The sequence below is a fragment of the Pontibacter sp. LHS1 genome, assembly GCF_058932855.1.
The window spans coordinates 342,271-399,268 of record NZ_JBZYWF010000004.1 but is presented as its reverse complement, the minus strand read 5'-3'; the positions used below and the strand labels follow the sequence as shown (position 1 = coordinate 399,268).

Genomic DNA, 56,998 nt, shown 5'->3' with positions numbered 1-56,998 from the left:
GTAGTTTACTGTTTAATCACAACTAAATGGCCTAAACAGTATCAAATTGAGCTTTAGGACAAGAGGGGTTCTGTTTTTTGTCCAAGTGACAACTACGGCGGATTAAGTGACAATTGCACCGGAAAAAGCCGTAAATCTTTCAACTTTATATTAAGTTTGCTTGTACTCCTCTTCACAGAGAAACTAAGACACTACTACTTGATAAGCCATTACTTGGTACAGCGGGGTTCGTCCGTGTCCTCGACCGGACTTCGCTTCGGCAAAAGCAAGGCTAAAATAAACTCCCTTTGGTCGGCCTTGCTTTTGCCTCCGCTTGCCAGCCTGCGGTACTCCTCACGGCTGTTCCTTTTTTGTTTTTAGAGTTGTTAAATGCCTCCGGCAGGAAGGTGAAAAAACAAAATCCACAACCCACGTTTTGCTCGCCTGCGGGTCAGCCGCCGCACAGCCAGCCGCCCTCGTTCCTCGGGCTCTTCCTGGCTGGCTGTGGCCTTCGCTCGCAGCGGCTTCGCGCTTGAAATCTTACCCCCAACCCCCGGCATCAACCGGGGGTTTTTGCTTTATGGATGTGTTCTATCTTATGGTAATAGATTCATATGCTGCACTAGGCCGAAGAGCTTTCCCGACTACCTGGTGTAAAAAGGAAGAATGTTGTCATCTATTTCCTGCTTTTGCACCTTGCAGTGCATCGTATTTTATAGATAAATAGTGAAAGCATTATCCTATCTTGTAGGGGTGTTGTCCTTGTAGATTTAAGAATCAGTACAAACTACCAGCTATTTTAAAAAAAGTAAACATCTCACTCTATGCGCTACCTGCTTTTGCCCCTGCCCAGAGCCTGTTTTTACCTTCTACCCTTCCTTCTGCTTTCTTTTGCATCGTTTGCCCAGCAAACCAAACAGCATCTGCCGACCGGAGCACCGGAGGCCGGGGAGCTGCTGCGCGAGATGATCGCCTGGCAGGACAGCCTGCAGGCCATCGATTACGCCCTGCAGGACTCCACGCGCCTGCATGCCACACTTGACAGCCTGCGGCAGCTGGGCCAGGAGGGGGAGGCGCTGGCACGAAGAGCTGACAGCCTCTCGCAGGCGGTAGCGGGACGGTCGGTGCTGCCTGAGGAGCTGAAGGAGGTGCGTACAAGGCTGGAGAACCAGTTGCAGGAGGGAAAGGAGTCCCTGGCCGCCCAACTTTTGCCGGAGGAACTCAAACAGGCCCTGCAGCAGCTAGAGGGGGCCGGGCGGAAGAGCGCTATCGCACGGCTGCCCCAGCCCCCCGCGATGGGGCAGCTGCCAGCCTCTGCCGACGAGCTGAAAGCCAAGGCTAGTCAGGCGGCGCTGAAGGCGGCGGGGGAGCCCTTCTCCGAGTCCTTTGATAAACTAGGGCAGGCGAAAGCAGAATTCGACAAATACAAAGGCCGGGTAAGCAAGGTGGAGAGCATGAAGGACATGCCAAAAGGCATACTTGGGCCGAATCCGCTCAAAGGGAAGCCCTGGACGGAGCGGCTTGTGGTAGGCAGTCTCTGGCAGGCGGGCAAGCAGGAGCGCTTCTTCCTGGACCTGGGGCCGACACTGGCCTGGCGCTTCTCGGAGCGGCTCTCGTCGGGCTTGGGCGGACAGTACCGCCTGCACCTGAGCGTGAAGGAAAAGCCCTTTGTGGGCGGTGCGGCGCGGGTAGGGGGCTACAGCCTCTTTTCGGACTTCCAGATCAAAAGCGGCTTTTTTGCACGGCTGCAGTATGAGGGCCTGCGGGCGCCGGTGACGCACACGGATCCCCTCACGCAGGAGAAGACACTGGACAAGGAGTGGGTGCCGGGCCTGTCGGCGGGGTTGGGCAAGGACTACACGCTCTACAAGAAGCTCAAGGGCTACGCGCTCCTGCAGTACAACCTGCTGCACGAGAAAGACCGAACGCCTTACCTGCACCCGCTGCAGGCTCGCGTCGGATTCTTCCTCTTTGGCAGCGATATTATCAGATGATATGACTTAGTTGCATGCACTTGCTTTGCTGGCAACGCTCTGCCCTAGATTTATGCGACAGGCTAACATAGAGCCGATAGGTTTATATGCTAAGTAAGTGAGACTGGTGCGAAATAATTTTTAAAGCTTTTTGTCTAAGAAGAAAAACAGAAAGAGATTAAAAAGGGAAACAGTTATTGGCTATAGAAGCAGGAGATTTGTGTGCAAATTGTGTGCACATAAAAAAAGCCACTTAGCAGTTTTACCTGTAAGTGGCTGATTTTCAAGCTCCCCCTCCTGGGCTCGAACCAGGGACCCCCTGATTAACAGTCAGGTGCTCTAACCAACTGAGCTAAGGAGGAATCTTATTTATGTTCAGTGACGGCCTCTACCGTCGAATGATGGTGCAATATTACGGCGCTTAAGCTTACTACGCAAGTACTGGGCTAAAAAATATTTCGATCGGGCTGTAAATGATTGTGAATCAATCTGAAAATTTTCAATTAAAAATGGAGAGCAGGGAGCCATTCAGTGCAGTGCGATATTGCCTGAGGCCATACACAGCAGGACCCGTCATCACACCACCTTGAAAATTGAATTGGGATCCGCAGCATGTGTCCACAATAAACAGGTTGGACTGGTCTGACTCCACCTGGCCGCAAGGTGCAGTCGCAGTAGGGTCATAGGGGCAGGCTCGTTCAAAAGCCAGGTACAGGTTAGCATTTTGCCGGATCACAATGATGCCCTTGTAGCCGGAGTTCAGGTATACATAGCCCCCATCCTGGCGCAGGCGCGTGTACAGCTGGCTATTTACATTGATCTGCTCACTTACCGGCACATTGGGTATACCCGGCCCCTGGCTGTCGCTGCCACAGGACATGAGCAGTACCAAAGCGAACAGGCAGAGAACTCTACTGGTATTCGTAGAAGCCTTTACCAGACTTGCGGCCATGGTGGCCAGCGTCCACTTTCTGCTGCTGTATGCGGCTGGGTCTGAATTTCGGGTCATAATGGAAAGCCTCAAACATGGAGGAGGTAACAGAGTAATTGGTGTCTACGCCGATCAGGTCCATCAGTTCGAAGGGCCCCATCCTGAAGCCACTGGCCTGCATGAGCCGATCTACACCTTTGGCATCAGTTACGCCTTCTTCGAGCAGCTTGAGCCCCTCTACATAAAAGTGGCGTGCCACCCGGTTCACGATAAAGCCAGGAGCATCTTTTGCCATCACCGGCTTCTTCTCCAGCTTCAGGGCAAGCTGCTTGATCGTTTCAGCCACTTCCGGCGAGGTAGCGGCTCCTGAGATCACTTCCACCAGCTTCATGATATGGGCCGGATTGAAGAAGTGCATACCTACTACCCGCTCCGGGTGCGGTATACCTGCCGCGATGCGGGTAATAGGTATGGACGAGGTGTTGGAGGCAAAGATCGTATCAGGCGTGTTCACGGCATCCAGATCTTTGAAAATGCTCTGTTTTACCTCCAGCCGCTCCACCACAGCCTCAATGATAACGTCGCAGCTCAGCTGAAGCGTATCACCGGTGTAAGACAAATTCTCCAGCGCCGCTTGTTTGTCAGCTTCGGTCAGCTTGCCGCGCTCTATGCCTTTGTCGAGGTTTTTAACGGTGGTCGCTTCGGCTTTCTTGAGCACCTGCGCATTGATGTCGAACAGAATGGTCTTATACCCGGCCTGCGCACAGATCTGCGCAATGCCTTGCCCCATCGTGCCGGCACCTACTATACCTATTGTCTTAATCGCCTCGAACTTCATAGTCTATAATTGTTAATTGTTGGTTGTTGATTGTTAGAATGCTGCCAATCAGAGCTGCTAGAACAATTGGTAGTTTAGCTGAGGTGAGCGAAGCCCAACAATCAGCAATAAACAATCAACAATTAAATAACTCCTTTGAACTGACGCAGGAAGCGTACGTCGTTTTCGGTGAACAGACGCAGGTCGCGGATCTGGTAGCGGAGCATGGTGATGCGCTCGATGCCCATACCGAATGCAAAGCCAGAGTATACCTCCGGATCGATGCCGCAGTTGCTGAGCACGTTCGGGTCTACCATACCGGCACCGCCAATCTCTACCCAGCCCGACTGCTTGCAGATGTTGCAACCCTCGCCTTTGCAGATCAGGCAGGAGATATCAATCTCGGCGCTCGGCTCCGTGAACGGGAAGAACGACGGACGGAAACGAATCTTGGTGTCCTGTCCGAACATCTCCTTGGCAAAGTAATAGAGCGTTTCTTTCAGGTCTTTGAAGCTCACACCTTTGTTCACGTATAGTCCTTCCACTTGCTGGAACACCATGTGCGCACGGGCCGAGATGGCTTCGTTGCGGTATACGCGGCCCGGCATTATGCTGCGCAGCGGTGGCTGGTTGTTCTCCATCAGGCGCACCTGCACGTTGGAGGTATGGGTACGGAGCAACTTGTCACGATCTTCGCTCAGGAAGAAAGTGTCCTGCATTTCGCGGGCAGGGTGGTTCTCCGGGAAGTTAAGCGCCGTAAAGTTGTGCCAGTCATCCTCGATTTCCGGTCCGTCGGCTACGTTGAAGCCGATGCGCTCGAAAATGCGCACGATCTCGGCGCGCACCAGCGAAAGCGGATGGCGGGTGCCCAGTGTGTTAGGTATAGGAGGTAGCGTGAAATCAAAAGCGTTTTCAGCCTCAGAACCAGTGCTCGCGTTGGCCAGCTGTTCCTGTGCTTCGTCAAAACGGGTTTGGGCGCGGTTCTTGAGCTGGTTCAGCTCCTGACCTACCTGGCGGCGATGTTCCGGTGCCACTGATTTCAGGTCGTCAAAAAGGGCGGCTATAGCGCCTTTGCGGCCAATGTAAGTGATTCTGAATTGCTCCAACTCAGCTGCGCTTGTCAGTTGCGCGGCCTCTATCTCTTGTGCTACTCTCTGTATATTCTCAACCATAGTATGCAAAGATAATAATTTGCGAAATTTAGCGGTTGTTTTGACTTTATAAATCAAGCCACTGACTTTAGAGCAGGGCCAGTTTATTCTGTTAGAGCAGGCTCAAATTCTACTGTCATTCTGTAAAGAAACTTGTTGGAATAGAGGCCCCCTACCCCCGGGAGGTTAAGCCGATACTACTGGCGGGGGTAGGGGGCCTCTATTCCAAGATCCTTTCAGGCTGACAAAAAAGTAGAGCTTAACAGGGAGCATGGGGATGGTAAACCAGGAGGTGAATAATTCAAAGTAAAATCCTAACTTGGTTTACCGACGCCAACCGGCCGTTTACCGACTTCTGTACCCAAGTAGCCTAATAGCCATTGAGCTGAACAAGGGCATCTTATACCTTTGGTACAGATCTTAAAACTAAACGAAATAAAACCATGAAAAATCAAGAATACAATAGAGGCGGTTCCGGTAAAATGGCCGGCGTGTTTCTCCTGATGGTGGGCGTGCTGTTGCTCACCGCTAAGATGGGTATTTTCTTTCTACCGGGCTGGGTGTTCTCCTGGCCAATGTTCCTGATTGCGCTGGGCCTTTTTCTGGGGTTTAAGCACTCGTTCCAGAAGCCAAGCTGGCTGGTGCTGATCGTGATCGGTGGCGTGTTTCTGCTCGACAGGCACTTCTTTCTCGATATCAACCTGAAGCTGTACTTCTGGCCCATCCTGATCATCGGTCTGGGGCTGTGGCTGATCATGAAACCCCAAAAGCGTAATCCCTGGGAAAATCAGGTGGGCCCCAGCCCCAGCCCTGAAGACGCCTCCGGCTATTACACTGATCCCGTGAATGGTGCTTACCCAGGCGGCTATACGGACTACACAGGCGACGAAGCCTATACCTCGGGCGCCTACAACGGGGCAACAAACGATGCGACATACGGACCTGAAGACCGCATTGACAGCGCAGCGGTACTAGGAGGAATAAAAAAAAACATCGTCTCTAAAAACTTCAAGGGAGGCGAAGTGGTGAGCGTATTCGGAGGCACGGAGCTGAACCTGATGCAGGCCGACATACAGCACCCGATCGTGCTGGAGGCAACCCAGGTCTTTGGGGGCACCACCCTGATCATACCGCCGCACTGGCACGTGAAGTCTGATGAAATGGTAGCCATACTGGGCGGGATAGACGACAAACGGCCTGCCATGCCGCAGGGCTATGACCCAAACAAAGTACTCATCCTGAAGGGCACCACCCTCTTTGGCGGCCTAAGCATTAAGAGCTACTAATGGAAGGGGTGGCGTCACAGGTGCGCTTGGTGCTTTTATACCTTGGCTGGGCTTTGCTCTGGTCCTTGGTACAGGTGCTGGTGCTTTGGCCGACAGGCTTCGGGTGGCGCATCATCGTGCCGGATGCCTTGCTTACCAATCTGGTGCTGGCTATTGGCGGTTATGCCATGGGTACGGGATTGCGCTACTACCAACCCAGTTTACGGCAGGCAGGCTATCTGCTGGGCTGGAGTCTCGGGTTGGCAGGTATAAGCGCGACTATCTTCTACTGGAGCGCCCATACGCTGTTCGAAGGCCAAGTGCTATACCTGCGTTTTGTGGACAGTACCTTGGCTGTTAGAGTGGCCTTTAACTGGCTCATGCTGCTTTTGATGCTGCTCCTCACCTGGCTCTGGTTTTATACCCGTGAGCTGCAGGAGGCCGAGAAGCGCAAAGCCGCTACCGAAAAGCTGGCTCGCGAAGCTGAGCTTTACAACCTGCGCCAGCAACTGCAGCCACACTTTCTGTTCAACAGCCTCAACTCTATTAGCGCCCTGGTGGTGAGCCGGCCGGAGCAGGCCCGCAGCATGGTGCAGCAGCTCTCAGACTTCTTGCGCGGCACCTTACGTAAGGACAACAACCAACTGGTGCCCCTCGCGGAAGAGCTAAAGCAATTGCAGTTATACCTGGACATCGAAAAAGTACGTTTCGGGCATCGGCTGCAGGTAGAAGTAGAAGCTACCGAGGATAGCCAAGGTATGAAGCTGCCTGCCCTGCTGCTGCAGCCAGTCGTGGAAAACGCCATCAAGTTCGGGCTCTACGACACGGTGGGGGAGACGGCTATCAAGGTAAAGGCTACTACTGCAGACGGCTACCTGACCATCACCACCCAAAACCCTTACGACCCGAGTACGAGCCAGCCCCGCAAAGGCACCGGCTTTGGCCTGGACTCCATTCAGCGCAGACTATACCTGCTCTATGCCCGGCAGGACCTGCTGCGCACCTCACAACAAGACCATCAGTTTACAACAACCATCAAGATACCTCAACACTATGAAAAAATGTCTGATAATAGATGACGAACCGTTGGCCCGCAGCATGGTGGCCGAGTATCTGCAAGCCTACCCTGAGCTGGAGGTGGTGCAGGAGTGCGGCGACGGTTTTGAGGGTGTGAAAGCCATCATGCAGCACCAGCCCGACCTGATCTTTCTTGACATCCAGATGCCCAAAATCAATGGATTCGAGATGCTGGAGCTGGTGGAACAGGCACCCGGCGTCATCTTCACCACCGCCTTCGACGAGTACGCCATCAAAGCCTTTGAGACCAATGCCGTAGACTACCTGCTCAAGCCCTTCAGCAAAGAACGCTTCGATGCCGCCATACGCAAGTGGTTGCAGAGTCAGGCAGCAGTACAGGCTATACCTACGACGGCTGCGTTGGAGGAGGCAACCGGCAAGCAACCCGAAGAACAGCATCGCATTGTAGTAAGAGCCGGCAGCAACATCCGTATTATACCTGTGGCCGATGTGCTATACCTGGCGGCCTACGACGACTATGTGAAAATCCACACCCGCGACGGCGTGTTCTTAAAGAAGAAGACGATGGGCTACTACGAAAAGGCGCTCGATCCGAAGCAGTTTGTGCGGGTGCATCGCTCTTATATCATGGCCTTGTCGCAACTCACCCGCATTGAGCCATTTGAGAAGGACAGCCACGTGGCGCTGCTGCGCAACGGCGAGCGTATTCCCTTAAGTAAGAGTGGTTATACACGGCTGCGGGCGGTACTGGGTATATAGCCACTTTTGTTCATGCCTATATTTGTATTTATCTGATCAGGAATGTGCTTTTGGCTGTTTAGAGTCAAAATACCAGCGTCTGAATCAGCATTTGCCCCATTCGTCTAAATAGTTTTTCTCAAACCGAAAAAGCTGTCACATTTGTCTCGCTCAAAGCTATTTTAAGCTTGCCCTGAAAGTCTGAACACTTACTAAATAATTCTGTTAAACACTTGGGGAAACTTTTGAGATAAAAAACGTTTCCGTAGTTTTGCCTCGGAATTATGAAAATGGAAACGACAGTACAATCATCAGTAAAAGATAAGATTGCAACAGAGGCATTTAAGCTTTTCTGTCGCCGCGGCATCAAGGGATCCTCTATGGACGACATTGCGCAGCACCTGTCCATGTCGAAAAAGACCATTTATAAGTGGTTCAGCAACAAAGACGAGATCGTGTACTGGGCTATCAACTCTTACCTGAGTTCAGTGGATGCAGACTGTGAGCGGTGCAGGCGAGAGGCACCCAATGCCATCGAAGAGCTGTTCGCTATCATGAAGACCACCCGTCAAGTCTTCGCCAGTATTCACCCCGGCATTTTCTTCGACCTGCAGAAGTACCACGCCAACGCCTGGCAAAAGTGGCAAGAGTACAAGAACCATGACTTCCTTCACCGGATAAAAGATAACCTCAGGCGCGGCATTTCTGAGGGCCTGTTCCGGCAGGACCTGGACGTAGAGGTAATCGCCCGCCTCCGACTCGCCCAGATCGAGGTGCCTTTTGATGAAACTCTGTTTCCGCGTTTCCAATTTGAGCTGCTGCATGTTCAAACGGCCAGCCTGGAGTACTTCATGCTCGGTATTGCCACGCTCAAAGGACACAAGATGATCAATGACTACAAGCAAATCACAGAAGAAGAATAACTGACTACAACTCCCCAATTATGAAAAAAGCCACCAGCCTGTTACTGGCATTATTCGTCTTGCTAAGCCCGGTCAGGGTGCTGGCGCAGGCATCGCCGCAGGCTTTCAGTCTGCAACAGAGTATCGACTATGCCCTGCAGAACAGAGCGAGTCTGAAAATGGCCCGCAACCAGCAGGATATCGACAAAGCCAAAGTAGGAGAGATCCGGGCAATGGGGCTGCCGCAGATCAACGCCGCCGCAGACCTGGGCAAGAACGTGATACAGCAAAAGAGCTTCCTGCCAGCAGAGTTCTTTCAGGATCCGGATAACCCTAATTCGCCGGAGCCAGGCACTTTCGTGCCGGTGGTATTCACGCCGCAGTATACCGGCAATGCCACCGTCACGGCCAGCCAGTTGCTGTTCGATGGCTCATACCTGATCGGTTTGAAAGCAGCCAAGACTTATACTGAGCTGTCGCGCAAAACAACGGAGCAGAACGAAATAGATGTAGTGGAGCAGGTGACCAAGGCCTATTACAGTGTGCTGGTGAGCCGTGAGCGCATGGAGCTCCTCAACCAGAACCTCTACCGCCTTGACACACTCCTGAAACAAACACAGGTGATGTTCGACAATGGTGTAGCCGAGAAACTGGACGTAGACCGTCTGCGGGTGACATACAACAATCTGAAAGTAGAAAAGCAGAAGACCGAGCGTCTGCTCACATTGGGTGAAGACCTGCTTAAGTTCCAGATGGGCATGCCGCAGAAAGAGCAGCTGATTTTAACAGACAGCCTGAGCGAAGTGCAGGTGGACATGGCCAAGACAAACCAAAGCGGCTTTAATTATAGCAATCGCATCGAATACTCCGTGCTGGAGACGCAGCGGGACCTCGCCATGCTGAACCTACGCAATATCCGCTCTGGCTATCTGCCCAAGCTATACCTGAACGGCCGCTACGGCTACCTTGCTGCCAACAATGACTTCAGCGAGATCACCCGCAGCCGCAACTGGTTCGACTTCGCCTACGTGGGCCTGGGCCTGCAGGTGCCGATCTTTGACGGCCTGCGCAAGCACTACCAGGTACAGCAGTCCCGTCTGACGCTCGAAAACGCCAAGCTAGGTTTTGAGAGTCTGGAGCAAGGTATAGACCTGGAACTGGAGCAGGCTTCTACTGACCTGACCAACTCGCTGGACGTGCTGGCATCGCAGCGCGAGAACCTAGAGCTAGCCGAGGAGATCGCCCGCGTGGCCAAAATCAAGTTTCAGGAGGGCGTAGGCTCCAACCTGGAAGTGGTGACCGCCGAAACCGACCTGCGCCAGGCACAGACCAATTACTACGCCGCCATGTACGATGCTCTGATCGCAAAAGTGAACCTTGACAAAGCTACTGGTACCCTGCTTATAAAATAAAACACTTGAAAAAAGACTAACACACGACTTATCATGAAGAAGATACTTGGAGTTTCATCGCTGGCCCTGTTCTTAAGTCTGGCCGCCTGCAACCAGGGCAACGACAAAGAGGCGCAACTGGCAGAACTGAAAAAGCAGCAAACAGAGCTGCAGGAGCAGATCGCACAGCTGGAAGCGGAGCTAAAGGCAGAAGGCAAGGGTGGACCAGTTGAAAGAAAGACTGTGCCGGTAACCGTGGCGCAGGTGCAGCAGGACACGTTCCGTCACTATCTGGAGGTGCAGGGCCGGGTAGACTTTGACCAGAACGTGCTGGTAAGTGCCAAAGTACCGGGTGTGCTCACAAGCGTGCGGGTAAAGCGCGGTGACAAGGTAACAAAGGGGCAGACCATGGCCACCATTGACGCGCAGGTACTAGAGCAGAACATAGCCGAGGTGCGTACCCGTCTGGAGTTGGCCACCGTGGCCTATGAACGCCAGAAAAATCTCTGGGATCAGAAAATTGGCACTGAGATGCAGTTTCTGACCGCCAAAAATAACAAGGAGGCCCTGGAGCGCAGCCTGGCTACGCTCCAGCAGCAGCGTGACCAATATAACGTGAAAGCACCGGTGAGCGGCGTGGTGGACAACGTGATTCCAAATGCTGGGGAGGCTGTTGCACCGGGTGTGGGAATCATCCGGGTTGTTAACACCAATGGCTCTAAGATTGTAGCGGAGGTGTCAGAGGCTTACCTGACCAAGATCAGCAAAGGCGACGAAGCTTTGATTCGCTTCCCTGACCTGAACCAGGAGATAAGCGCCACGGTGGATGTGGTGAGCAGCTTCATCAACCCGAGCAGCCGCACCTTCATGATCGAGCTCCGGCCGAAAAATGTGAACATAGAGCTGCGTCCGAATCTGGTGGCCGTGGTGCGCATACAGGACTACCGCAAAGAAGACGCTATCATTATACCTGTCAACCTGGTACAGCGCGACGAGAAGTCGCAGTACGTGTACGTGGCCCAGAAACAGGGTGAGCGCTATGTGGCCACCCGCAAAGAGGTGGAGACGGGCGTGAACTACCAGGGGCAGGTAGAAGTGCTGAGTGGACTGACAGCACAAGACTACCTCATTACCGCAGGATACCAGAGTGTGAACGAAGGGCAGCCGGTTGTTTTCAACCAGGAGCGCATCGCGCAGCAATAATCTTTTAAGCAGCAGACTATGAAATATTTCAAGCCGACCAATTGGTCCATTGATAATAGGACGAGTATATACATCATTACCCTCATCATCTCGGTATGGGGTATATTCTCGTACATCACGCTTCAAAAAGAAAACTTCCCCGACATCGTGATCCCGACCGTGTTTGTGGGCACGGTATACCCGGGCACGTCGCCGGCCGATATTGAGAACCTGGTGACGCGGCCGATCGAAAAGCAGCTGAAGGCCATTTCAGGAGTGAAGAAGGTGACCTCCAACTCCATCCAGGACTTCTCGATGATAACGGTGGAATTCAACACCGACGTGGATGTGGTGGAGGCAAAGCAGCTGGTAAAGGATGCTGTGGACAAGTCCCGTACCGACCTGCCTACCGACCTCGATCAGGACCCGAACGTGCAGGAGGTGAACTTTTCCGAGTTCCCGATCATGTACCTCAATGTATCGGGCAACTACAGCCTCGACCGCCTGAAAAAGTATGCTGAGGATATACAGGACCGCATCGAAGCGCAGCCCGAGATTACCCGTGTAGACATGGTGGGCGCTCTTGACAAGGAGGTGCAGGTAAACGTGGACCTCTATAAAATGCAGGTGGCGCAGGTAACTTTCGCTGATATTGCCCGGGCCATTTCTTCAGAAAACGTTACCGTGTCGGGTGGCAATATCTCGGTAGGCGAGATGAAGCGCTCCGTGCGTGTGGTGGGTCAGTACACCGACCCGAATAAGATTGGCGATATTGTAGTAAAGTCACTGTCCGGCGCTAATATCCAGCTGAAAGAAATAGCGGAGGTAAAAGAAGGATTTGAAGAGCAAGAGAGTTTTGCGCGTCTGGATAATTCACCTGTAATCACCCTAAACGTGATCAAGCGCAGCGGCGAGAACCTGATACAGGCATCTGACAACATCCACGAAATGGTGGAGGAGATGCAGGCTACCGTGCTCCCGGCTGACCTAAAGGTGACCATCACAGGTGATCAGTCCACGATGACGCGCCATACCCTGAACGACCTGATCAACACGATCATCATCGGCTTCGTGCTGGTGACCCTGATCCTGATGTTCTTCATGGGCACGACCAACGCCATTTTCGTCGGTCTGTCGGTGCCGATCTCCATGTTCATCGCCTTTATGCTGATGCCGGTGCTGGGCTTCTCGCTCAACATGATCGTGCTCTTCTCGTTCCTGCTGGCCCTGGGTATTGTGGTGGACGATGCCATTGTGGTAATAGAGAACACACACCGCATTTTGCACCAGTCCAATCTGGGTATTATCAAGTCAGCAAAACTGGCTGCCGGTGAGGTGTTTATACCTGTGTTGGCCGGTACACTGACTACTGTAGCCCCCTTCCTGCCGCTGGCTTTCTGGCCGGGTATTGTCGGTAAGTTCATGTTCTACCTGCCGATCACGCTCATCGTCACACTGATGGCGTCGTTGCTGGTGGCTTTTATCATCAACCCGGTGTTTGCGGCTTCTTTCATGAAGAAGGAGCACGAACAGGAGGCTGATATCGCACCGCGTGCACGTCGCAACTTCTGGTTACTGATAGGTGGTGCCGCACTGGTGGCCATCGTAGGGTACATGGCTGGCTGGTATGGCACGGCCAACCTGATCATGCTGGTTGTGGTATTGGTGCTGCTGAACCGCTTTGTCTTCCGTCGCATGATCCACGGTTTCCAGAACAACGTGCTGCCGCGCTTCATGCGGGGCTACGAGCGCCTGCTACGCTGGATGCTAATGGGCAGACGTCCAGTGTGGATGTTCCTGAGCATGTTTGTGCTACTTATTTTCTCTTTTTTTCTGACGGCAGTACGAGCACCTAAAGTAGTATTCTTCCCGGATTCAGACCCCAACTTCGTCTATACCTACATCAGCATGCCAGTCGGTACGGATCAGCTTGTAACTGACTCGGTTACACGTGAGGTGGAGAAGCGCATCTATCGGGTGATTGGAGCCGAGAACAGCGACGTGGAATCGGTTATTTCCAATGTGGCCATCGGTGCCGGCGACCAAAATGACCGCAGCGTGACCGCACAATCTCACTTAGGAAAGGTTACCGTAGCCTTTGTTGAGTATCAATACCGAACCGGCGAGCGCAGCACGCAGGAGTACATGAACGAAATACGTGAAGCGGTGCGCGGTATACCGGGTACCAACATCACGGTCGACAAAGAGCAGAACGGTCCGCCGGTGGGCAAGCCGATCAGTATCGAAATAGCCGGTGAGGACTTTGAAGGCCTGGTGGCGCTGTCGAAGCAGGTGCAGGCTTACATTGATCAGCAACAGATTGGTGGTATAGAAGAGCTCCGCAGCGACCTGGAAGACAGCAAGCCGGAGATCATCATCAACATCGACCGCGAGCGTGCCAACCGCGAAGGTATCAGCACCGGGCAGATCGGTATGGAGCTGCGCACGGCCATTTTCGGCGACGAGGCCTCTAAGTTCAAGCTGGACGAAGAGGAGTACCCGATACAAGTGCGCTATGCAGAGCCTTACCGCGAGAACATTGATGCCTTGCTGGACATGCGCATCACGTACCGCGACATGAACAGCGGGCAGGTACGCCAGATCCCGCTTTCGTCACTGGCGAGTATTGAGTACGGTACTTCATACGGAGGTATCAAGCGCAAAAACCTAAAACGGGTGGTAACGCTAGAGTCAAACGTGCTGGATGGGTATAACGCCAACGAAGTGGTGCAGAGCATCGGAAGTTCGCTACAGAATTTCGAGACGCCGGAAGGCTTTGAGATCAGCATGGGCGGACAGCAGGAGGAGCAGGAGGAAACAGCCAACTTCCTGATGATTGCCCTGGTGGCGGCCTTCCTGATCATCTTCCTGGTGCTGGTGACGCAGTTCAACTCCATCTCGAAGCCGTTCATCATCCTGTCGGAGGTGCTGTTCAGTATCATTGGCGTATTGCTGGGCTTCTCCATCTTCGGGATGGACGTGTCGGTGGTGATGACTGGTGTAGGTATAGTAGCCCTGGCAGGTATCGTGGTGAAAAACGGTATACTGATCGTGGAGTTCACCGATATGCTGATAGAAGAGGGACGCGACCTGAAAGAAGCAATTGTGGAAGCAGGCAAGACCCGTCTGAACCCGGTGCTGCTGACCGCGACCGCGACTATACTAGGCTTGATACCCTTGGCGTTAGGTATAAACCTGAACTTCTATACCCTGTTCACGGAGTTCAAAGCGAACTTCTTCATGGGGGGCGATAGTGCCGCCTTCTGGGGGCCGCTGGCCTGGACGATCATCTTTGGCCTGGGTTTTGCAACCATCATCACGCTCTTAATTGTGCCGGTGATGTACTTGCTCAATGAGAAACTGAGAGCCAAAATAAAAGGAGAGAGAAAGCCAGCAGGAGGCGTGAAAATTATACCTCAGGAAGAAACAGAGGTACCTGTAAACGGAAAAGTAGTTAGAGAATACACCTTATAAATATATGATTGCAACAACAGACAAGGCTATTGAGCGGGAGGTTATCCGCATCATTAGCAAAACCAAGGAGATTAGACCTGCCCGTTTGCAGGCAAATGCCCGTCTGGAAAAAGATTTCGGCTTTGATACGGTGGATGTAGTGGATATCATCCTGGAGTTGGAAAAAAATTTCCAGATCACCATTCCAGATGAGGTTCCTATCAATACGGTGGGCGACTTTGTGGACTTTGTAGCATCACATGCGATGCAGAAAGCCAGCTGATCGTATTTGTCATTAGTTTAAACAGAAGCGGCCGGGGTGCAAACCCCGGCCGCTTTTTATTTGGCAAAACAACGGCCCTGAAGGTGGAGCTGAGCTCCTGTGCGGCTGCCGTTATGCGTATGTTTTCAGAAAATAATGCGTGGTAAGCGTTCTGTCGATAGGCGATACTTGATTAGTAGATAGAGATGCGGTAAGCTTTCAGTTTCTGGTCGAGGGCCTTGGAGTTAGGACAAATCTTGTCGAGCAGTGCCCAGAAACCCGGACCGTGATTTTTCTCGATGGTATGCGCCAGCTCGTGCAAGATCACGTAATCGCAAAGTGAGTCAGGCAAGCGCATCAGGTGCAGGTTGAGGTTGATGTTATTGGTGTGTGAGCAGCTTCCCCAGCGTGACTTGGCGTTTTTGATAAACACATTCTGGTAATCAAAGCCAAATTTGTCGGCAAAGAACCTGACACGCTCCGGCAAATACGCTTTGGCCTCTTTGCGGTAAGCCTCCTCAATCGACTTGCGGATAAACTTCTGCACTTCGTTGTCGCGCACGTCTTTGTAAGCGGGGTAAAACACGTTGATGTAACCGTTCTCGATCACGCAGCGCATGGTATACTGGGCGTGCGTGAGCAGGCGCAAGGTATGGCTGCGGGTCTTGAAGTCGGTGTTGCCATCGTACATGGTCACGCGGGCCTCCTGCTGCTTCATGCGGGCCTGGTGCTCTTTTATCCAATCGCTCTTGGTATAAATAAGCTGTTCGGCTTTTTCGAAGCTGATATGCGGAGGGACGGCTACACGCACGCCTTTGATAGGGCGTACACTGATGCTAAGACGCTTTGCTTTGTCGCTGCGTTCGATCAGAACCTTCCCGATGCCGTCGATGTGAAGATTAACAGAAGTAAGTCGTAGAAATGATGAAGACACCTTGGCTAAAAGTTAAAAATACACAATCATCAGTCCAAATATAGAAAATTAATTCCTTAAGAAACTAATAGATAGGCGGCTTTTTTCTGAATTTTTTCAGATTTCTGTATTTGAATAGTACTATATTGTGTAGCCGTTATGTATTTTTTTAAGCTGTGTTATGCAGTTACTTAACCCGCTGATGCACCCTTGCAGGAGGCACCAAGGGCATAAAAAAAGCCGCCTTGAAAGGCAGCTTTTCATGTGTTTTTCTGTGACGCAGGCTAGCGGATATTGCCGCCCTCCGGAATGTCGTCGTGCGGATTTTTAGCTACGCGGCTGCTGTCGGTTGTAGAGGCACGCACGATAGGCTCGTGGTGGCCTGGTTCCTCAGAGCCGTGTCCCTGCGAGGGATGGGCTGGGCCTTCGTGCTGCACTTCTGTTGAGTCAGCAGCCCGGTCGCTGTACTTTGGCGTGCCGAAGGAATTGTCAGCATGGTGCGGCTCTATGGTATGCACCGACTTCTGCCGGGCCTGGCGCTCCTCGTCCCACTCCTTGAATTTGTCGAGCTCCGACTTGATGCTGGTCATAAACCAGGCCAGCAGGGTAGCATCGTCCAAAAGACCGATCACAGGTATAAAGTCAGGTATCAGGTCGATCGGCATCAGGAAGTACAGAATTACGGCCACACCGCCTACCAATGTTGTATTCGGAATGCCTTTGTACTCTCCGTTCACCGCCGATCTGATCATGTGCGAAAGGATCTGGAAGCTTTCCCATACCTCGCCTGCAATTGCTCCCAGGCTTTTCTTGGCAGTGGCTTTCTTGAAAGCGTCATTCAAAAGTTTGATAACCTGCGAAGGGTGCTCCAGATACTTCTCTGCCTTCTTAAGTATGTTTTTAAAGAGTTGGCTTTGGGAAATTGTCTTCCCGTCCGGGCTCTTTTGCTGCTGATCCTGCGTATTCTGTTGTTGCTGATTTTGAGTGTTCTGGTCTGTCATAAGGTATGTGTGATTTTGTATGGAACCTGCTTCGGCTGTTTGTCAAATCGGGCGCAAGTTGCTCAACTCCTAACAAGCTTCCTATACCTTGCTACAAGTAATTTTGTTATACGCTGTAAACGAAAAACGGGCGCTGGTATAGCTGCCCGTCCTTAAAATTTCTGATACTAGGTATAGCCCTAGTCAACCCGACCGGCAGCGTAGTAGTAGTTGCGGTAGTAAGGCTCCTTGAGTGAACTGATCATCACGCCACCGCTTGTGGCGGAGTGCACAAACTTGTTGTCTTTGAGGTAGATGCCCACATGAAAGATCGGCTGCCTGGGACTGCGACGGAAAAAGACAAGATCGCCGGTGCGTACACTGTCTTTGCGGATGCGGGTCACGTCATCGAACATGGAGCGGGAGCTGCGGCTCAGGTCGATGCCGTACACGTCGCTGTAGATGCGGGTCACAAAGCCGGAGCAGTCGGTTCCTCGTTTGGAGTTGCTGCCATAGCTATAAGGGGTGCCCAGCCACTTGGAAACGGTCTCGAGCAGGTCCTTGTCTTCGCTGTAGTCGAGCCTGAGTCCTAGTTTGCGGGAGTAGCGGTGGTAGAAGGCCGAATCCACGGGCTCACTGAGGTGGGACGGCACCTGTAGTTGCAGTGCCTTCGCGATATCCTCTCCTGTCTGGATCGGGTATAGCATGAGGCTGGCCGTTTCTGTTTCAGCCGGTGTCGACTCAGGCTTTTTTACTTCGTAGAAGAAAGAAAGAGCGATGGATACAAGGGCCAGAACGCTCAGTATGATTGTCTTTGTCATAGGGTTTAGCATGTTTAGCTCTGCCGTAGCAGCAAACTTTGTCACCTTATGGTTGTAGAGTGGTATAGGTCTTGTATGGCATTTTATACCCTGCAACCTGTTCGCCAAATACTAAATTGGCAAAGCAAGGAGCAAAAGTAGGTACAATTTTCTTAACTGGCAACATGCTAAACAGCTGATGTTCACAGGAGATAGCCGGGCATTCGCTTTCTATTAAGACATGTTCACTTATTTAGCTGCTTTGCAGTACAACCCCTGTGTCCCTTTTGTCAGGTATAAACTTACAAAAATGAAGTACAAAATTGTTGAGAACTCACCTTTCGCCCGCATCGCCCGCATGGTGCTCAAGAGCAGCAATGTGGCCATGGTGCTAGGCAGAACGATTCACCTGAGCGGTGTGAAGCGGGATTCTTTTCTGCGTGACAAAGGTTGGGTGGCGCACGAGCTCTGCCATATCCGGCAGTTTCAGGAGCACGGCTACCTACGCTTCCTTTGGCTATACCTGCGCGAGTCGATGCGGGTGGGCTACTACAACAACAAGTATGAAGTGGAGGCCCGCATTGCCGGCCTGAAAGGAGAGATTGATCTGCCTGTAGCCCAAAAAGCAGACAGCTCGATCAAACCGACCGAGCTGCCATTGCCTGTTGATATCAGAAAGGAAAACTGAAACTATGCCTCACGCCATTTAATGGTGCAGCCGATCGCCTTCGTGTTCGGCTGGCTCACGGCTTTGCCGGCTACCAATTCGTCAAGGGCGGCTTCGGCATACTTCTTCTGCACCTTGTTTGGTTCGCGTGAGTTGTCGTCTATCGTGCCGATGTAAGCTACCTTGAAAGTGCCGTCTTTCTGCTTCTGCACTACATACAGGTGTGGCGTGCGGGTGGCACCGTAGGCTTTGGTGATCTCCTGCGTTTCGTCATACACATACGGGAACGGGAAGTTCTTCTCCTTCGCGCGTACCTGCATGTCTTTGTAAGAGTCCTTTGGCGATACCTTCACATCGTTCGGGTTGATGGCGATGATCGGGTAGCCTTTCGGTGCATACTTGTTGTGCAGCTCGATCAGGCGGTCTTCGTAAGCCACCGAGTAAGGGCAGGTGTTGCAGGTGAACGTGACAATGAAACCCTTGGCATCTTTGTAATCGCTCATGGAGACCATCTTGCCGTCCACGTTCTTCAGTTTGAAGTCGCGGGCCGTGTCGCCTACCTGGTAGCCGGAGTTGTTGGAGGCTGGTACAGCTGCCATCAGCATGCCCACCAACAGCAGGCACGCCATGTAAAGAAGCGGTATTCGGTTATTCTTCATAGTAATGGATTATGGTTTATACTTGTTGATCAGTTCCTGTAGCTCCTGTTGTGATATCTCGCGCTCTATAAACTCATACTGCTTGCGCTTGTTGTTGAAGAACATGGTGGCAGGTATAGCACCCGACCACTTCGGCTCGATGCGGTCGATCCAGGTGTTGCCATCCGGCTCGTCGAGCAGGTATAGCCGCGACTGCAGCTTGCGCTTCTGCACGAAAGGCATCACCCGCTTTTCCTTGTCCTGCACGGCATCCATACTCACCAGGATCACCCGCACAGGCTGGTCCTTATACTTGGCGTGGGCGGCCTCAAAATAAGGCATTTCTTTAATGCAGGGCTTGCACCACGTGGCCCAGAAGTTCACCACATACAGCGTGTCGTGCGGCGACTGGCGCAGCTCCTGCAGCTGGTCAAACTTAATGGTCGTGACCTCCTGCGCCTGGGCTGCCGTGCTGGCGAACAGGCCAAAGACCATTACCAGCAAAAATTGCTTCAGATGTTTCATCATGGGATTATAACGAAATATACAGCAGGGCTATTGCTGCTTGCTGCCTTCTAACAATTTGCCCTCTAAATCGTTTTGAATAAACTATACGAATGTTAAACTAAAAAAACGAACTTAGAATGGCTAATAAATTGGAAGGAAAAAAGATAGCAATTGTAGTAACCGACGGATTTGAGCAGGTGGAGCTCACAGAGCCCAAAAAAGCTTTGGAAGAAGCCGGTGCTCAAACCCACATTATCGCCCTGAAAGACGGAGAAGTGAAAGGCTGGGACCACACGGACTGGGGCGACAAATTTAAAGTAGACAAGACCATCGACAGCGTGAACGCCGACGATTATAACGGGCTGCTGCTGCCTGGCGGCGTGATGAGCCCTGACAAGCTACGAGCCAACGACAAGGTGGTGAGCTTTGTAAGTAAGTTCATGGAAAGCGGCAAGCCCGTAGCTGCCATCTGCCACGGCCCCTGGACGCTGATTGAGACCGGCAAGTTGCAGGGTAAGAAAATGACCAGCTACCATACCTTGAAAACCGACTTAAAAAACGCCGGAGCCGAGTGGGTGGATCAGGAAGTGGTGGTGGACAATGGCCTGGTCACCAGCCGCAACCCGGATGATATACCTGCCTTTAATAAAAAGATCATTGAGGAATTCGCCGAGGGTCGTCACGAGCCAAGATAATCCTCCCGAAGCTACGAAGCGAACCGCCGTGCTATACCTGCTGAGGTATGGCACGGCGGTTTTTCTTATACCTATATCTTAGCTATTGATCAGCGGCAGCAATTGTTCAGTGCGGCCTTCCAGCAATACAGCCAGCGTGATATCGAGCACCAGCAGAAACAGCCCCTGCAGTGTGATAGACTGTCCATAGCCCAGGTACTGCTCTGCTTTTGGCGAACTCAGCGATCGTTCTTTCAGATAGGCCGCCAGCATCAGGAAAGCGAAGTCCAGGCCGATGCTCAGGTATAGCAGCCTGAGCGTCCAGTAGTGGAAAGCGACCGTTTCGGATAGTGATCGGACAGTAGGGTCAAATGAGAGGATAAAATAGAGTGATCCGCCCGCAATGATCATGTTGACGATATTCCAGTAGATGTTCATCTGGAAAAAGTAACGCTTGTTGCGCGACGACTTGGTTAGTTTGATACTGCTGATCAGTATGTTGATAAGTGCCCAGGCACCCAGTGCCAACATGCCGAATTTCAGCGTCTCTGCCTGTTTCAGGTTTAATGCCGCTATGGCGCTGCCCTGGGCGTTGGCCGTAAGACAGAGTAGCAAAAGAGGCAACAGGCAAAGGTATTTTCTCATAATATGTTCACAAATGGTTTGTGTAGGAACGTATTACGGGTGAGTTTAGCATAGCTGAGCTGGAATAAATGTCGGAACAGTACAATTGCTGTAACGCAACTACAGGTGTAAGTGTTTGCTATCTAGCTTATTGCCGGCGAGCCACTATGTCAAGTCCAATATTGACTGATGGATAAATGGTCCTGTTTCCGAGCGACTGGTCAGAGCCGTAGGTGAGTTTCCAGTGGGTCCGGTCTATGTTGAAATTCGCTTTAGCCCGTAGCACCGAGTCCTCGAGTTCAATCTGTGCCGGAAAGCTGATGCTCCTGGTGATGCCTGTAATGGTAAGGTTGCCTGTCACTTTATGGTTAGGGTCTTTGATGCGCAGTTGTTTTGTGTTGCCGGAGAGGGCAGGGGCATCCTGGCGCTCTGTGCTGTCATAAGGTATAATGGAGGTGATCACAAAGGAGGCGATAGGATGCTGTTCCACGTCAAAAAAGTCCTCGGAGCGCAAGTGCTTTGTCAGCTTCTTGTTCCCTGCCTCGTCAATCGACTTATCATCCGAGCGCACATTGGTCATGTCGAAGACTGCCTTGCCGCCATTGGGCTTGCCATCGTGCAGTGTGATCGTGCCTTCTCTGATTGGAATGAGACCATTGTGGCGTCCTGTCACTTTAGCGCCTATCCAGGTAACGGTGCTTTTGGTCGTGTCTAACTCAAATATCTGGTCGGGCATGCCGGGGCTCAGAGCCCGAACGGCAGCGCCCACTTCTGCTTCATCGGTTTTTACGGTGGTGTCGCAGGCCATGCCAGCAAATGCCAGAAAGGCCCAAAGTAGGGTATAGAGCGGTTGTAGTCTGTGCGTGTTCATAAGTGTAAGCGCTGTGCCCGCTGGCGCAGGGGTGGTTTTCAGCATTATAAAATACGGCATACAAAGACAAAGGGCTGAAATTAGCAGGCTGTATACCTGCGCCTAAAACAAAACAGGGACCTGCTGCCAGGCCCCTGTGTCGAGGAGATCAGAGGTGAGTAATGCCTTAAAAGCCAAGGCCCAGGTATACCTGGAATACGCCGTGTTTTATATCCTGATTAATCTTCTGCCCCTGGTTGTTTTCTTTGCGAAGATCCTCCAGCCCCAGGTTGTAGCGGGCTCCCAGCCTGAAAATGCTCAGACGGGCCTCGGCTCCGGCTGCTACGCCATAAGCAAAGGTGTTCAGCGGCTCGATGCTTACTTCCGTGTCCTCTTCTTTGGCTGACATCAGGATGCCTACCTGCGGACCAAAATGTACACTCACATTTTCGGTGATATTGAATACCGCCAAAATAGGTACTTCCAGGTAATCGAAGCGGAAGGTGGAGTCGTTTCGCTCAATGCCTTTGCGGGAATAGAGCGCCTCAGGCTGTATAGAGAAAGTGTTGCCAAGCGAAAACTGAGTATAGACACCGGCATGGAAAGTCGTAAGGCCACTAAAATTGCCCAGTACATCTTTGTCGCTGCCGCGGAGGGTGGCGAAGTTCACACCGCCCTTTATACCAAAGCCGGAATTGGTCCCAGTGCCGCTAAACAGGTTGTGGTTTTGCTGTCCTGCCGATGGTCCATAATCGGTCTGAGCGTAGGCACCTACTGAAAACAGGAAAGCAAGCAGGAGTAGTATTGGTTTTTTCATCATCTTATCAGGTTGGTTTCTATTAAAGTCTACGATAGCCTATGCTAAAACGTGACTTTTATATGTTAATTGCTATATATCGTTGTAAAGATAATAAAGGTTGCATTTTCCTTGTACACAGATTTTTAGGTATAGCTTTTGGCCTGATGATACTTCATCGGAAGCACTCTCTTTTTGGACTGCTCCGTGTGAAGCCGTGACTGTAGCAGCAGCCAGATCGGTGCCCCAGAGGTGAAATTTACCTGAAATTAACAGGGAGTTAACAGTAAATGGTGGATAATTCACCGTAATCAACATAGTTATCCACATTTATCCACATTCCGAATGCGCATTTGTGGGCAATTATATAGGGTTTCATGAATTTATGCACCTGTGTGCATAGGGTGTTTTACATAATGTTGTGAGAGGATAATTGCACTGAAAATCAGGTATAAGTGATTTGTGCAGGTGCTGTGAAAGCAGTCTGAGAATGGAGCCTGAGCGGTAGGAAAAGGTATGTGCCGGGGGAAGAAAATGAAGCGGTGGATAAACTAGTGGCGGTGTATAAATGTTAATTTTGCACGATGCTAAAAATTGCCTGGTCCGAAATATTCGCACATTCCCTTCCCGAAGGCCACCGCTTTCCGATGGCCAAATATGATCTGCTGCCCGAGCAGTTGCTCTACGAAGGTACCATCACCCAAGACAATCTCTTTGCCCCCGAACCACTACAGGAACAATACATCCTCGACACCCACGACGCCACTTACTGGCAGCGCCTCCGTAACCTCGAGTTGAGTCCGTCGGAGATCCGAAAAACTGGTTTTCCGCTTTCGGAGGAGCTGGTACAGCGGGAGGTGGTGATCATGAACGGTACGCTGCAGGCATCGCTGTTTGCGCTGGAGTTTGGCATCGGCATGAATATAGCCGGTGGCACGCACCATGCCTTTACCGACAGGGGCGAGGGCTTCTGTCTGCTCAACGACATTGCCATTGCGGCCAATCACCTGCTCAGGTATAAGGGAATCAAAAAGGTGCTGGTAGTGGATCTGGACGTGCACCAGGGCAACGGCACGGCACAGATTTTCAGGAACGAGCCGCGGGTGTTTACCTTCAGCATGCACGGCGGGCACAATTATCCTTTCCACAAAGAACAATCGGACCTGGATGTGCCGCTGGCAGAGGGCACGGATGATAAAACCTATTTGAAATTACTGGGAGAGCACCTGCCATGGCTGCTGGACGAGCAGGAACCCGACTTTGTATTTTTTCAGTCGGGAGTGGATGTGCTGGCGACTGACAAGTTGGGGAAACTTGGTATGAGCATAGCCGGTTGCAAAGAGCGCGACCGCATGGTACTGGAGGCCTGCGCACGGCACAGGATACCTGTCACGGTAAGTATGGGAGGGGGCTACTCCAAACAGATCGCGCACATTGTGGAGGCGCACGCCAATACCTTCCGGCTGGCGCAGCAGCTCTTTTTCTAAACCTAAGGCCTGGACTTCAGCTTATCGTCCTCGCTCTTACCTTTTGCACCAGGCAGTATCAGCTTGAGCACAATATAAATGATCGGGGCCAGTACGAGCACCAGGATCACAAACAGAACAGCCTTGAGTACCTTCACAAAAATAGAGATGATCAGGGCTGAGATAATGATGGATACCACGAAGAGAATCCAGAAGTTGAGCGTGCTTTTGTTCATGTCAAAAGGGTTAAGTGAGCGATTCAGCTATACCTGTTGCGGGCGTGCCGCAGCACCAGGTAAATAGCCGGTTGTAGCGTAGCAATTAATGCCAGTGCCAGCCACACATTTGTGACAAACTCGCGAGACCAGGCGAAGTAGAACGCCGCGGCAGCCACCAGTACCGAAAGCAGGTATGGCATGTTGATCCGTCGCATCATAAGGGAGTTGATTTGTATACCTTGTTAAGATACTAATTGTTAGGCTTTTTTCAAAAGAAGCTGCCACCGAAATGCCCACATCCAACGCAGACTATACCTGTCTATACCTGCCTGCTGCACTAGTTGCTGTAGTTCCTCTCTCCGGAAAGCCCGCCAGACGGAAAGTGGTGCATCGTTTTTGACAAGATAGGAATCAGAGAAAAACCGGGTAAGCAGTTTAATAGAATGATAGGCCAGCCAGTGCCGGTGCAGGTCGTTGACGATAACGGCTATACCTGCCTGCCGATGCAGCTGTCGGAACATGTGTACCAACTGATCATCGGTGAAGTGATGACAGAACAGGCTGCAAACCACGATGTCGTATTGCTGATGCTGAAAGCTCTCTGAAAACACATCGTGCTGTTCCAGCTCTATTTCGGGGAAGCCGCCGCAGCGCTGACGGGCATACTGCACCATAAAGTCGTTGGCGTCTATACCTATGAGCTGCAGTGGGATATTCCTGCGGCGGGCCCACTTGGCAATGTGGCGTAGCGTGTCACCACCGCCGCAGCCGATGTCGGCCAGACGCAGAGGTGGACCTGTGTATCCATCCAGCAGTTGCTCCAGCGCATCGAGCACCACCTTGTACCCGCCGAGCCAGGTGTTAATCACTTCCAGTTCTTCGAGGTTGCGCCGCAGCTCGTCGCCTGACAGGCTGAGGTCGTCCATCAGTTCGGCTTGGTTAGACCTTTGCTTCAGCATAGTGCACCTTCAATAGCATCGATTCCAATGTGAGGCCGGGGCCGAAGGCAAAGCTCAGCACCGGCTCGTCTTTTTCCTGCGTGGTCAGGCTCGCCATCAGCTCCTTCAGCACAAACAGCACCGTGGCCGACGACATGTTGCCGAACTCGTGCAGCACCCGGTAGGCAAAGCGGTTGTCATCGCGTGTCATGCCGAGTTCCTGTTCTATCACTTCGAGTATGCGGCGCCCGCCGGGGTGTATGGCGAAAAGTTTAATCTCTGAAACAGTAGTGCGGAGGCCTTGCAGCAAACGTTCGGTGAGTTGCTTGATGCCGCTTTTGATCAGGTCGGGCACGTAGGAGGAGAGGGTCATCTCAAAACCTGTGTCGCCGATGTGCCAGGCCATCTCGCGCTTGCCGGCAGGCGCCAGGTCGCAGTGGAAAGACTGCAGCTCCAGGCTCACCTCCTGGCAGGGCTGTCCCTGCATGAGCACTGCTGCCGCGCCGTCGCCAAACAGTGCATTCGATACGAGGTGGTCCTGCTCCTGATTTTTCTGGAAGTGGATGGTGCAGATCTCAGTACACACCAACATCACCCGGGCACTCGGGTCAGCCTTGCAGATGGCGTCGGCCAGCTTAATGGCGTTGAAGGCTGCATAGCAGCCCATGAAATTGACAGCCGTGCGCTGTACACAGGAGTTCAGTTCGAGTCGCTCCACCAGTTCAATGTCGAGGCCGGGGGCGTACATGCCTGTGCAGCTCACGGTGATCAGGTGCGTCAGGCTCTGCAGCGTCGTATCGCTGACCTGGGCCAGGCAGTTGCGCACCGCCTGCTCTGACAGGTCAAGGGCGTGCTTACGGTATACCTCCATGCGCTGCTGCACCGTGGGGAAGGGCTCGAGGTCCTGCGTGTTGGGGAAGAAGGTATAGTCGCCGTTTTGTCGGGTGAAGTCTTCGAGCACGCTGTAACGCTGGCTTATACCTGATACGCGGTAGAGGGCTTTGAGCTTGCGGCTTCCTTGCTCATCGAGCTGGTGGGCCGCTGCCATAAAGTCGGCCACCTGCATCTGAGGGATTTTGTGTGGCGGGTTAGCCGTGCCGATACCGCATATATAGCTTTTCATGAGCTGGTGTGTGTGCTAAGAATTTTTTTCAAGGCAATGGAAAACTATACCTGGGACCCGCCCGCCTGTCGTAGGTATAGCATCAACAGGCAAGCAAACACTATGTTCGTGCTTCTCCCCAAAAAGACGCAGCCACAGGTTTGGTTAAGTACGAAAGCGACCGTTTTAAGATGTATAGGTTTAGAAAGGCTGTCCGTGGGTCCGGCACATGATCAGGCGTACCGCTGCGGGCAAATAGCGTAGCGTACCCACTGCCAGCTCCGAAAGCAGTGGGTTTCCAAACAGCCGCTGCACGGCACGCCCTACCTGCAGACGCTGCTCAAACTGTTCTTTCCAGGCCAGGGTATAGCCCCTCTCCAGTGCCTCCCGATTGTGGCCGTTTTCAAAATAGCGCACCACCTGCTCTGCCGCCAACTTGCCTGCGTGTACCGCCATGGCCATGCCATTGCCGCAAAGCGGTGTGATCATGCCGGCCGCGTCGCCGCACATGAGCATGTGGTTCTCCACGCAGGTCTTGGTGGCAAAGGATATTTCGTTGATTACCTCTGGCTGCTCATATAGAAACTCGGCTTCTGCAAAAATGCGGCGCAGGTGTGGGTTCTGCTGCAGTATGGCCTGCTCCATGGCAGGTATAGACCCATGCCGCCGCAGGTTTTCACGGGTGGTCAGGTAGCAGAAACAGTAGCGGCCGTCCTCGATGGCCGATATGCCGGCATAGCCGTCCCTGAAATTGTGCAGCGCGATCAGGTCAGTGGGCATATCAAGCCGCACGTGGTACTTCACTCCGATGTAAGGAGAGCGCTTGGTAAAATAGGAGCGGTTGAGCTGGCGGTCGAGGGCACTGCGCTTGCCGTAGGCGCCAAGTACGACTTCCGCACGAAGGGTGTCGCCATCCGATAGCTTTAGGACAAAACGGTTATGGGTAAACTGCACGTCCTGCACCGCCGTCTGCAGCCTCACCTGCACCCCTTTGGCCAATGCTACCTGGTACAGGAAGTGATCGAGGGTATAGCGGCTTATACCAAACCCACCCAGGTCGAGTGGCGACTCCAGGAGGGCGCCCTTTGGAGAGGTAAGCATAAAGCGGGAGATAGAGGCTGGTTGGAGCGCCGCCGGGTCAGCTCCGATAGTGCGCAAATAGGGCAGCACCTCGTTCGAGACATATTCTCCGCACACTTTATGCAAGGGGTAGGACTTTTTTTCGATGAGCGTCACGGAAAGCCCCTGCCCGGCTAGCGCAATAGCACTGGTCAACCCGGCAAGACCCCCTCCGATAACCGCTATCTGCATAATTGACAGGCTTTATGTTTTAAGTCCAAAAAAACTTTCCGCTATTTAGTGAAAGCATTCGTTCTGGTGCGCAAAATGCAAGAACAAATTATCCCTCCAAACGTTAACAATATGGAACAACTTTTGTGTATACTTAGAAGTACAAGATCTTAATTTTCAATATGAAGCAAATTATACTTACTCTCTTTTTCTGTATGGCAGTTTTACTGGCACAGGCCCAGGTACGTGAGCCGGCTCCGGGACAAACTGAAACAAAGAATAAGAGCTTGGAGCAACAGGAAAAAGAGGTTGCTATATACCCTAACCCCAACAACGGGGTTTTTACGATTTCGTTTGCCCAGCTAGATGCCCGGCAGGTGGAGTTGCGTATCCTGAATGTGATCGGAAACGAGGTGTACCAGGAAGTGATCAGCCGTCCGGACATTCAGACAACCAAAACTGTCGATCTGACCCGGCTCGCTAAAGGGCTGTACTATGTGAAGATAGAAGCTGAAGGCTACAGTTCTGTCAGAAGGGTTGTAGTCAAATAAGAAAACATACATTTACAACGAAGGCCGCTCTGCTTGCAGAGCGGCCTTCGTTGTTTTAGGCTTAAATGGTTTACTCCGGTAGGATGGCCTTGGATACAAAACCGGTATAAGCGGTGGTGTCGCGGTGCACACGAGCCTTTACAAACATGGCATCGGAGGTGTCGAGCACCTGGATGAGCTGTGTGGTGTCGAAGTGCAGCAGGCTGTTAGCCTGAAAGCTGGCGGTTTTGTACACCTCCCCACCGATCAGAGGCCTGGTGGCGTATAATACGTCTGCAGGGAGGCTCCCAGTCTCACTGGCTACGGTAGCTTCAGAGCCGTCCGCTTCCATACTCCGCTGTTCACTGTTGCAGGCCGTAAGGCTGGCAAAGACGGCCAGCATGCAGGCAGTTAAGGTTGTTTTCATGGTGTTTGAGAGTGGCTTCAGCTCTAATATAGGAAATAAAATATGAAATCGGAAATATAGTGCCGTTGCGAAGTAACTCAGGCTCTTTTTATTAAGTGAAGCCATCGGAGGTTAGTTCCCCAAACATCCTGAAAAATAACCCTTGCATTTGTGGCCCTGTCAGGAATCGAACCTGAATCTAGAGTTTAGGAAACTCCTATTCTATCCATTGAACTACAGGGCCAGGTGATCCGGAATAAGCTTCCGGGCAGCCTGCACAAATTTAGCTTAATTCCGACTATTTACAAGTTCGACTACTGCTGCGGGGTTTGTTCCTGTGCTGGCTGTGCCTGTGGGGTCGGTTCCACAATGGGTTCATCGTACAGGGCTATGGAAATGCCAAAGGCGATTACCGTCAGTACCAATCCCACCATAAAGATGGAGTAGGAGATGCGCAGAATCTTGTACTTGCGGCTCAGCACTTCGCCCAGGTAGTAAATGTCGGTGATCATGTTGGTGTAAAGCGACTTCTTATCACGCATGATCTCGTGCATGCCATTTTGGAAATCCTCCAGCGGAATGTTAGTGAAGTTACCGAAGAAAAGCAGGTTCACTTTTTTGCTGTTGATCTTTTTTCGGTTGAAAGAGAAACTCGTCACTTCAGGCTGCGCTGAGATGATGGCAAAGATGACAGAGCCAAGTGTGGTGAGCAGTAGCATGCCTACAGGTATAAGCAGCGAGCGGTGCTGGGCAAACTCAGCTCCTGTAATGGAGGTCTTGGTACTGAGGTATGTGATGATTACCGACATGATGATGGCGTTGAGACTTATCATCATGTTGGCCTTGTTATCAGCGATAGCGCTCAGGTTAAGGTGAGTACGATAGGTGTTGCGGAACATGGTCTCAATACCGCGCTTCGGCTGGGCCAGCGTCTCGCGCTGTTCCTTCTCCTCCTTCTTCAGCTTCTTCGACTCTTTGTTCAGTTGGTTGCGCTGCTCCTGTATGTTCAGGCCGAGCTGTCCGGCATATTTATGCTGGGCTTTGGCGGTATAGAAGGTGGTAGAAAGCAGAAATTCCATCTGAAACTGCGCCCACTCCCGGTCTGTGAAAAACTTATCTTTAAAGATCTCCCACTCCACGCGCAGCAGCTCGGCTGTGGCAAAAAAGGTTTCTTTGCCGATGTTGGCCATGTCTGCGTCAATTATGATCTCCTGCAGCAGTGTTTCAGGCTTGGTGCCGTGCCTGGTGGCCATGATGCAGTCGGTCACGCGGGCAATGCGCTCAGGCGGGTAGTTGTTTTCCTGCAGCCACGAGGTGGCGAAGCGCACGCTCTCTTCTTCGTGTCCGTCGTAAGCGGTTACGTAGCCGGTGTCATGAAACCAGGCAGCCAATTCCAGGTCCTGCAGCTCTTCCGGGCTCAGATCGTATAGCTCTCCCAACTGGCGTGCTTCGTTGGCAGTCTCGAAGGTGTGTTTATAATTGTGATAAACAAGCTTTTTAGACAGTTGTTCCTTAAAAAGCCTGAAAACGTACTCACTGGCTTGTTTGACGATATCTTGTTCTTCCATAACGGTGTTTGCCGCCATTGTCAGGTAGCTCTGCAGTAGGTGCACAGTTGTGAGCGGCGGTTGAAGGTGGTGCTAGTATTCATTTGCCGTTACGGTGAATAGCGCTTTTTGTTGAAAAGAGCAATCCTAACGCACAAAACGTTCTATATAGTGAAGCAATAACTTAATGCCGCCGCCATACGTTATCTATCTCAGCCCGGTCGCAACCGTGGCGCACTTTCGGGCTCTGATACCAACCATGCACTACCAAACCCAAGTACCGCTTTTAGTCCTCTCCGTACGGCAACAAACCCATCGCCAGTCTTTGTGTTTTTGCCGTCACACTTGCTTTTGCTAGACAGGACACCCCGTACACACAGAACCTTATGAAAAATCATATTCACCTTATTTCTGTTATCCTGCGTCCCCTGGCTGTGGGCTTTTTCTTAGTGCTCCTGCAGGCCTGTGCCACCAAAAAACCTTACTACAGCCGCGAAGTGCTCAACTGGGAGCAAAACGAGCCCAAGCCCGACAACAAAGTAAACTACACCGTGTTCCTGATCGGCGACGTGGGCGCTCCCGACCTGGATCAGCAGGAGCCGTCGCTGAAGCTCATGCAAAAGCAGATGAACGAGGCGGGTGCACAGAGTGCGACCATTTTTCTGGGCGACAACGTGTACCACAACGGCTTGCCTGAGCCGGGCCGTTACGACCGGGAGGTATCGGAGCAGCGCCTTAATGCCCAACTGGATGTGCTCCGGGGATATCAAGGAGAGAAGTACATGATTCCCGGAAACCATGACTGGAACCACAGCGGCCGCGGCGGACTCGAGTTCGTGGTGCGCCAGCAAAACTACGTGAACGAATACCTCACTGAAGAGGGGATTGTGGTAGGGGGCGACTTCTACGTGCCGGGCGATGGCTGTCCGGGTCCTTATGAAGTAAAGATCAGCGACGACGTGGTGCTGATTGCCCTGGACTCAGAATGGTGGCTGCACCCCTGGGAGCGCCCTTACGGTGCCGGCAGCAACTGCTGGGCATCTACAGAGGCCGACTTGCTGGTGAAGCTGGAAGATATTATTGAGAAGCACCAGGGCTCAAACATCGTGGTTGTGGCGCACCACCCGCTGTTCACACGAGGTAATCACGGCGGCTTCTTCACCCTGAAAGATCACGTATTCCCGCTCACCATGCTTCGCGACTGGATCTACCTGCCGCTGCCGGTCATCGGTTCCATCTATCCTTTTGCCCGAAAGTACGGCGGCATTCTGCAGGATATTCCGCACCCACGCTACACGGCTTATATCGAGGGACTGCTCAACATATTTGACAAGTATGATAACATCGTGTACGCTGCAGGGCACGAACACTCGTTGCAGCACTACAAGCACAACAACCTGACGCACATTGTAAGCGGCTCGGGCTGCAAGACGCAGCACGTAAAGCCGGGCGGCACGGCCATGTATACCCACGAAGTGAAAGGCTTTGCCAAGTTGCTGTACTACGATAACGGCGAAGCCTGGGTAGAGTATTGGACACCGGTAGGCGATGGCTCAGAGGGCACCATGACCTTCCGGACGCCGCTCTATGCCAAGGAGCCACGCCGCAAGAGAGGTGCTGTGGTCGATGAAACCAACTATGCCGACAGTACCATTGTGGTAGCAGCCAACGATGACTACACTGCCAGGGGCCTGCGTCGCACGCTGCTGGGCGAGCACTACCGCCGCGAATGGGCCACCCCCGTAGAAGTGCCTTTGCTGGACATGCGCAACGAAATGGGTGGGCTCACCCCGTACCAGAAGGGTGGAGGCAAACAGACAGCCTCCCTGAAGGTGCGCAACCCGGATGCCCGTGAGTATACCCTGCGCACTGTCGATAAAGACCCAACCATGGCCTTGCCGGAGTACCTGCGCCAAACTGCTGCCAAAGCGCTGCTGCAGGACCAGGTATCAGCCCAGCACCCTTATGGTGCATTGGCTATACCTAAGCTGGCAGATGCCGCAGGCGTGTTTCACACTAACCCCAAGCTGGTATACATTCCCCAAACGCCTTACCTGCGCCAGTACATGGATGAGTTCAGCAACACACTGGCCTTCCTGGAAGAGGATGCTGACGAAAACCACGAGGACGTGGAAAGCCTGGGCTTTGCCGAAAACCTGGTGGGTACCGACAAGGTGCTGAAAGAGCTGCGGCAGGACAATGACAACCAGGTAAATCAGCCGGAGTTCGTTCGTGCCCGTTTGTTCGACATGCTAGTCGGCGACTGGGACCGTCACGAGGGGCAGTGGCGCTGGAAAGAGGAGAAGACTGATAGTGGCAAGGTATACATCCCGGTGCCCGAAGACCGTGACCAGGTGTTCTTCAAAGCAGATGGCCTTATACCCTGGCTGGCTACCCGCAAGTGGGGTGTGCGCAACGTGCAGAACTTCAGCCACGACTACCGCGACATCGTGGGGCTCAACCTGAGCGCCCTCACCATCGACCGCTCCTTTACACCCGCCATCACCCGGCAGGACTGGATTCGCATTGCCGAAGAGATAAAGGCAGGCGTGACGGACCAGGTAATCGAAGAGGCCATCAGCCAGTGGCCGCCAGAAGTGCAGGCTATATCAGGAGAAGAGATTAAAGCCAAGCTGCGATCCCGCCGCGACAAGCTGCCGCAGGCGGCGGAGGCTTACTATGAACACATCTCTGAGATGGTGGATGTAGCCGGCAGCGACAAGCACGAGCATTTTGTGGTGAACCGCCTGAACGACGAGGAAACGCACCTGACGGTATACAAGATCAACAAAGAAGGTGAGCTGCGCGATACCCTTTACAAGCGCACTTTCTATACCTCCGAAACCAAGGAGCTGCGCCTGTACGGGCAGCGCGGCAAAGATATGTTTGAGGTGAACGGGGACGTGAACAAAGGCATCGTGGTGCGGATCATCGGTGGCAATGACGAAGACATAATCACCGATAATTCACGTGTGGCCGGTCTTAAGCGTCACACTATTGTGTACGACACCAAAGAAGGCAATGTGTTCAACTTCGGACCGGAAACAAAGGATGAAACCAGCATCAGTCCGGATGTGAATTTCTATGACCGTGACAATTACAAAATGCCCTACCTGGGGCCTCGTCTGTCGCTGGAGTATAACGTGGATGACGGACTGTTTGTGGGCGCAGGTGTACTGGCCCGCACACACAAGTTCCGCAAATCGCCTTATGCTGCAGAGCACCTGCTGGAGGGAAATTACGCCTTTTACACCAACTCCTTTAACGTGCGCTATGCCGGTGACATCCGGCAGGTATTCGGCAACTGGAACATCGGGGTAAACGCCGCCATACAGGGACCGCAGTACCAGCGCAACTTCTACGGCTATGGCAATGATACGCGCCAGCAGGACGGGCAGGACGACTCCTTTTATCGCGTTCGGTTTAAGCGGGTGAACGTAGGGGCGACGCTCAACAACAACCTGGCACCATTCTTCAAAATAGGTATAGGCCCAACTTACGACCGCTTCCGGGTGGTGAACTCTGAGCAAGATACTTACCTAGTAAATGAGGCACTGAATGGCCGTCTGGAGCCGGGGACCTATGACTTTGAGGGAGACCGCTTTGAGTCGCAGCATTATGTGGGGCTAATGGCTTTTGCTGATCTGGACGTGCTGGGAGAGGGTAATCAGAAGAACCCGCGTATCGGAATGCGCCTGCACAACCGCATGAGTTACAACAAGCAGACCGACGGCGAAGGACTCAGCTATACACATGTAAGCTCTGAGTTTGCCTTCTACCTGACGCCTAGCTTCCCGTTCCAGCTCACCTGGGCAGGTCGACTGGGAGCAGCGCATAACTTCGGTGACTTCCGCTTTTACCAGGCCAACACGCTGGGCGGTATGGATAACATGCGCGGCTACCGCCGTACACGCTTTGCCGGCCGCAGTGCAATCTTTGCCAATGTCGAGGGTCGCCTGTCGCTTTTCGACTTCAACTTATACCTGACGCCGGGCAGGCTAGGGGTGCTGGGACTGTATGACGTAGGCCGTGTGTATTACGATGGCGAACGCGACTCCGCCTTCTTCCGCAGTCTGCATACCGGAGTTGGCGGGGGCGTATGGGCCGATATCATGCAGAAGAACGTGATTGTGCTGACCTATGCCAAAGGCGACGTGGATAGGCTGTGGACATTAAGCTTCGGCTTCTTATTCTAAAAAAATCGAAAGACGTATAGCAGAAGGTGCCGCAATCCAGGCGCTTTTTGCATTTACCGCCATGTAACTAGCCACAGACTATGAAACTAATCTTACCTAAGTTACTCCTTATACCTTTGCTCCTGATAGGAGAACAGGCACTGGCTCAAGAGACAGAGCGAGACCTGACCGATATACAGAAACAAACAATAGATTACGCCAGCCCGGGGGTGCGGGGCATGGGCAGAAGCCGGGGCATTGTGATCGGCTATGAGCGTCTGCCGCAGTTCGACATGGAGTCGGAGTCGGATCACCCGGAGGTGGGCAACGGGCGTGCACGGGTACGGCGGCACAATAAGTTTTTTGTGCGGGCACTGGCACCCATCATGAACAAGCCCAACAACAAGCTGATCCTGGGTATAGACCACAAGTTTGAGGAGTTCAACTTCGAGAACGTATCACCGGCTTCCTACAGCCTGTACCGCAATCTGGAGGACAAGAACCTGAAGAGCCTGGGCTTGCAGCTGGCTTTCCTGCACTCGTTCGACGAGGTGCGTTTCATGCTGGTGCGTGCCAAAGGCGAACTGAACGGCGACTATACCCGCGACAATGTCAATGTATCGGATTACCTGAAAACAACCGTGGATCTGGCCTATGGCTGGAAGCGCAGCCCTGACTTTGCCTGGGGTGTGGGTTTGCAGCTCGGCTATACCTTTGGGCGGCAGCGCATCTACCCGGGCATCATGTACAACCGCACCTTCAACGACCGCTGGGGCGTGGAGTCCATCTTCCCGGCCAACCTGCGGGTGCGCTACAATGTGTCGGAAAAGACGCTGCTCTATACTGGTTACCGCATTGAGGGTGCCAGCTACAACCTCTACGCCAGCGAGCCGCCGCTCTCGCAGTTCAACGACATCGAACTGCGGCGTACTGATATTAAGGCGCTGTTGCGACTGGAGCAGGAGATCTATGATTTCCTGTGGTTTGCCGTGGAAGGCGGCTTCCGGCAGTACTACCGCCACCGCGCCTTTGACGTAGTAGGCTCTCGCGACGAGCTGATCACCAACACGCTGGCCGGAGCAGGCTACATCGGTATAGAACTCTATGCTGTGCCACCCCGCAAGCTGCTGGAGCGTAGCCGGAATCGTTAAGAAACTCAGCTATAAGTATAGCAAAGCCCGACCTGCAGGTATAGCAGGTCGGGCTTTATTGCTTTAGAGGCGCTTCTCCTACTTCGACTTGCCTGCCGGTTCCATACCTGCCGGGATCAGGCTGCGCAGATACTCGTAGGTAGCATATTGTGATCGGATATGGGTAGGGCTTGCCTGCTCTACATAACTATTGTCTACATCACGTGCCTTGGTGTCGTCGGCCAGCTGAAAGTCGATGATCGTACGCAATTCCTGAATCAGATCCTTCTGCAGGATTGGGAAAGCTACTTCCACCCGGCGGCTCAGGTTACGGGCCATCCAGTCAGCTGAAGCCACATAGTATTCTTCTTTGCCGTTGTTGTGGAAGATGTATACCCGGGCATGCTCCAGGTAGCGGTCCACGATGCTGCGCACCCGGATGTTCTCACTCAGCCCCTCCACGCCCGGCACCAGGCAACAAATGCCGCGCACCAACAGCTCTATCTTCACACCGGCCTGGCTGGCGGCATATAGTTTTTTGATCATGCGCTCGTCCTGCAGGGCATTCATCTTGAGGATCATAGAGGCTGGTTTGCCTTTTCGGGCATTTTTGATTTCCCGGTTGATCATCTCTACAAAGCGGTCCCGCATGTTGATGGGTGCCATCAGCAGTTTCTTAAACTTTTTGTCGTGCTGGCGATCGATGAAGAAGTTGAAGACCTGCTCCACATCCTGCGTGATCTCCTTATGGGAGGTAAAAAGAGCGTGATCAGCATAAATCTTGGAAGTGTCTTCATTGTAATTGCCGGTGCTCAGGTAGGCGTAGTTCACCAGTTTGCCGTCCTCGTTGCGGGTGATCAGGCCCAGCTTGGTGTGTACCTTTAGGTCAGGTAAACCCAGTATCACATTGGCACCGGCCTTCTGCAGTTTACCTGCCCAGAAGATGTTAGACTCTTCATCAAATCGGGCTTTCAGTTCTACCACCACCGTAACAAGCTTGCCGTTTTTAGCGGCTTTTACCAGCGACTTGGCGATGGCTGAGTTATCAGCTACGCGGTATAGGGTAGCGCTCATGGCAGTTACCTTGGGGTCTCTGGCAGCTTCATCGAACAGGCGCAAGACGTAGCCGAAGGACTGGTAAGGGTAGTGCACCATGTAGTCCCGTTTTTTCATGGCCTCAATCAGGCTTTCTTCCTGCTCCAGGAGCGGGTGCGCCAGCGTAGGCTGTGGCGAGTACTTCAGGTCGGGCAGGTTGAAGTCCGGGAACTGGAAAAAGTCGCGGAAGTTATGGTACTTGCTACCTTCCACCAGCTCATCTTCCGATATACCCGTATGGGCCATAATGGCTTCGAGCATTGGCTTTGGTGTGTCGGGGTCGTAAAGGAGCCGGGCCGGATAACCCGTTTCACGCTTCTTCAGGCTCTTCTGGATCTTGGCCATCAGACTGCCCGATACTTCCTCCTCTATATCCAGCTCAGCATCGCGCGACACTTTCACGGCATGCGCCTCAAAGCGGGCATAGTTGGGGTATAGCTCGGGCAGGCAGAAGCGAATCACATCGTCGAGGAACATCACGTAACGCTGCTTGCCCACAGTAGGGAGCTTCACAAAGCGACTACCATGCTTCTTGGTGGGTATCTCGAGCATGGAGAAGCGCTCGGACTTCAGATCTTTCTTTTTAGGCTCGAAGAGATGCACGCCCAGGTATACCGTCTGGTCCTTCAGGAAAAAGTGCGTCTCAGTATCGTCAAGCAGAAGCGGCAGGATGTGTGGATGAATGTGCTCGGTGAAGTACTCGCGCACCCACTTCTGCTGCGTTTTGTTCAGGTCGTTCTCGGTTAGGAGGTTGATATGATGCTGGCGCAGGTCGGCCAATACACCTTCTCTGAACACCTCCCCGAATTCCTCCTGCTGGCGCTTCACTTCCTGCATCACCTGATCGAATGTGTCGGCAGGGTCTTCGGAGAGCTTGTCGCGGGTTTTCTTTTTGAGTTTGATCAGGCGCTTGAGCGTAGCTACACGCACCTTGAAGTACTCGTCGAGATTGGCCGAGAAGATAGCCATAAATTTAACGCGCTCCAGCAGTGGCACGGTGCGGTCCTTGGCCTCCTGCAGCACGCGGTAGTTGAACGCCAACCAGCTGAGTTCGCGGTTGATCAGCGGTGTGGTGGTCGGTTTTTTATCTTCGGTATTAATTTCCATGGTTTTGTATGTTGCCCGGTGCGGAGCAATGTGATAAAGGTATAAGCATAGCTCACAGGTGTGGGGTTATACCTGTAAGCTATACCGGTGTGCTGTGTTATTTGTGGTTTTTAGGTACATCGTAGAACAGTAGCTCGGCATTGTCACGCTTGATGTCATACCAACTGTCGCAGTTAAAGCGCAAGGCCACCACGCCGGCTGTTGGCATGCTGGCTACATGTTTGGGTGATAGCATGTTGGCAAACTCTGAGATGGATTCATTGTGCCCCACCATCATCATACTATCTACATCGGTGGGTGCTTCACGTGCTATCTCAAGCAGCTCTTCGGCACTTGCGCCATACATGCGGTCATCTACTGCAATATCATCGGCATCGTAGTCGAGTTCGCGGGCTACCAGCGTGGCGGTGGTAAGCGCCCGCACGGCAGGGCTCGACAGGATGAGTTGTAGCTCGGCATTGTTGGCTGCCAGTTCCTGCCCCATAAGCGGTGCATCAGTACGGCCGCGTTTGCTCAGTGGTCGGTCATGGTCGCTCAGCTCTTCGAACTTCCAGCTGGATTTGGCATGACGCATGATATATAAGGTCTTCATAAGGTAATTCTCTTTCAGAAAGGTATAGCAAGACGCCAGGTACATAGTGTGCCCGCTATGCAAGGTGTTTACTGGAAGCACCCGAAATTTGTTGTGAGGAGAACTGTTAGATTAGCTTTGAGAGGATTTGGCAGGTATAGCAGGACGCCAGGAAGGCCTAAAATCAGAAAAGGGAACAGCCCATGCCGGACTGTTCCCTTTTCTGATCTGTTACAATAGTGCTTATATATTGTTCGGGTAGCGCTCGAAGTGGATCTCCGCTACTCGGCGCTGTAACTCAGCGCGAAGATCGTCAATGTTAATGCGGTTCGTCGCCGAAATGAACAGGGCCGGGGCATGGATCTTCGCCATGTAAGTAGCTTTCAGATCTTCGATAGAAGGCCGTACATGATGCTCTCCTTCTTCATCATTCCCGCTTTCTTCCTGCATCTCCTGCTCCCGCTGCTCCAGGTACTGATCGATCTTGTTGAACACCAGCAACACGGGTTTATCAGCTGAGTTGATGTCCAGCAGGGTGTCGTTCACAACGGCGATGTGGTCTTCAAACGAAGGGTGCGACACATCCACCACGTGCACCAGCAGGTCGGCCTCACGGATCTCGTCGAGCGTCGACTTAAAGGCCTCGATCAGTTTGGTAGGCAGCTTGCGGATGAACCCTACCGTGTCGGAGAGCAGGAAAGGGATGTTTTCCAACACGACTTTGCGCACCGTGGCGTCTACTGTCGCGAAGAGTTTGTTCTCGGCAAACACGTCGGACTTGGAGAGCAGGTTCATAAGCGTGGACTTTCCTACGTTGGTATACCCAACCAATGCCACACGCACCATGCCCGCACGGGACTTACGCTGCTCAAAGTTCTGCTTCTCGAACTTCTCCAGTCGGTCGCGCAGCAAGGAGATCTTGTCGCGCACGATACGACGGTCAGTCTCAATTTCAGTTTCACCAGGACCCTTCATGCCGATACCACCTTTTTGTTTGGAAAGGTGCGTCCAGAGGTTGGTCAGGCGGGGGAGCAGGTACTGGTACTGGGCCAGTTCTACCTGCGTGTGAGCCTGTGCCGTCTTGGCCCGGAGCGCGAAGATGTCGAGTATCAGTAAGCTTCTGTCGACGATCTTAACCTGCAGTTCGCGCTCAATGTTGCGCACCTGCGAAGGGCTCAGGTCATCGTCAAAGATCACCATGTCAATGTTGTGCTCTATCACATAGGCTTTGATCTCGTCCAGTTTGCCGCTGCCCACAAAGGTGCGGGTGTCTGGTTTATCGAGCTTCTGCACGAAGCGCTTCATGGCTACGGCGCCGGCAGTTTCGGTGAGGAAGGCCAGCTCGTCGAGGTACTCGTTGGTTTGTTCGTCTGTTTGTTTGTAGCCAGGCACAGCTACCAGTACGGCGGTTTCCTGTGGCTTGGCAGTTTCGTAGTATTTTTGTTTACCCATTGTCAGATGTTAAGCGTAGCGTTTTGGCAGCCTTATTTTTGGCATGCATCTATGTACGTAATTGGTCCCGGCCCCGGTTAAATAGTGGCAGGTATAGTACCGTGGAAGCATGCAGTACTGATGCAAGTTAGGTTAAAAATTTCAGAAGAAAGGGGAAAAAGCCTAACTTGCCACCCTTATAAGAGAGCCACAGCTTATCCACTAATACCAGCCATGGAGCACAAGACCTATCACATTGAGGGCCTGATCGAGTTTGTACCGCGTGTGTTCCGCGACGATCGCGGCTGGTTTATGGAGACCTACAATGCCAGCATGTTTACGCCCTTCGGCATCAACCCGGTTTTCGTGCAGGACAACGAATCGGTGTCGAAAAAGGGTGTGCTGCGTGGATTGCATTTCCAGAAGCCGCCTTATGCGCAAGGCAAGCTGGTGCGGGTTGCTTCAGGACGGGTACTTGATGTAGCAGTGGACCTCCGCAAAGACTCACCAACCTACGGGCAGCATGTGAGTTGTGTGCTGGATGCCGAGTTAAACAACATGTTTTACATTCCGGAAGGCTTTGCGCACGGCTTTGTGGCACTGGAGGACAATACCAGCTTCCTCTACAAATGCACCAACCTGTATCACCAACCCTCCGAAGGAGGTATCCTTTGGAACGACCGGGCCTTAGGTATAGACTGGGGTATAGCCGAGCCGCTGGTATCGCCAAAAGACGAGGTGCTGCCGTTGTTGGAGGATTTTGACTCGCCGTTTTAGGAGGGGTATTGAGTGCCTTGACAGACATTTAGACAAAGGACAAAAGACTTATAAATACCGGCCAACTGTTTACACTTTAGGTTCAAGATGGTTCCTGTTTATAAACGACAAGGCCCGCGATTGTTTTAATCGCGGGCCTTGTCGTTTTAGCTACTTTCAGTTACTTCTCTATTATTATTCTTTTGGTTGTAGATTTGCCTTTATGCTCTATTCGGAGCATATACGTGCCAGCAGATATACCTTTGGTGCTAACCTTGGTTTTCTTGCCCTTGGCATTGCCTGACAGGCGCTGGTTTCCTTGCAAGTCGTACAGGGTATAACTGTAGCTCTCCTCTGAGCTTACCGAAGTTTCAATGGTGAACTCGTCTGCGGTGACTGGGTTAGGGGCAAATGAGGGTTCCGCCCCATTGTCGCAGTCACGGATCTCGTAGAGCATTACAAACTGCTGTGTCCAGCCGAGAGGGGTTTCTACCTCCAGTCCGATAGACATGCGAGAGCTAAAGTTAAACCCTGCTGCCGTTACAGTTAAGGAGGAGCCTGTTAAGTCGCCGTGGCTGCTCACATTACCAACTGTCCAACGGTAGCGCGTTGGCTGCCCCTGATATCCGTTACTATAAACAGGAGCAAAAGTGTGTTGCTCGTAGGGGCAGGTAGGGTAGTTTGAGCCTCCAAAATAGCTGAAGTATAAAATTTCTGGTTGGCCCACCCAAACATTTTTGGTTATAGTGCTACTGCCACACTGCGCACTATTGGCCGTTACCTTCACCCAGCCTGCGCCACTGTAACCGGGCCGCTGCGAGATCGTTACGTTCGTTGACGTGCTTTGTAGCGGCGAGAGTTGTCCATTGATTAAGATGTTGGGGCTAGCCTCCCATGCATAGCTGGTAGTACCGGCTACTGGGGTTATGCTATAGGAAGACGCAGTATTTCCTATATCGTAAGGGGCGTTGTTGAACGTCGGTGTAGGCAGGCTGCTGTTGTAGTTGATGGTGATAGGTTTTGAGTTGACCGCCTTGGTTGGGGTGGTGCAGGTAATGTTGGCCGCTACCGATACCTGCCCGCCATTCGTGCCGCTCGGTATGGCTGTGATAGAATTGCCGGAAGCAGATCCTGAAATCGTCCAGCCCTGCGGAAGCGACCAGGTGTAGGATGTCGCCCCCGTCACAGTCGGAACCGAGAGGTTAACAGGGTTTCTGTCGCCGCAGTGCAAATTGGTTTTGGAAGCAGTGATTGCGCCTACCTGAGGTTCGCGCGTAATAGTGAGTGTGCTGTAGTTGCTGTAGAAGTTTACACGCGGCGAACTGTATATGCTACATTCCTGATTCAGGCCTCTCACCTTTACCTGGCCTCCAGACCCTGCCGCAGGTATAACAGAAATGGAGTAGGAAGGAGTCGTAAAAGTGCCCGTCTTATTGTCATTAGTGCGCCAGCCGGATGGTAGTGTCCATTCATACGTGTCTACATATAAAGTAGAGGAAAAGAAAGGGTTAGAGCTGCTTGGGGTGTTAGGAATTGCGAGCCTATCTATAGCTAACGTTATAAGGGCTGTGCTGCACCAGTCTATGCTGTGGCTTGATTTTGCCACGTTGTTTACCTTAACTTGTGAGGGGTTAACGCTGTTTATGGATTTGATTATGACGCCACCTGTAGTTGGTGTGCCATCATTAGATTTGTTGTTACAGGACGTTATCGTTACTTTTAATTCTCCTTTATTTGTTACATCGTTCCAGATTACTTCTACAGAACTATTGGATGTAGTATAATCGTCACTGCTGTTAGTAATGTAAAATTTGCCGTTGGTAATAGACCATTTAAAAGAGCACCCTGCATAATCAGCAGAAGCAGAACCACCTGCTGGAAAGCTGTATAAGCAATTCTATTTCCAGGACATTGGGGAACTCTGCCATCAGGCGTTAAAGCTGTTTGTGCAGCTAATAAAAATGGGGCTATTAAGAATAGCAGTAAGAAGTAGAGCTTCTTCATAAGTTTGTTTTTTGGTTGATTTAAATTTTAGAAAGTCCAGTTAAGATTGACAAACGTTATTGGGATGTAGGAAAAAACAAGTTTGTTGGTAGTATAGTCAATATAGGTCTTGGGGTTGCCGAAACTATCGTATTCTGGTGAGTATGTTTTGAGGGAGAGTACGAGATCTTGCGAGCTTTTTACTTTGCTTAAGTGGAATGCTGTTTCTGTCGATAAATAAAATCTGGTGCTAATATTAATGCGGAAGCCAATAAACGGCCTTATTCCGAAAGAGGTGGTAGTAAGAAGATCTTTTGAATGCTTCTCTATTACACCATATGGGTCCGGCTCACTGAATTCGTCCCACATCTCTATATTCCTCACTTTCTGCTGATAAAAACCATCAGTTCCGTAATACAGCGTAAATAGTTTGCTGAGTGGTCTCTGCCATTCGTAGCCAACACTTCCACCTAAAAGGTAATCGGTAATCTCGTCGCGACGATTTGTGTAAGACTGGGTAGAGTCGGACTTGGCATACATCCCCTCCAGCCCGATCCGGATGGCCCCGGTTCGGGAAAGTTGGTACTTGTACATAAGCTGCAGGGGCATGCGGCTGGCGGGGTCAACAATTTTGTCAATAATTACATGTGTATTGATGCCAATGTGGTGACGATCAAAAGCTGTTGAATCCTGCGATTGAGCAGACGCAAACTGGCAGACGAAGAGTAGGAAGGCAATTAGAGGATACTTGAATTTCATGAAAGGTAGGAGTTAAAATAAATAATTATATATAAATATACGTATAGTTATGGGTTTAAAAAAGAAAGCTTGCTCTTAGAGGTAACTTGAATTTTATTTATAAAAATTATAATTTATATATAGTTATAGTGATTTAACCCGTAATTGAGACGTTTCATGGTTGTTATATTGCGTGTTTAAGTCGGATTGGTAACAGAGTGGAGGGCTTGAATTTAAAAGAAGACAATAATTAAAAAGCGCCTGGTAAAACGGGTCTACCAGGCGCTAACTGCTGTACTGATTAAAGAGTAATCTCTAGCTCTACAACACCTCCACCAGCGTCTCCAGCCCCATGCCTCTTGAGCCCTTCACCAGCACATAACTTTCCGAAACCGGATTAGCCTCCAGCCAGCTTTGCAGCTCTGTCTTGGTAGCGAAGTAATGGAAGTTGCTATCTACTTTAGCGGCATGCTTCATCTCCGGTCCGCAGAGCAGCACGGTGTCAAAATTCTGCTCCGCGATGATCTCACCGATGGACTTGTGCTCCGTGGCGCTTTCAGTACCCATCTCCAGCATATCGCCCACGATCACGACTTTGCGCGGCGCATTCATATCACCAAAGTTGCGGATAGCCGCTGCCATAGAAGTAGGGTTGGCATTGTAGGCATCCAGGATCAGCGTGTTGCTGCCTTTCTGCATCACCTGCGAGCGGTTGTTCACTGGGCTGTAATTGGCAATGGCGGTGTTGGCTTTCTCCAGCGGCACCCCGAAGTATTTGCCGATGCAGGCGGCTGCAGCCATATTTTCGTAGTTGTAGCTGCCGACCAGCTGGGTAGTCACGGTGTTGCCTGCCTCGTCTTTATACACCACGTAAGGCGAAGCCTCCAGCAATTCGCTATGGTAATAGTCGCCTTGGGCCGGGTAGGTTACTTTGTCTTCGATGCGGCGGCTCATGCGCATCAGGTGCTCGTTGCCGGTGTTCACAAACACGGTGCCGCCATGCTCCAGCAGGTGCACGTAGAGTTCGCTCTTGCCACGGGCCACACCCTCCAAACTCCCAAATCCCTCGAGGTGCGCCTTGCCGATGTTGGTGATCATACCGTGCGTAGGCTGGGCGATGCTACTCAGCAAGGCAATCTCACCGATGTGGTTGGCACCCATCTCGATGATCGCCATTTCATGCTCGGGCCTGATGCGCAACAAGGTAAGCGGCACCCCAATGTGGTTGTTGAGGTTGCCCTGGGTATAGAGGGTGTTGAATTTCTGGCTCAGCACGGCATAGATCAGTTCTTTGGTGGTGGTTTTGCCGTTGCTGCCTGTGATACCGATCACGGGTATGCTCAATTGCTGACGATGGTGACGGGCCAGGTCCTGCAGTGCCTGCAGTGTGTCTTCCACCACAAACACGTTGTCAGATGCCAGCGCCGGGTCGTCTACCACAGCGTATTTGGCGCCTTTCTCTAAGGCACCCTGCGCAAATTTGGCTCCCTTAAAATTAGGTCCGTTCAGGGCAAAGAACAGGCTCTGGTCCTGCGGGGCGCGGGAGTCGGTGCTCACGTGGCGGCACTCAAGGTATTTTTGGTAAAGAAAGTCGATGCTGTTCGGCATGAAATGCGTATTTTTAGTCTATAAATTGGTGGCAGCATGCTGAGCTTAGGTATAGCCGACGGCTGCCATGGCAATATACAATCAAAACGGCAAAAGCAACAGCCCGATTGCCCAACGAACTGCCTATGCGCTACCTGTTTTACATCCTCCTTTTTTTGCTGCTCATACCTAATGCGTTTGCTCAGGAGCCTGTGCGTTTCAGCCAACGCACCGATGTGCCGGTTACAGCTAGCGACTCACAATTGCTAAATCCCTGGGGCGGTGGACTCAACACGCCACAGTTCTCGTCCATCGATCTGAACAAAGACGGCCGTGATGATTTGTTTGTCTTTGACCGCATGCTGCGCAAAGTCTACACCTACCTGGCGGTGCAGGAGGGAGGGCAGTGGCGCTATACCTATGCCCCCGAATACGAGGTGATGTTCCCGGCTGAGCTGGAAAACTGGGTGTTGCTGCGCGATTATAACTGCGATGGCTTAAAAGATATCTTCACCAGTACGCCACTGGGTATACGGGTATACCGACAGGAGGCTACCAGCAACAAATACCCGACTTTTGTGCTGGCAGAGGATGCCCTCTTTTACCGGAGCCGCAATGGCGTGAACAGCATCAACATGCAGATGAACATCGCCGACATACCTGCCATTGTGGACATGGACGGCGACGGCGATCTGGATATCCTGCTTTCTGAATTCTCAGGGGGCTATACCCTGGAGTATTACCAGAACATGCAGGTAGAGGAAGGCAAGCCCTGCGGTACGCTGGAATTTGCGCTCGGCTCCGACTGGTGGGGGCAGATTACAGAGTGCGAAGGCTGCAACGCTTATGGCTTTGGCGTGCAGTGCCGCATGGCAGCACCGCTACATTCCGGCCACGACGGCTCTTCCCTGTTAGCGCTCGACCTGAACGGCAATGGTGTGAAGGATTTATTGATAGGAGGGGTGGCCTGCGACAATCTGGTGATGATGGAAAACAAAGGTACCAAAGCGCTGGCCCGCATGGACAGTTTTGAACCGGCTTTTCCGTTTAGTACGCGGGCAGCCCGGTTCAACCTTTTCCCGGCAGCTTATTACGAAGACGTGACTTTCGATGGTATACCTGACCTGATCGTAGCCCCAAACAGCAACGAGAACGAAGGTAACCTGGAACTGCAGCGCTCATCCTGGCTCTACCGCAACACAGGCACTGCCAGCCAGCCTAACTTTGACTTTGCGCAGGATAACTTTCTGCAGAGCCAAATGATTGAACTGGGTGAAAATGCTTACCCTGCCTTTGCTGACATAGATGGCGACGGCCTACTTGACCTGGTGGTCGGCAACGGGCGGTCAGATCGCAACGGACGCTTTGTGGCAACACTGAGCCTCTACCGCAACACCGGCACTTTAGACGCACCCGCCTTTACGTTTGTCACCGACGATTACCTGGCCCTGTCCAACGAAAACATGCTTTCGCTGAAGCCGTCTTTCTTTGATATTAACCAGGACGGTGTGCCGGATCTTGTCCTGACTTACAGAGCACAGCCCGGCTCCGAGCATGCTTCAGCGGGCACTACGCACATCGATTACTTTGTAAACAATGCGAAAGCCGGTGAGCCATATGCGTTTAACACGGCCCGCCTTTTTCACCTGCACACGCTGGCCAATGGCGATACCCCCTACCTGTTTAGAGTGGATGCGCAGCGAACAGACATGCTGGTTGGAAAAGCCACAGGTACGCTGGACTACTACCGCTCTTCCGGCAATAGTTTCGTGCTGGAGAAACAAAGCATCGGCGGAATCAAATTTGACTTCTACCGCCGCAATCTCGCGCCAGTTGTAGTGGACATAGACGGCAACGCCAAGCTTGACCTGCTCACGGTGGATGATAGTGGGGCCCTGCGTATCTACCATGATTTTCTGGATCATCTGAACGGCGACTTCACCGAAACAAACAAAGTGCTGGAAAACGAACTGCTAGGTGAGGCGCAAGTCTCTCGCTTTGGACGTGGGCTGAGTCTGGCTGTGGCAGAGCTGGGCGGACCCTATAAGCTATACCTGGCCATCGGCACGCAGGGAGGTGGCCTATACCTGCTGCAGCAAACAGGTGGCAACTACGGTAATCCAAATGATAAGACAAGTGGCCTGGGACTGAAGGTATACCCGAACCCGGTGGCCGGAGCGCAGGAACCTGTGCAGGTACAGGCAAGTGAGTCTGTTTCGCTGGTGCTGCACGATATGATCGGGCGCAAGGTATACGATGGGTCTGGCAACTTTAACCGCCGTCATACCTTAAGGCTGGGCCACCTGAAAGCGGGCGTATACTTGCTGCGCGCCACCTCCCGCGACGGCCTTCACGAAACCCGAAGACTGGTCGTACACTGATGCAGGCCTTTCTATTAGTAGACCTCTCAGAGGAAACCGCATTTGACAAGCCCATTCTGCAGCTGGTACGGCAACACGCTCCTGCTATACCTGTCTTTGACGTAGACGCTAAGTCCGATGCTACCCTGCAACAGTACGCCGTGCGCCTGCTGCAGGAAAATCCCGAAACCGTGGTGTGTGTAAAGGGTGGGACAGGAGAATTGAACCGGCTGATGCCCTTGCTCGAAGAACTGCTTTTGCCGCATCCGCAGCGTCACCTCCTGCTCATGGGGCAGCAGCCCCGTTTGCTGCGCATGCTGCAGGCCCGGCAGGGTACAGCCTATACCTTGCTGGCAGATGAAGACGCGCTTCGCCAGTTTCTGTCAGGATCAGTTTAACGTAAAATCATCGGCATCGAGGTGCGCCGGGAAAGCTTCTCTGAAATCTGTTAGCTCCTCTTTGCTCAAGGTGATGGTGTGTATACCTTCCGTTTCGGCAGTTTCAAGCAACTTATAGCCTTTAGGGTGGATAATGGCCGAGTCGCCGGAGTAAGGGTGTCCGTTACCATCTGTTCCGACCCGGTTCACACCCACTACATAGCTTAGATTCTCAATGGCACGGGCCTGCAACAAAATGCTCCAGGCGTTGGCTCGTGGCTTGGGCCAATTGGCTACGTAAAGCAGCAGATCATACTGGCTGCTCGTGTTGCGACTCCACACCGGGAATCGCAGGTCGTAGCACACCAACGGGCAGATGTTCCAGCCTTTTAACTCCACCAGCAGCTTTTCTTTGCCAGCAGTATAGGTATGGTGCTCCTTCGCCATCCGGAACAAGTGGCGCTTGTTGTAATGCTGATAAGTACCGTCAGGTCGTACCCAATACAGACGGTTGAAATACTGCTCACCCTCCCGCACGATCACGCTACCGGTCAGTACGGCCTGGTGCTTCGCCGCTTCCTCCTTCATCCACTGCAGGGTAGGACCATCTGCCTCTTCCGCCAACTCGCTCGCCTGCATGCTAAAACCCGTCGTGAACATCTCGGGGAGCACGATCAAATCAGTAGCGGGCGCTACAGTTGCAAGTTTTTCCGAGAACATAGCTCGGTTAGCGGTTGCGTCGTGCCAGTGTAGGATAGTTTGGATGATGGTTACGCGGAGGTCCATGTATTAATGGGCTAGTTTTTAAGGAAGAATGATTAATATTTAAAACAATCAACAATCAACAATCAACAATCAACAATCAACAACTACAGCTTGACCAGCTTCTCTGCCGCTTGTCGCAACGTATCCTCACTTTTGGCGAAGCAGAAGCGCAGATAGTGGTGGTCGGTTTTGTTGTGGTAGAAAGCTGAAACAGGTACGGAGGCTACCCCAATCTCCTTCGTTAGTTGCTTGGCAAAGTCCAGGTCGTGCTCCTGCGAGATCGCGTCATACTTCAGCAACTGGAAGTAGGTTCCTGCCGAAGGTATAAGTTCGAATCGTGACGGCTTCACCAGCTCACAGAACAGGTCGCGCTTGGCCTGGTAGAAGTCGGGAAGGGAGCGGTAGTGCTCCTCGTTGTCCATGTAGTCGGCGATGGCTAGCTGCAGGGGTGTAACGGAGCAGAAGGTGATGAACTGGTGCATCTTGCGCAGCTCTGCCGTAAGGGCAGGTGGTGCTACCACATAGCCTATCTTCCAGCCGGTGGTATGGTAGGTTTTCCCGAAAGAGGAAATCACGAAGGCCCGCTGCCGCAGCGACTCGATCTGCAGGGCGCTCACGTGCTCTTTGCCGTCAAACACCATGTGCTCGTATACCTCGTCGCTTAGAATCAGGATATCCGTGCCGTCGGTCAGGTTGGCCAGCTTCTCCAGGTCTTCGCGTGGAATTACAGCACCTGTTGGGTTGTGCGGTGTGTTGATGATGATCATGCGCGTGCGGCGCGAGATGTTCTTCTTCAGCAACTCCCAGTCAGTGCTAAAGTCAGGCAGGGCCAGGGGCACATAGATCGGGATGCCGCCCGCCAACCGGATGGCAGGTGCGTAGCTGTCGTAGCAGGGCTCCAGCACCACCACTTCGTCGCCGGGTTTTACGACCGCCGTGATGGCCGCAAAAAGCGCCTCTGTCGCGCCGGAGGTGACAGTCACTTCCTGGTCCGGGTCTGGGCGATGGCCGTATACCTTTTCCGTTTTTTCGCTGATCTTATGACGCAGCGCCGGCATGCCGGGCATGGGGGCGTACTGATTGTAGCCTTCCTGCATATACTTGGTCACCAACGCAATCAGCTCGTCGGGACAGTTAAAGTCAGGGAAGCCCTGCGACAGGTTGATAGCTCCGTGCTCGTTGGCCAGCGCCGACATCACAGCGAAAATACTGGTGCCGACATCAGGTAGTTTACTGCCTGGGTAGTTGATCATAAGGTGGTTTTATTGCTAATAGACGAAGATAGAAGTTATGGGGAATATACCAAGTAAAATTTAGCCAAGGGTCTGGGCCACGAGCTGCTGCAGGACAGGTATAGCCTCCCGCTCAAACCAGGGATTGCGCTGCAGCCAGAACTGGTTTCGTGGCGAAGGGTGGGGCAGCGGCATATACCTGGGGAGGTAGTCTGCCCAATGAGTAACGGTTTCGGTGAGGGTCGGTTTGGCCGCTCCCCCCAGAAAATAATCCTGCGCATACTTACCTACCAGCAAAGTGAGCTGTATGTTAGGCAGCAGAGGCAATAGTTGCTGGTGCCAGTGCCGGGCACACTCAGGTCGTGGCGGCAGGTCGCCGCTTTTGCCCTTGCCGGGGTAGCAAAAACCCATCGGGATGATCGCCACCTGCTGCTCATCATAAAACACTTCCGGGTCGATGCCCATCCACTGCCTGAGACGCTTGCCGCTCTGGTCATCCCAGGGTATGCCGCTGGCGTGTACCTTTGTGCCCGGCGCCTGCCCTACTATGAGCAGTCGTGCTGAGGGAGCCGCCCGCAGCACTGGCCTGGGGCCATGTGGCAGGTGCTCGGCACAGAGTCGGCAGGAGCGTACCTGCTCCAGTAAAATGTCAAGCGTAGTGGTCATACTGTGTGCAAAGGTACAGCGATCTGCTAACAAAATACGCTCTAAACTGTATATAGTGGGGTATGCAGCAGCTTTGTCGAACTTTACTGTTCTTTCTCTTCAGCTTTTCGCTTCTCCTGCCGGGCCGTGCCCAGGAGCAGCCTGCCTATAGGAACGCCTTTACGGTTAAGTTCTTCGGGCTATCCGTGCACCTGCGCCCAACGCCATACCCGGAGCTATTCAAAAACCGACTTGATGATAAAGGTATAGCCGTGCTAAATTTTGGGGGCATCGTCGGCTACGACCGTTTTGTGGTGCGCGAAGTCATTAGTGTGCGGGTAGAGCAGGGGCTGTACTCCGACTGTGCCTCCTCGCTGGCAGGCTTCACGCACCTGGGTTGGCGCGGACAGATATTCAAGACAGGGCGACACTCCCTAAACGGTGGCTTTGGTCCTACGCTGGTATATCGCCGTGACTGGAACCGACTGCAGGGCTACGAAGATGATGGCTACTTTAACCGCAGCGGTGACTGGCAGTACAAGTTTTACTGGTACGGCGGAGAATTTGAGTACAACTACCAGCTGAAGGGGCAGTATGATCTGTCACTTAACCTGGTACCCGGCATACCCGAACTGGTGTCGTTTGGTGCCGGGTTCAGGAAGCGTTTCTAGATTTTAAAGAGTACACCGCTACCAGCCACGTTGATCCCAATCCTCGTCGTGGCGGCTCTGGTGCCGGCGACGCTGCTCCCGCAACGGAGGGATCTGCTCATGTTGTTGCCACCGGTCCCGGGCATGCTGGTTCTCAGGGCTAAAATGTTCATTGTCATCGCGCCATTCCCTGAGTTCCTCTCTTCGGTGTTGCGGGTGGTGATCATCTGAAAAGCCGTGCTGGTGTCGGTTTATGTTTTCGTGCTGCCGCCGCTCGTTTTGCTGCTGCCTGTACTCATGCCGCTCCCGCTCTTCCCGTATGCGCATTTCTTCTTCGTACTGCCTTCTTTCACGGTCATGCATAAAAGGTCTGGGTTCTTCCCAGCGGCTGCGAAAGTTCTGCTGCTCTACTTCGTGGCGTGGGTGCGGACGACGTGAGCGTTCATGCCGCTCATAATGTCTTTCTTGTTCCTCGTGATGCATTTGTTTTCCTTTTGTTTCCTAAGATGTCTAAAAATAAGCACCGGTGCCGCAGGAGGCTGTAGGACAGAGGGGCCACAGTCAGGTATGCGACAGCACCGGATTTTATGTACGGGCACACGGGCCTGATGTTTATAAGCGTTTGAATTCAGCACAAAAAAAGACAGCCCGCCGTTGCCGGTGGGCTGTCTTCATTACTAATCTACTACCAAAGTAACCTAATCTGTCTGCTATACGCATTAGCGGCGGTTACGTTGGTTTCTGTCAGTACCTTTGTAATAATCATCGTTTCCAGAGTCAACCTCGTCGGCCCAGCGCGGGCCACCTTCGTAGCCACGGTCAAAATCACGGTCACGGTATGACTCCCCGCTGTAACGGTTTCGGCTGCTCAGTTGCTCGGCTCTGCGCTCAGAATCGTAGCGGTTGCGTGGCTGGTATTCCGGGTCATCAGAATGCATGATGTCATCCCAGGTGTCGCGTACGCGCTCAAAGAAGCCGCGCTTGTCACGGTTATCCGGCTCCACGTCAGGCGAGTAGCGGCCTTCGTTGTACCAGTTGTGCGAGCCGCTGCCGTAGCGGTAGTCGGTCTCCTTGTAGCGGCTGCGAGTGCCAGGTCCTTCACGCCACAGGCTGTCCTGCGAGGCAGGAGGCTCGTTGTAGTTGCCGGACTGCGCACCGCCCATCTGCGAACGGTAAGACTGCTGACTGCCGCTGCCCTGGCCTCTGTAGCCATGGTTCAGGTATTGGCTCTCGTTGCGGTAGGGGCTTTCACTGCGGCTGCCATAGTGCCCGCTTTGGAAAGAGCCTTGATTACTCTGATAGGTGGCAGGTCTGTTGCCTAAGTAGTGACGGCCGCTTTCAGCCTGTCGGTCGCGGTCCTGTGCTCCTCTTGGACTAGGGCCGGTATGGAAGTAATTGCCCTCATCCCATTTTTTTTCGTTTTGGCCCTGGCCTCTGTAGGCGTAGCGTTTTGAGTGCTGTTGTTCTCTATCTCTGTTGTATAGTTCCCGGCCAATGCGCTGGTTCTCATCACCAGGCCTTCCGTAGTTTTCTCCTCTGTTTTCCATAATTCTATTTTAGTTTTAATAAGCGATGTAAAAAGTGTAGCCTTGCGGCGGCGTTATTTTTTACGGCTTACAGGGGCTATTGTTGGCAAAGCCTCAGGTATAAAAAAAGGCGCCCCTTGTGAGGGCGCCTCCTAAACTATCAGATAAGGTGCTGTTAAAAATAGGTTTCCATGATCTCGCGCACATCGGCCTCAGCCAGTGGCTTGGAGTAATGCCTGCGTACCTCCGGATATTTCTTGAGACGTTCCAGGTCATAAAAGCTGGCTGAAGAAGTGAGCATTAGCATGACAGTGCGCAGCTTGCTTTCTTCGTCAAACCGCTGATACTCGTCCAGAAACTCAAAACCGTCCATCACAGACATCTTGATATCAACAAAAATAAGGTCCGGCTTCGGATAGTTCTCCTCGCCGCTAAAAGCTCTGTTGAGGTAGTCGAGGGCTTCTTCACCGTTGGTTACCACCCTGATGTCCGATGCAGCTTCCATACGGGACAGCAGGCGCTGGTTTAGGTAATTGGTTGTATCGTCGTCGTCTATAAGCAGGATAGTCTTTACAGATTTCATAATTGGTATTTTGAGTTCTTTTACAAAGTATAGCCTTTTTTGTTTTAAAAAAAGACAAAAAATAGAAGTGTCAGGATTCACCTTTGGCTAAAGCCTCCGCTCTCTGCCTGGCTCTCACCAGACTGGTAACTTCTATCGCTGAGATCATGATGCCTTCTACGCAGGATGTGCTGTCAAAAAGGGGCTGGTACTTAAAATTGATATAGGCATCGCGCAGCTTGCCATTTAACTCGTCATCGATTTTGGTACGGAACTCATTGATGTAAACCGTACGTCCTTTGGTGTATACTTCGTCTAGCAGGTCAAAAAAACCAAGCGGTTTGAGCTCTGGCCAAAGCTCACGGGCGGAGCGGCCTATGTAGTTTCTATTGCCGTAGAGTTTGTAAACTCCAGGTGTCACATACTGGCACACATGATCCGGCCCGTGCAACATGCACAGGTGCACCGGCGCCAGGCGCAGCATGTTCTCCAGCCTGTCATCTTCGCGATGTTCTCCCTGATTTTTCTGGTCGTCTATGTCTGTGTAAGTGCCTATCCAGAGCGTGATGTTACCGTCTGAGTCACGCATGGGCAGGCCACGCTCCAGAAACCAACGGTAGCTGCCGTCTATGTGGTGGCGTATGCGATACTCTATCTCGAAGCTACTGCCTAAAGCCACTGCGTTGTGCCAACTGGTGAGCACCATGGCTGAGTCTTCGGGATGTACCACCCCAATCCAGCCATCGGTCTGGCCGGGACGCATGCCGGTGTAGCTGTACCAGTTCTCGTTGAAGAAAAGCACTTTGCCTTTTGAAGAGGCGGTCCAGGCCATTTGTGGGAGCACTTCCAGCAGGTGACGGAAGCGGGCGTCACTTTCCCGGAGCGCCTCTTGTGTGTCTCTGTTTTGTGTGATGTCGATAATAGAGCCGATGGTCCGGATGGGGTTGCCTTTGGAGTCATAGGCCGTATAGCCCTGGTCCAGTATGTAGGCGTAACTGCCATCTGCTTTCTGAAAACGATACTCCCCCGTCCAGGTGCTCTGTTTGCTGGCCAAGGCCTGCTGTATGCTGCGTTGCACTTCCTCAAAATCATCCGGGTGCACGCGCGAATCCCAGGACTCGCCACCCGGACCCATTTCCTCTGGCGTGTAGCCAAATATTTCCTGCAAACCTTCGCCCCAACTCATGCGGTTATTCACGATGTCGTATTCCCAGGCAATGGCCTTGGTTGCATTAGTGAGCAGGTTTAGCTGTTCCTGACGCAGCTGATGCATGCGATCGATCAGGACCTTATCGGTTATATCGCGTATCTCATGCACCAAATACTGTACTTCCCCAAATTCGTTCATGATTGGTATGGTGGTTGTGTTCCAGTAGCGTTCCTCAAAACCGTTTTCTGTCGGGACATCGTAGCGAAGCACGTCGATATGGAAGGGTTCTTTATGTACCAACGCATGCTGCAAAGATTGGTGCACGGAGCCCTCTGAGTCTACCTGCGGAGTATCGGGGTTGTTTGGGAAAATCTGAAATACATGCTGTCCTATGATCTCGTCGCGCTTTACATGTGTTTGCTTCAGCAAAGCATCCGTAGCCTCTACGATGATGAGGTCAGGCGTCAGAACTACGTATAGTCCTGGCAATGCCCTGAAAATGGGCTCTAGCGTAGGTGGGGATGTCGCGATTGAGTGCACAGGTATAAATTTAAGGCTTAAGTTTGGTTCTCGTAGCGAAGGAACTTCTAAAATAGCAAAATTTAGTCTATGAATTACCTTAATTGCTGTACTTCCTAAAAAAATAAGTCAGCTGCACAGAGCCATGTTATTAACGATGGCCTGTGCAGCTGACACGGTATTACAGTAATGCTATTCTAAAGTCTAGCCCTTCACAGTGGCTTTTACATCGAGACTGTCAAAAACTTCCCGGGCATCGGCTATGCTCTGGATGTCCTCCACGATTACGATGAGCTTATCCTTAGCCTCTTTGAGGCGGGAGCGACGCGAGTGCTGCTGCACATATTTGAGTATATTGCCAAAGGTCTCAGACTGGAAGTAGGCATCGTTGTTCTCACTTGGCAGGTAGCCTTTCATGACTTCTTTTTTGATAGTAAGCTTTTCGAAGCCCAGCTGCTGTGCCTGCCAGCGCAGCTTCACGATCTCGACCAGCTTCTGCACTTCTTCCGGCAGCGGCCCGAAGCGGTCGATGATGCTGGCCTTTAACTTCTCCAGGTCCTGCAGGTCTTTGGTGCTGTCGAGCTTGCTGTAGAGGCTGAGGCGCTCCGAAATGTTGCCCACATACCAGTCAGGTATAAGCACTTCCATGTCGGTTTCGATGTTACAGTCGCGCACCGGTTCTACAAACTCCGCCAGGTTGTCTTTCAGGAACAGGTCGCGGAACTCGGTTTCTTTGAGTTCCTTGATGGCATCGTCGAGCACCTGGTGGTACATCTCAAAGCCGAGGTCGTTGATAAAACCGCTCTGCTCACCACCCAGCAGGTTACCGGCCCCGCGTATGTCGAGGTCGCGCATGGCGATCTTAAAGCCCTCACCCAGATCAGAAAACTCCTCAAGCACGCTCAAGCGCTTGCGGGCGTCGGTTGGCAGACCAGCCACTGGCGGTGTGAGCAGGTAGCAATAGGCTTTCTTATTAGAGCGACCCACGCGACCCCGCATCTGGTGCAGGTCCGAGAGGCCGAACATGTGCGCCCGGTTGATGATGATGGTGTTGGCGTTAGGTATATCCAGACCGGACTCGATGATGTTGGTAGACACCAGCACGTCGTACTCGCCCTCCACGAACTTCATCATACGCTTCTCCAGTGTCTCGCCATCCATCTGCCCGTGGGCATAGGTGATGCGGGCATCCGGCACCAGCTTCAGGATCATGTTGGCGATTTCCTCGATATCCTTCACGCGGTTGTGCACAAAGAACACCTGGCCGCCACGCTTAAGCTCTGCTGCTACGGCATCGCGGATCAGAATTTCGTCGAACACATGCAGCTCGGTTTTCACAGGCTGACGGTTGGGCGGCGGCGTAGCAATCACACTCAAATCACGGGCACCCATCAGGGAGAAGTGGAGCGTTCTAGGTATAGGCGTAGCGGTGAGCGTGAGTGTATCTACATTTACCCGCATTTCCTTCAGCTTCTCTTTGGTCTTCACGCCAAACTTCTGCTCTTCGTCTATTACCAGCAAGCCGAGGTCTTTGAACTTCACGTCTTTGCTGGCAATGCGATGCGTGCCGATCAGGATATCTACCTTGCCCTCGGCCACACGTTGCAAGGTATTCTTGATGTCCTTGGCCGTTTTGAAGCGGTTGATGTAGTCCACCGTTACCGGGAATTGCTCAAGCCGGTCACGGAAGGTTTTGAAGTGCTGCATGGCCAGCACGGTAGTTGGCACCAGCACCGCTACCTGCTTGCCGTCGCAGGCCGCTTTGAAGGCTGCACGTATGGCCACCTCGGTTTTGCCAAAGCCTACGTCGCCGCACACAAGGCGGTCCATCGGGTGCGGCTGCTCCATGTCGGCTTTCACGTCTTCGGTGGCTTTGCCCTGGTCCGGGGTGTCTTCATAAATAAACGACGATTCCAGTTCGGCCTGCAAAAAGCCGTCGCGGGTATAGGCATAGCCCGGCGCGGCCTTTCGTTTGGCGTATAGTTGTATGAGCTCGGCAGCGATATCCTTTACCTTGCTCTTTACTTTCTTCTTCTTATTCTCCCACTCCGGCGAGCCCAGTTTACTCATGGTTGGCGGGCCACCTTCCTTGCCGCTATACTTCGAGATCTTGTGCAGTGAGTGGATAGACACATACAGCAGATCGTCGTCGCGGTATACCAGTCGGATAGCCTCCTGCAGACGTCCGCCGACCTCAACCTTCTCCAGACCGGCAAAGCGGCCCACGCCGTAGTCGGTGTGGGTGATGTAGTCGCCAGGCTGCAGCGTGCGCAGCTCCTTCAGCGTCATCGCCTTGGTTTTGGAGCGGCCCTCTTTGGCTTTGTGCTGGTAAAAGCGATCGAACAGCTGGTGATCGGTATAGCAGGTGATCTTGAGCTGCTCATCTATAAAGCCCTCCCGCAGCGACACCCCGAGGTGCTGGAAACGCATGTCGTGATCCAGCTCGTCGAAGATGGTGGTGAGGCGGTTGATCTGGCGCGGCGACTCGGTGGCGATAATATTCACAAAGCCCTTGATTTGCTGCTCGTGCAGGTCTTTTACCAGTCGGTTGAAGTCCTTGTTGAACGAAGGCTGCGGCTTAGACTGGAACTGCAGTACCTCGGTGTCTTTG

At 52.5% G+C, this 56,998-nt stretch carries 52 protein-coding genes and 2 tRNA genes (1 of these 54 cut by a window edge); 19 read left to right on the top strand and 35 right to left on the bottom strand.

The window, feature by feature from the left end; all coding sequences use genetic code 11:
• Positions 1-803 precede the first annotated feature (803 nt).
• Positions 804-1,973 (top strand): hypothetical protein, encoded by a 1,170-nt coding sequence (locus tag AC5FXQ_RS11145; protein ID WP_493602503.1) that lies wholly within the window; start codon positions 804-806, stop codon positions 1,971-1,973.
• Between the two features lie 267 nt (positions 1,974-2,240).
• On the opposite strand, the gene AC5FXQ_RS11140 is transcribed toward AC5FXQ_RS11145, so the two are convergent.
• The 4 genes from AC5FXQ_RS11140 to pheS form a co-directional block, all read right to left on the bottom strand.
• Positions 2,241-2,314, bottom strand: a tRNA-Asn gene (locus tag AC5FXQ_RS11140).
• A 137-nt stretch (positions 2,315-2,451) separates the two neighbouring features.
• Complete coding sequence (locus AC5FXQ_RS11135) at positions 2,452-2,844, bottom strand: hypothetical protein (protein WP_493602502.1); 393 nt, start codon at positions 2,842-2,844, stop codon at positions 2,452-2,454.
• Positions 2,845-2,863: 19 nt separating this feature from the next.
• Positions 2,864-3,721 (bottom strand): 3-hydroxyacyl-CoA dehydrogenase NAD-binding domain-containing protein, encoded by an 858-nt coding sequence (locus AC5FXQ_RS11130; RefSeq protein WP_493602501.1) that lies wholly within the window; start codon positions 3,719-3,721, stop codon positions 2,864-2,866.
• A 122-nt stretch (positions 3,722-3,843) separates the two neighbouring features.
• Entirely contained in the window at positions 3,844-4,872 is a 1,029-nt protein-coding gene (gene pheS, locus AC5FXQ_RS11125; RefSeq protein ID WP_493602500.1) for a phenylalanine--tRNA ligase subunit alpha, read from the bottom strand.
• Positions 4,873-5,294: 422 nt separating this feature from the next.
• On the opposite strand from pheS, the gene AC5FXQ_RS11120 reads away from it, so the two are divergent.
• The 8 genes from AC5FXQ_RS11120 to AC5FXQ_RS11085 all read left to right on the top strand — a co-directional run bounded on the left by AC5FXQ_RS11120 (position 5,295) and on the right by AC5FXQ_RS11085 (position 15,103).
• Positions 5,295-6,137 carry a LiaF transmembrane domain-containing protein gene (locus tag AC5FXQ_RS11120; protein WP_493602499.1) on the top strand — a complete coding sequence of 281 codons (843 nt, stop codon included), beginning with the start codon at positions 5,295-5,297 and terminating at the stop codon, positions 6,135-6,137.
• A complete protein-coding gene (locus AC5FXQ_RS11115) occupies positions 6,137-7,195 on the top strand; it encodes a sensor histidine kinase (protein WP_493602498.1) in 1,059 nt (352 codons plus the stop codon). Before AC5FXQ_RS11120 ends, AC5FXQ_RS11115 begins: the two co-directional genes overlap by 1 nt.
• Positions 7,170-7,913, top strand: a complete 744-nt coding sequence (locus AC5FXQ_RS11110) for a LytR/AlgR family response regulator transcription factor (protein ID WP_493602497.1) — start codon at positions 7,170-7,172, stop codon at positions 7,911-7,913. The genes AC5FXQ_RS11115 and AC5FXQ_RS11110 overlap by 26 nt, the downstream gene beginning before the upstream one ends.
• Positions 7,914-8,182: 269 nt before the next feature.
• Positions 8,183-8,815, top strand: coding sequence for a TetR/AcrR family transcriptional regulator (locus tag AC5FXQ_RS11105; protein WP_493602496.1), 633 nt, complete (start codon positions 8,183-8,185; stop codon positions 8,813-8,815).
• Positions 8,816-8,835: 20 nt separating this feature from the next.
• Entirely contained in the window at positions 8,836-10,206 is a 1,371-nt protein-coding gene (locus tag AC5FXQ_RS11100) for a TolC family protein (RefSeq protein WP_493602495.1), read from the top strand.
• A 33-nt stretch (positions 10,207-10,239) separates the two neighbouring features.
• Positions 10,240-11,388, top strand: a complete 1,149-nt coding sequence (locus tag AC5FXQ_RS11095) for an efflux RND transporter periplasmic adaptor subunit (protein WP_493602494.1) — start codon at positions 10,240-10,242, stop codon at positions 11,386-11,388.
• A gap of 18 nt (positions 11,389-11,406) precedes the next feature.
• Positions 11,407-14,841: an efflux RND transporter permease subunit gene (locus AC5FXQ_RS11090; protein ID WP_493602493.1), complete on the top strand. Its 3,435-nt coding sequence runs from the start codon at positions 11,407-11,409 to the stop codon at positions 14,839-14,841.
• A 4-nt stretch (positions 14,842-14,845) separates the two neighbouring features.
• Positions 14,846-15,103, top strand: coding sequence for an acyl carrier protein (locus tag AC5FXQ_RS11085; protein ID WP_493602492.1), 258 nt, complete (start codon positions 14,846-14,848; stop codon positions 15,101-15,103).
• A gap of 172 nt (positions 15,104-15,275) precedes the next feature.
• On the opposite strand, the gene AC5FXQ_RS11080 is transcribed toward AC5FXQ_RS11085, so the two are convergent.
• The 3 genes from AC5FXQ_RS11080 to AC5FXQ_RS11070 form a co-directional block, all read right to left on the bottom strand.
• Positions 15,276-16,016: a M48 family metallopeptidase gene (locus tag AC5FXQ_RS11080; RefSeq protein ID WP_493602491.1), complete on the bottom strand. Its 741-nt coding sequence runs from the start codon at positions 16,014-16,016 to the stop codon at positions 15,276-15,278.
• A 263-nt stretch (positions 16,017-16,279) separates the two neighbouring features.
• The gene (locus tag AC5FXQ_RS11075) at positions 16,280-16,996 is read right to left on the bottom strand and encodes a YkvA family protein (RefSeq protein ID WP_493602490.1); all 717 of its coding nucleotides are present in this window, start codon (positions 16,994-16,996) and stop codon (positions 16,280-16,282) included.
• A 179-nt stretch (positions 16,997-17,175) separates the two neighbouring features.
• Complete coding sequence (locus tag AC5FXQ_RS11070; protein WP_493602489.1) at positions 17,176-17,796, bottom strand: C40 family peptidase; 621 nt, start codon at positions 17,794-17,796, stop codon at positions 17,176-17,178.
• Positions 17,797-18,085: 289 nt separating this feature from the next.
• Between AC5FXQ_RS11070 and AC5FXQ_RS11065 the strand changes: the two genes are divergently transcribed.
• On the top strand, positions 18,086-18,463 hold the full coding sequence (locus AC5FXQ_RS11065; RefSeq protein WP_493602488.1) for a hypothetical protein: 378 nt from the start codon (positions 18,086-18,088) through the stop codon (positions 18,461-18,463).
• Positions 18,464-18,465: 2 nt separating this feature from the next.
• Here AC5FXQ_RS11065 and AC5FXQ_RS11060 read toward each other — a convergent pair whose 3' ends face one another.
• Both AC5FXQ_RS11060 and AC5FXQ_RS11055 read right to left on the bottom strand, forming a co-directional pair.
• Positions 18,466-19,101 carry a thioredoxin family protein gene (locus AC5FXQ_RS11060; RefSeq protein WP_493602487.1) on the bottom strand — a complete coding sequence of 212 codons (636 nt, stop codon included), beginning with the start codon at positions 19,099-19,101 and terminating at the stop codon, positions 18,466-18,468.
• 9 nt (positions 19,102-19,110) lie between these two features.
• Positions 19,111-19,608: a TlpA family protein disulfide reductase gene (locus tag AC5FXQ_RS11055; RefSeq protein WP_493602486.1), complete on the bottom strand. Its 498-nt coding sequence runs from the start codon at positions 19,606-19,608 to the stop codon at positions 19,111-19,113.
• A gap of 116 nt (positions 19,609-19,724) precedes the next feature.
• On the opposite strand from AC5FXQ_RS11055, the gene AC5FXQ_RS11050 reads away from it, so the two are divergent.
• Positions 19,725-20,282 carry a type 1 glutamine amidotransferase domain-containing protein gene (locus tag AC5FXQ_RS11050; protein ID WP_493602485.1) on the top strand — a complete coding sequence of 186 codons (558 nt, stop codon included), beginning with the start codon at positions 19,725-19,727 and terminating at the stop codon, positions 20,280-20,282.
• A gap of 78 nt (positions 20,283-20,360) precedes the next feature.
• Here AC5FXQ_RS11050 and AC5FXQ_RS11045 read toward each other — a convergent pair whose 3' ends face one another.
• The 3 genes from AC5FXQ_RS11045 to AC5FXQ_RS11035 form a co-directional block, all read right to left on the bottom strand.
• Entirely contained in the window at positions 20,361-20,906 is a 546-nt protein-coding gene (locus AC5FXQ_RS11045) for a DUF6992 family protein (RefSeq protein WP_493602484.1), read from the bottom strand.
• Between the two features lie 127 nt (positions 20,907-21,033).
• Positions 21,034-21,756 (bottom strand): YceI family protein, encoded by a 723-nt coding sequence (locus AC5FXQ_RS11040; protein ID WP_493602483.1) that lies wholly within the window; start codon positions 21,754-21,756, stop codon positions 21,034-21,036.
• A 166-nt stretch (positions 21,757-21,922) separates the two neighbouring features.
• Positions 21,923-22,555: a porin family protein gene (locus AC5FXQ_RS11035; protein ID WP_493602482.1), complete on the bottom strand. Its 633-nt coding sequence runs from the start codon at positions 22,553-22,555 to the stop codon at positions 21,923-21,925.
• A 560-nt stretch (positions 22,556-23,115) separates the two neighbouring features.
• On the opposite strand from AC5FXQ_RS11035, the gene AC5FXQ_RS11030 reads away from it, so the two are divergent.
• Entirely contained in the window at positions 23,116-24,018 is a 903-nt protein-coding gene (locus AC5FXQ_RS11030) for a histone deacetylase family protein (protein WP_493602481.1), read from the top strand.
• A gap of 2 nt (positions 24,019-24,020) precedes the next feature.
• Here the strand turns inward: AC5FXQ_RS11030 and AC5FXQ_RS11025 are convergent, their stop codons facing one another.
• From AC5FXQ_RS11025 to AC5FXQ_RS11005, 5 genes are all read right to left on the bottom strand, one after another.
• Positions 24,021-24,233 carry a hypothetical protein gene (locus AC5FXQ_RS11025; protein WP_076421093.1) on the bottom strand — a complete coding sequence of 71 codons (213 nt, stop codon included), beginning with the start codon at positions 24,231-24,233 and terminating at the stop codon, positions 24,021-24,023.
• Between the two features lie 23 nt (positions 24,234-24,256).
• Positions 24,257-24,433 carry a hypothetical protein gene (locus AC5FXQ_RS11020; protein ID WP_299984417.1) on the bottom strand — a complete coding sequence of 59 codons (177 nt, stop codon included), beginning with the start codon at positions 24,431-24,433 and terminating at the stop codon, positions 24,257-24,259.
• A 39-nt stretch (positions 24,434-24,472) separates the two neighbouring features.
• Positions 24,473-25,174 carry a methyltransferase domain-containing protein gene (locus tag AC5FXQ_RS11015; protein WP_493602480.1) on the bottom strand — a complete coding sequence of 234 codons (702 nt, stop codon included), beginning with the start codon at positions 25,172-25,174 and terminating at the stop codon, positions 24,473-24,475.
• Positions 25,155-26,276, bottom strand: coding sequence for a type III polyketide synthase (locus AC5FXQ_RS11010; RefSeq protein ID WP_493602479.1), 1,122 nt, complete (start codon positions 26,274-26,276; stop codon positions 25,155-25,157). The genes AC5FXQ_RS11015 and AC5FXQ_RS11010 overlap by 20 nt, the downstream gene beginning before the upstream one ends.
• A gap of 180 nt (positions 26,277-26,456) precedes the next feature.
• Complete coding sequence (locus AC5FXQ_RS11005) at positions 26,457-27,566, bottom strand: NAD(P)/FAD-dependent oxidoreductase (protein WP_493602478.1); 1,110 nt, start codon at positions 27,564-27,566, stop codon at positions 26,457-26,459.
• Between the two features lie 194 nt (positions 27,567-27,760).
• On the opposite strand from AC5FXQ_RS11005, the gene AC5FXQ_RS11000 reads away from it, so the two are divergent.
• On the top strand, positions 27,761-28,096 hold the full coding sequence (locus tag AC5FXQ_RS11000) for a T9SS type A sorting domain-containing protein (RefSeq protein ID WP_007660506.1): 336 nt from the start codon (positions 27,761-27,763) through the stop codon (positions 28,094-28,096).
• Positions 28,097-28,166: 70 nt separating this feature from the next.
• Here AC5FXQ_RS11000 and AC5FXQ_RS10995 read toward each other — a convergent pair whose 3' ends face one another.
• The 3 genes from AC5FXQ_RS10995 to AC5FXQ_RS10985 all read right to left on the bottom strand — a co-directional run bounded on the left by AC5FXQ_RS10995 (position 28,167) and on the right by AC5FXQ_RS10985 (position 30,049).
• Entirely contained in the window at positions 28,167-28,502 is a 336-nt protein-coding gene (locus AC5FXQ_RS10995; RefSeq protein WP_493602477.1) for a hypothetical protein, read from the bottom strand.
• A gap of 151 nt (positions 28,503-28,653) precedes the next feature.
• Positions 28,654-28,725 (bottom strand) — tRNA-Arg (locus AC5FXQ_RS10990).
• Positions 28,726-28,795: 70 nt separating this feature from the next.
• Complete coding sequence (locus AC5FXQ_RS10985; protein WP_493602476.1) at positions 28,796-30,049, bottom strand: Pycsar system effector family protein; 1,254 nt, start codon at positions 30,047-30,049, stop codon at positions 28,796-28,798.
• A 365-nt stretch (positions 30,050-30,414) separates the two neighbouring features.
• Between AC5FXQ_RS10985 and AC5FXQ_RS10980 the strand changes: the two genes are divergently transcribed.
• Positions 30,415-34,224 (top strand): metallophosphoesterase, encoded by a 3,810-nt coding sequence (locus AC5FXQ_RS10980; RefSeq protein ID WP_493602475.1) that lies wholly within the window; start codon positions 30,415-30,417, stop codon positions 34,222-34,224.
• Between the two features lie 80 nt (positions 34,225-34,304).
• Positions 34,305-35,354 (top strand): DUF6268 family outer membrane beta-barrel protein, encoded by a 1,050-nt coding sequence (locus AC5FXQ_RS10975; RefSeq protein ID WP_493602474.1) that lies wholly within the window; start codon positions 34,305-34,307, stop codon positions 35,352-35,354.
• A 78-nt stretch (positions 35,355-35,432) separates the two neighbouring features.
• Here AC5FXQ_RS10975 and ppk1 read toward each other — a convergent pair whose 3' ends face one another.
• The 3 genes from ppk1 to hflX all read right to left on the bottom strand — a co-directional run bounded on the left by ppk1 (position 35,433) and on the right by hflX (position 39,558).
• Positions 35,433-37,535: a polyphosphate kinase 1 gene (gene ppk1, locus AC5FXQ_RS10970; RefSeq protein ID WP_493602473.1), complete on the bottom strand. Its 2,103-nt coding sequence runs from the start codon at positions 37,533-37,535 to the stop codon at positions 35,433-35,435.
• Positions 37,536-37,632: 97 nt separating this feature from the next.
• Positions 37,633-38,127, bottom strand: coding sequence for a SixA phosphatase family protein (locus AC5FXQ_RS10965; protein ID WP_493602472.1), 495 nt, complete (start codon positions 38,125-38,127; stop codon positions 37,633-37,635).
• Positions 38,128-38,349: 222 nt separating this feature from the next.
• Positions 38,350-39,558 (bottom strand): GTPase HflX, encoded by a 1,209-nt coding sequence (gene hflX, locus AC5FXQ_RS10960; protein ID WP_493602471.1) that lies wholly within the window; start codon positions 39,556-39,558, stop codon positions 38,350-38,352.
• 213 nt (positions 39,559-39,771) lie between these two features.
• Between hflX and rfbC the strand changes: the two genes are divergently transcribed.
• On the top strand, positions 39,772-40,314 hold the full coding sequence (rfbC, locus tag AC5FXQ_RS10955; protein WP_493602470.1) for a dTDP-4-dehydrorhamnose 3,5-epimerase: 543 nt from the start codon (positions 39,772-39,774) through the stop codon (positions 40,312-40,314).
• A 160-nt stretch (positions 40,315-40,474) separates the two neighbouring features.
• On the opposite strand, the gene AC5FXQ_RS10950 is transcribed toward rfbC, so the two are convergent.
• The 4 genes from AC5FXQ_RS10950 to AC5FXQ_RS10935 form a co-directional block, all read right to left on the bottom strand.
• A complete protein-coding gene (locus AC5FXQ_RS10950; RefSeq protein ID WP_493602469.1) occupies positions 40,475-41,899 on the bottom strand; it encodes a T9SS type A sorting domain-containing protein in 1,425 nt (474 codons plus the stop codon).
• Between the two features lie 152 nt (positions 41,900-42,051).
• Positions 42,052-42,297 (bottom strand): hypothetical protein, encoded by a 246-nt coding sequence (locus AC5FXQ_RS10945; protein ID WP_493602468.1) that lies wholly within the window; start codon positions 42,295-42,297, stop codon positions 42,052-42,054.
• A 27-nt stretch (positions 42,298-42,324) separates the two neighbouring features.
• Entirely contained in the window at positions 42,325-43,035 is a 711-nt protein-coding gene (locus AC5FXQ_RS10940; RefSeq protein ID WP_493602467.1) for a hypothetical protein, read from the bottom strand.
• Between the two features lie 300 nt (positions 43,036-43,335).
• Entirely contained in the window at positions 43,336-44,622 is a 1,287-nt protein-coding gene (locus AC5FXQ_RS10935; protein ID WP_493602466.1) for a UDP-N-acetylmuramoyl-tripeptide--D-alanyl-D-alanine ligase, read from the bottom strand.
• A 107-nt stretch (positions 44,623-44,729) separates the two neighbouring features.
• Here AC5FXQ_RS10935 and AC5FXQ_RS10930 point away from each other — a divergent pair, with 107 nt between their 5' ends.
• Together AC5FXQ_RS10930 and AC5FXQ_RS10925 are read left to right on the top strand one after the other, a co-directional pair.
• Positions 44,730-46,982: a T9SS type A sorting domain-containing protein gene (locus AC5FXQ_RS10930; protein WP_493602465.1), complete on the top strand. Its 2,253-nt coding sequence runs from the start codon at positions 44,730-44,732 to the stop codon at positions 46,980-46,982.
• Positions 46,982-47,359 (top strand): hypothetical protein, encoded by a 378-nt coding sequence (locus tag AC5FXQ_RS10925; protein ID WP_493602464.1) that lies wholly within the window; start codon positions 46,982-46,984, stop codon positions 47,357-47,359. Before AC5FXQ_RS10930 ends, AC5FXQ_RS10925 begins: the two co-directional genes overlap by 1 nt.
• Here AC5FXQ_RS10925 and AC5FXQ_RS10920 read toward each other — a convergent pair.
• The 3 genes from AC5FXQ_RS10920 to AC5FXQ_RS10910 form a co-directional block, all read right to left on the bottom strand.
• Positions 47,351-48,124, bottom strand: a complete 774-nt coding sequence (locus tag AC5FXQ_RS10920) for an amidohydrolase (RefSeq protein WP_493602463.1) — start codon at positions 48,122-48,124, stop codon at positions 47,351-47,353. The two genes, AC5FXQ_RS10925 and AC5FXQ_RS10920, sit on opposite strands and share 9 nt — an antisense overlap.
• Positions 48,125-48,207: 83 nt before the next feature.
• On the bottom strand, positions 48,208-49,356 hold the full coding sequence (locus AC5FXQ_RS10915) for a pyridoxal phosphate-dependent aminotransferase (protein ID WP_493602462.1): 1,149 nt from the start codon (positions 49,354-49,356) through the stop codon (positions 48,208-48,210).
• Between the two features lie 60 nt (positions 49,357-49,416).
• Positions 49,417-50,001 carry a uracil-DNA glycosylase family protein gene (locus AC5FXQ_RS10910; RefSeq protein WP_493602461.1) on the bottom strand — a complete coding sequence of 195 codons (585 nt, stop codon included), beginning with the start codon at positions 49,999-50,001 and terminating at the stop codon, positions 49,417-49,419.
• Positions 50,002-50,063: 62 nt separating this feature from the next.
• On the opposite strand from AC5FXQ_RS10910, the gene AC5FXQ_RS10905 reads away from it, so the two are divergent.
• Positions 50,064-50,651, top strand: a complete 588-nt coding sequence (locus AC5FXQ_RS10905; RefSeq protein WP_493602460.1) for a hypothetical protein — start codon at positions 50,064-50,066, stop codon at positions 50,649-50,651.
• An 18-nt stretch (positions 50,652-50,669) separates the two neighbouring features.
• On the opposite strand, the gene AC5FXQ_RS10900 is transcribed toward AC5FXQ_RS10905, so the two are convergent.
• The 5 genes from AC5FXQ_RS10900 to mfd form a co-directional block, all read right to left on the bottom strand.
• Positions 50,670-51,113 (bottom strand): acyltransferase, encoded by a 444-nt coding sequence (locus tag AC5FXQ_RS10900; RefSeq protein ID WP_493602459.1) that lies wholly within the window; start codon positions 51,111-51,113, stop codon positions 50,670-50,672.
• Between the two features lie 236 nt (positions 51,114-51,349).
• Positions 51,350-52,177 carry a hypothetical protein gene (locus AC5FXQ_RS10895; RefSeq protein WP_493602458.1) on the bottom strand — a complete coding sequence of 276 codons (828 nt, stop codon included), beginning with the start codon at positions 52,175-52,177 and terminating at the stop codon, positions 51,350-51,352.
• Between the two features lie 154 nt (positions 52,178-52,331).
• Positions 52,332-52,739, bottom strand: coding sequence for a response regulator (locus AC5FXQ_RS10890; RefSeq protein WP_299984456.1), 408 nt, complete (start codon positions 52,737-52,739; stop codon positions 52,332-52,334).
• 70 nt (positions 52,740-52,809) lie between these two features.
• Positions 52,810-54,408 (bottom strand): PAS domain-containing protein, encoded by a 1,599-nt coding sequence (locus AC5FXQ_RS10885; protein ID WP_493602457.1) that lies wholly within the window; start codon positions 54,406-54,408, stop codon positions 52,810-52,812.
• 183 nt (positions 54,409-54,591) lie between these two features.
• Positions 54,592-56,998, bottom strand: the 3' portion of a protein-coding gene (mfd, locus tag AC5FXQ_RS10880) for a transcription-repair coupling factor (protein ID WP_493602456.1). It continues 965 nt past the right edge of the window; the window shows 2,407 of its 3,372 coding nt (coding positions 966-3,372); the start codon falls outside the window, past its right edge; the stop codon is at positions 54,592-54,594.

Bases quoted from the DNA above. Each gene is read 5' to 3' on its own strand.
- AC5FXQ_RS11145 (WP_493602503.1), top strand. From the start codon at position 804: ATGCGCTACCTGCTTTTGCCCCTGCCCAGAGCCTGTTTTTACCTTCTA.
- AC5FXQ_RS11130 (WP_493602501.1), bottom strand. From the start codon at position 3,721: ATGAAGTTCGAGGCGATTAAGACAATAGGTATAGTAGGTGCCGGCACG.
- pheS (WP_493602500.1), bottom strand. From the start codon at position 4,872: ATGGTTGAGAATATACAGAGAGTAGCACAAGAGATAGAGGCCGCGCAA.
- AC5FXQ_RS11120 (WP_493602499.1), top strand. From the start codon at position 5,295: ATGAAAAATCAAGAATACAATAGAGGCGGTTCCGGTAAAATGGCCGGC.
- AC5FXQ_RS11115 (WP_493602498.1), top strand. From the start codon at position 6,137: ATGGAAGGGGTGGCGTCACAGGTGCGCTTGGTGCTTTTATACCTTGGC.
- AC5FXQ_RS11110 (WP_493602497.1), top strand. From the start codon at position 7,170: ATGAAAAAATGTCTGATAATAGATGACGAACCGTTGGCCCGCAGCATG.
- AC5FXQ_RS11105 (WP_493602496.1), top strand. From the start codon at position 8,183: ATGGAAACGACAGTACAATCATCAGTAAAAGATAAGATTGCAACAGAG.
- AC5FXQ_RS11100 (WP_493602495.1), top strand. From the start codon at position 8,836: ATGAAAAAAGCCACCAGCCTGTTACTGGCATTATTCGTCTTGCTAAGC.
- AC5FXQ_RS11095 (WP_493602494.1), top strand. From the start codon at position 10,240: ATGAAGAAGATACTTGGAGTTTCATCGCTGGCCCTGTTCTTAAGTCTG.
- AC5FXQ_RS11090 (WP_493602493.1), top strand. From the start codon at position 11,407: ATGAAATATTTCAAGCCGACCAATTGGTCCATTGATAATAGGACGAGT.
- AC5FXQ_RS11085 (WP_493602492.1), top strand. From the start codon at position 14,846: ATGATTGCAACAACAGACAAGGCTATTGAGCGGGAGGTTATCCGCATC.
- AC5FXQ_RS11075 (WP_493602490.1), bottom strand. From the start codon at position 16,996: ATGACAGACCAGAACACTCAAAATCAGCAACAACAGAATACGCAGGAT.
- AC5FXQ_RS11070 (WP_493602489.1), bottom strand. From the start codon at position 17,796: ATGACAAAGACAATCATACTGAGCGTTCTGGCCCTTGTATCCATCGCT.
- AC5FXQ_RS11065 (WP_493602488.1), top strand. From the start codon at position 18,086: ATGAAGTACAAAATTGTTGAGAACTCACCTTTCGCCCGCATCGCCCGC.
- AC5FXQ_RS11060 (WP_493602487.1), bottom strand. From the start codon at position 19,101: ATGAAGAATAACCGAATACCGCTTCTTTACATGGCGTGCCTGCTGTTG.
- AC5FXQ_RS11055 (WP_493602486.1), bottom strand. From the start codon at position 19,608: ATGATGAAACATCTGAAGCAATTTTTGCTGGTAATGGTCTTTGGCCTG.
- AC5FXQ_RS11050 (WP_493602485.1), top strand. From the start codon at position 19,725: ATGGCTAATAAATTGGAAGGAAAAAAGATAGCAATTGTAGTAACCGAC.
- AC5FXQ_RS11045 (WP_493602484.1), bottom strand. From the start codon at position 20,906: ATGAGAAAATACCTTTGCCTGTTGCCTCTTTTGCTACTCTGTCTTACG.
- AC5FXQ_RS11040 (WP_493602483.1), bottom strand. From the start codon at position 21,756: ATGAACACGCACAGACTACAACCGCTCTATACCCTACTTTGGGCCTTT.
- AC5FXQ_RS11035 (WP_493602482.1), bottom strand. From the start codon at position 22,555: ATGATGAAAAAACCAATACTACTCCTGCTTGCTTTCCTGTTTTCAGTA.
- AC5FXQ_RS11030 (WP_493602481.1), top strand. From the start codon at position 23,116: ATGCTAAAAATTGCCTGGTCCGAAATATTCGCACATTCCCTTCCCGAA.
- AC5FXQ_RS11025 (WP_076421093.1), bottom strand. From the start codon at position 24,233: ATGAACAAAAGCACGCTCAACTTCTGGATTCTCTTCGTGGTATCCATC.
- AC5FXQ_RS11020 (WP_299984417.1), bottom strand. From the start codon at position 24,433: ATGATGCGACGGATCAACATGCCATACCTGCTTTCGGTACTGGTGGCT.
- AC5FXQ_RS11015 (WP_493602480.1), bottom strand. From the start codon at position 25,174: ATGCTGAAGCAAAGGTCTAACCAAGCCGAACTGATGGACGACCTCAGC.
- AC5FXQ_RS11010 (WP_493602479.1), bottom strand. From the start codon at position 26,276: ATGAAAAGCTATATATGCGGTATCGGCACGGCTAACCCGCCACACAAA.
- AC5FXQ_RS11005 (WP_493602478.1), bottom strand. From the start codon at position 27,566: ATGCAGATAGCGGTTATCGGAGGGGGTCTTGCCGGGTTGACCAGTGCT.
- AC5FXQ_RS11000 (WP_007660506.1), top strand. From the start codon at position 27,761: ATGGCAGTTTTACTGGCACAGGCCCAGGTACGTGAGCCGGCTCCGGGA.
- AC5FXQ_RS10995 (WP_493602477.1), bottom strand. From the start codon at position 28,502: ATGAAAACAACCTTAACTGCCTGCATGCTGGCCGTCTTTGCCAGCCTT.
- AC5FXQ_RS10985 (WP_493602476.1), bottom strand. From the start codon at position 30,049: ATGGAAGAACAAGATATCGTCAAACAAGCCAGTGAGTACGTTTTCAGG.
- AC5FXQ_RS10980 (WP_493602475.1), top strand. From the start codon at position 30,415: ATGAAAAATCATATTCACCTTATTTCTGTTATCCTGCGTCCCCTGGCT.
- AC5FXQ_RS10975 (WP_493602474.1), top strand. From the start codon at position 34,305: ATGAAACTAATCTTACCTAAGTTACTCCTTATACCTTTGCTCCTGATA.
- ppk1 (WP_493602473.1), bottom strand. From the start codon at position 37,535: ATGGAAATTAATACCGAAGATAAAAAACCGACCACCACACCGCTGATC.
- AC5FXQ_RS10965 (WP_493602472.1), bottom strand. From the start codon at position 38,127: ATGAAGACCTTATATATCATGCGTCATGCCAAATCCAGCTGGAAGTTC.
- hflX (WP_493602471.1), bottom strand. From the start codon at position 39,558: ATGGGTAAACAAAAATACTACGAAACTGCCAAGCCACAGGAAACCGCC.
- rfbC (WP_493602470.1), top strand. From the start codon at position 39,772: ATGGAGCACAAGACCTATCACATTGAGGGCCTGATCGAGTTTGTACCG.
- AC5FXQ_RS10945 (WP_493602468.1), bottom strand. From the start codon at position 42,297: ATGAAGAAGCTCTACTTCTTACTGCTATTCTTAATAGCCCCATTTTTA.
- AC5FXQ_RS10940 (WP_493602467.1), bottom strand. From the start codon at position 43,035: ATGAAATTCAAGTATCCTCTAATTGCCTTCCTACTCTTCGTCTGCCAG.
- AC5FXQ_RS10935 (WP_493602466.1), bottom strand. From the start codon at position 44,622: ATGCCGAACAGCATCGACTTTCTTTACCAAAAATACCTTGAGTGCCGC.
- AC5FXQ_RS10925 (WP_493602464.1), top strand. From the start codon at position 46,982: ATGCAGGCCTTTCTATTAGTAGACCTCTCAGAGGAAACCGCATTTGAC.
- AC5FXQ_RS10920 (WP_493602463.1), bottom strand. From the start codon at position 48,124: ATGGACCTCCGCGTAACCATCATCCAAACTATCCTACACTGGCACGAC.
- AC5FXQ_RS10915 (WP_493602462.1), bottom strand. From the start codon at position 49,356: ATGATCAACTACCCAGGCAGTAAACTACCTGATGTCGGCACCAGTATT.
- AC5FXQ_RS10910 (WP_493602461.1), bottom strand. From the start codon at position 50,001: ATGACCACTACGCTTGACATTTTACTGGAGCAGGTACGCTCCTGCCGA.
- AC5FXQ_RS10905 (WP_493602460.1), top strand. From the start codon at position 50,064: ATGCAGCAGCTTTGTCGAACTTTACTGTTCTTTCTCTTCAGCTTTTCG.
- AC5FXQ_RS10900 (WP_493602459.1), bottom strand. From the start codon at position 51,113: ATGCATCACGAGGAACAAGAAAGACATTATGAGCGGCATGAACGCTCA.
- AC5FXQ_RS10895 (WP_493602458.1), bottom strand. From the start codon at position 52,177: ATGGAAAACAGAGGAGAAAACTACGGAAGGCCTGGTGATGAGAACCAG.
- AC5FXQ_RS10890 (WP_299984456.1), bottom strand. From the start codon at position 52,739: ATGAAATCTGTAAAGACTATCCTGCTTATAGACGACGACGATACAACC.